The 54534-nt window shown below is 65.6% G+C and carries 56 protein-coding genes (1 of these 56 cut by a window edge); 21 read left to right on the plus strand and 35 right to left on the minus strand.

What is annotated here, in order from left to right:
- From V6M63_RS17570 to V6M63_RS17580, 3 genes are all read right to left on the minus strand, one after another.
- A protein-coding gene (locus tag V6M63_RS17570; protein ID WP_332743994.1) for a DUF3501 family protein crosses the window boundary here: on the minus strand, positions 1 to 379 show its 5' portion. It extends 212 nt beyond the left edge of the window; the window shows 379 of its 591 coding nt (coding positions 1-379); the start codon lies at positions 377 to 379; its stop codon lies off the left edge, out of view.
- A 36-nt stretch (positions 380 to 415) separates the two neighbouring features.
- Positions 416 to 1765, minus strand: coding sequence for a (Fe-S)-binding protein (locus tag V6M63_RS17575; protein WP_332743996.1), 1350 nt, complete (start codon positions 1763 to 1765; stop codon positions 416 to 418).
- 179 nt (positions 1766 to 1944) lie between these two features.
- The gene (locus tag V6M63_RS17580; RefSeq protein ID WP_056269717.1) at positions 1945 to 2367 is read right to left on the minus strand and encodes a rubrerythrin family protein; all 423 of its coding nucleotides are present in this window, start codon (positions 2365 to 2367) and stop codon (positions 1945 to 1947) included.
- A 287-nt stretch (positions 2368 to 2654) separates the two neighbouring features.
- On the opposite strand from V6M63_RS17580, the gene V6M63_RS17585 reads away from it, so the two are divergent.
- From V6M63_RS17585 to V6M63_RS17600, 4 genes are all read left to right on the plus strand, one after another.
- A complete protein-coding gene (locus V6M63_RS17585; protein WP_332743999.1) occupies positions 2655 to 3266 on the plus strand; it encodes a VOC family protein in 612 nt (203 codons plus the stop codon).
- A 317-nt stretch (positions 3267 to 3583) separates the two neighbouring features.
- Positions 3584 to 5308: an FAD-dependent oxidoreductase gene (locus tag V6M63_RS17590; protein ID WP_332744001.1), complete on the plus strand. Its 1725-nt coding sequence runs from the start codon at positions 3584 to 3586 to the stop codon at positions 5306 to 5308.
- The gene (locus V6M63_RS17595; RefSeq protein ID WP_332744003.1) at positions 5305 to 5502 is read left to right on the plus strand and encodes a DUF2783 domain-containing protein; all 198 of its coding nucleotides are present in this window, start codon (positions 5305 to 5307) and stop codon (positions 5500 to 5502) included. The genes V6M63_RS17590 and V6M63_RS17595 overlap by 4 nt, the downstream gene beginning before the upstream one ends.
- 84 nt (positions 5503 to 5586) lie before the next feature.
- Positions 5587 to 8490, plus strand: a complete 2904-nt coding sequence (locus V6M63_RS17600; RefSeq protein WP_332744005.1) for a valine--tRNA ligase — start codon at positions 5587 to 5589, stop codon at positions 8488 to 8490.
- A 122-nt stretch (positions 8491 to 8612) separates the two neighbouring features.
- Here V6M63_RS17600 and V6M63_RS17605 read toward each other — a convergent pair whose 3' ends face one another.
- The 22 genes from V6M63_RS17605 to V6M63_RS17710 all read right to left on the minus strand — a co-directional run bounded on the left by V6M63_RS17605 (position 8613) and on the right by V6M63_RS17710 (position 29717).
- Positions 8613 to 9653: an NAD(P)-dependent oxidoreductase gene (locus tag V6M63_RS17605; RefSeq protein WP_056269732.1), complete on the minus strand. Its 1041-nt coding sequence runs from the start codon at positions 9651 to 9653 to the stop codon at positions 8613 to 8615.
- A 24-nt stretch (positions 9654 to 9677) separates the two neighbouring features.
- Positions 9678 to 9905, minus strand: coding sequence for a sulfurtransferase TusA family protein (locus V6M63_RS17610; RefSeq protein ID WP_332744007.1), 228 nt, complete (start codon positions 9903 to 9905; stop codon positions 9678 to 9680).
- Between the two features lie 76 nt (positions 9906 to 9981).
- Entirely contained in the window at positions 9982 to 10527 is a 546-nt protein-coding gene (locus V6M63_RS17615) for an NUDIX hydrolase (RefSeq protein WP_332744009.1), read from the minus strand.
- A 16-nt stretch (positions 10528 to 10543) separates the two neighbouring features.
- Positions 10544 to 11446 carry a cysteine synthase CysM gene (cysM, locus tag V6M63_RS17620; RefSeq protein ID WP_332744012.1) on the minus strand — a complete coding sequence of 301 codons (903 nt, stop codon included), beginning with the start codon at positions 11444 to 11446 and terminating at the stop codon, positions 10544 to 10546.
- Positions 11447 to 12051: 605 nt separating this feature from the next.
- The gene (locus V6M63_RS17625; RefSeq protein WP_016452507.1) at positions 12052 to 12294 is read right to left on the minus strand and encodes a DUF2274 domain-containing protein; all 243 of its coding nucleotides are present in this window, start codon (positions 12292 to 12294) and stop codon (positions 12052 to 12054) included.
- Positions 12291 to 13553, minus strand: a complete 1263-nt coding sequence (locus V6M63_RS17630) for a TrbI/VirB10 family protein (protein WP_016452508.1) — start codon at positions 13551 to 13553, stop codon at positions 12291 to 12293. The genes V6M63_RS17625 and V6M63_RS17630 overlap by 4 nt, the downstream gene beginning before the upstream one ends.
- A gap of 2 nt (positions 13554 to 13555) precedes the next feature.
- Positions 13556 to 14548, minus strand: a complete 993-nt coding sequence (gene trbG / locus V6M63_RS17635) for a P-type conjugative transfer protein TrbG (protein ID WP_016452509.1) — start codon at positions 14546 to 14548, stop codon at positions 13556 to 13558.
- On the minus strand, positions 14545 to 15249 hold the full coding sequence (trbF, locus tag V6M63_RS17640; RefSeq protein ID WP_016452510.1) for a conjugal transfer protein TrbF: 705 nt from the start codon (positions 15247 to 15249) through the stop codon (positions 14545 to 14547). The genes trbG and trbF overlap by 4 nt, the downstream gene beginning before the upstream one ends.
- Before the next feature lie 18 nt (positions 15250 to 15267).
- Positions 15268 to 16602 carry a P-type conjugative transfer protein TrbL gene (gene trbL, locus V6M63_RS17645; RefSeq protein ID WP_016452511.1) on the minus strand — a complete coding sequence of 445 codons (1335 nt, stop codon included), beginning with the start codon at positions 16600 to 16602 and terminating at the stop codon, positions 15268 to 15270.
- A 12-nt stretch (positions 16603 to 16614) separates the two neighbouring features.
- Complete coding sequence (gene trbJ / locus V6M63_RS17650) at positions 16615 to 17343, minus strand: P-type conjugative transfer protein TrbJ (RefSeq protein WP_016452512.1); 729 nt, start codon at positions 17341 to 17343, stop codon at positions 16615 to 16617.
- Positions 17340 to 19778, minus strand: a complete 2439-nt coding sequence (trbE, locus tag V6M63_RS17655) for a conjugal transfer protein TrbE (protein ID WP_016452513.1) — start codon at positions 19776 to 19778, stop codon at positions 17340 to 17342. The genes trbJ and trbE overlap by 4 nt, the downstream gene beginning before the upstream one ends.
- 10 nt (positions 19779 to 19788) lie before the next feature.
- A complete protein-coding gene (locus V6M63_RS17660) occupies positions 19789 to 20073 on the minus strand; it encodes a VirB3 family type IV secretion system protein (protein WP_016452514.1) in 285 nt (94 codons plus the stop codon).
- On the minus strand, positions 20070 to 20462 hold the full coding sequence (locus tag V6M63_RS17665) for a TrbC/VirB2 family protein (protein ID WP_016452515.1): 393 nt from the start codon (positions 20460 to 20462) through the stop codon (positions 20070 to 20072). The genes V6M63_RS17660 and V6M63_RS17665 overlap by 4 nt, the downstream gene beginning before the upstream one ends.
- Positions 20459 to 21496 (minus strand): P-type conjugative transfer ATPase TrbB, encoded by a 1038-nt coding sequence (gene trbB / locus V6M63_RS17670; protein WP_016452516.1) that lies wholly within the window; start codon positions 21494 to 21496, stop codon positions 20459 to 20461. The genes V6M63_RS17665 and trbB overlap by 4 nt, the downstream gene beginning before the upstream one ends.
- Positions 21493 to 21957: a hypothetical protein gene (locus tag V6M63_RS17675; protein ID WP_016452517.1), complete on the minus strand. Its 465-nt coding sequence runs from the start codon at positions 21955 to 21957 to the stop codon at positions 21493 to 21495. The genes trbB and V6M63_RS17675 overlap by 4 nt, the downstream gene beginning before the upstream one ends.
- A complete protein-coding gene (locus V6M63_RS17680; RefSeq protein WP_016452518.1) occupies positions 21954 to 23954 on the minus strand; it encodes a conjugal transfer protein TraG in 2001 nt (666 codons plus the stop codon). Before V6M63_RS17680 ends, V6M63_RS17675 begins: the two co-directional genes overlap by 4 nt.
- Positions 23955 to 24171: 217 nt before the next feature.
- Positions 24172 to 24399 (minus strand): EexN family lipoprotein, encoded by a 228-nt coding sequence (locus V6M63_RS17685; protein ID WP_016452519.1) that lies wholly within the window; start codon positions 24397 to 24399, stop codon positions 24172 to 24174.
- A gap of 25 nt (positions 24400 to 24424) precedes the next feature.
- Positions 24425 to 25339, minus strand: coding sequence for a LysR family transcriptional regulator (locus V6M63_RS17690; protein ID WP_016452520.1), 915 nt, complete (start codon positions 25337 to 25339; stop codon positions 24425 to 24427).
- Positions 25340 to 25356: 17 nt separating this feature from the next.
- Positions 25357 to 26301, minus strand: coding sequence for an electron transfer flavoprotein subunit alpha/FixB family protein (locus tag V6M63_RS17695; RefSeq protein WP_026382503.1), 945 nt, complete (start codon positions 26299 to 26301; stop codon positions 25357 to 25359).
- A 1-nt stretch (position 26302) separates the two neighbouring features.
- Positions 26303 to 27052 (minus strand): electron transfer flavoprotein subunit beta/FixA family protein, encoded by a 750-nt coding sequence (locus V6M63_RS17700; RefSeq protein ID WP_026382504.1) that lies wholly within the window; start codon positions 27050 to 27052, stop codon positions 26303 to 26305.
- 24 nt (positions 27053 to 27076) lie between these two features.
- Entirely contained in the window at positions 27077 to 28858 is a 1782-nt protein-coding gene (locus tag V6M63_RS17705; protein WP_016452523.1) for an acyl-CoA dehydrogenase, read from the minus strand.
- 157 nt (positions 28859 to 29015) lie between these two features.
- Positions 29016 to 29717, minus strand: a complete 702-nt coding sequence (locus V6M63_RS17710; protein ID WP_016452524.1) for a nitroreductase — start codon at positions 29715 to 29717, stop codon at positions 29016 to 29018.
- 294 nt (positions 29718 to 30011) lie between these two features.
- On the opposite strand from V6M63_RS17710, the gene V6M63_RS17715 reads away from it, so the two are divergent.
- Complete coding sequence (locus V6M63_RS17715) at positions 30012 to 31040, plus strand: AraC family transcriptional regulator (RefSeq protein ID WP_016452525.1); 1029 nt, start codon at positions 30012 to 30014, stop codon at positions 31038 to 31040.
- A 22-nt stretch (positions 31041 to 31062) separates the two neighbouring features.
- On the opposite strand, the gene V6M63_RS17720 is transcribed toward V6M63_RS17715, so the two are convergent.
- On the minus strand, positions 31063 to 31833 hold the full coding sequence (locus tag V6M63_RS17720) for an SDR family NAD(P)-dependent oxidoreductase (protein ID WP_016452526.1): 771 nt from the start codon (positions 31831 to 31833) through the stop codon (positions 31063 to 31065).
- Positions 31834 to 32119: 286 nt separating this feature from the next.
- Here V6M63_RS17720 and V6M63_RS17725 point away from each other — a divergent pair, with 286 nt between their 5' ends.
- From V6M63_RS17725 to V6M63_RS17795, 15 genes are all read left to right on the plus strand, one after another.
- Positions 32120 to 33151, plus strand: a complete 1032-nt coding sequence (locus tag V6M63_RS17725; RefSeq protein ID WP_017405984.1) for a helix-turn-helix domain-containing protein — start codon at positions 32120 to 32122, stop codon at positions 33149 to 33151.
- 147 nt (positions 33152 to 33298) lie between these two features.
- Positions 33299 to 34444, plus strand: coding sequence for an acyl-CoA dehydrogenase family protein (locus tag V6M63_RS17730; protein WP_016452528.1), 1146 nt, complete (start codon positions 33299 to 33301; stop codon positions 34442 to 34444).
- Between the two features lie 11 nt (positions 34445 to 34455).
- A complete protein-coding gene (locus V6M63_RS17735) occupies positions 34456 to 35508 on the plus strand; it encodes a CaiB/BaiF CoA transferase family protein (protein ID WP_016452529.1) in 1053 nt (350 codons plus the stop codon).
- Positions 35509 to 35519: 11 nt separating this feature from the next.
- Complete coding sequence (locus V6M63_RS17740; RefSeq protein ID WP_016452530.1) at positions 35520 to 37187, plus strand: long-chain fatty acid--CoA ligase; 1668 nt, start codon at positions 35520 to 35522, stop codon at positions 37185 to 37187.
- A gap of 43 nt (positions 37188 to 37230) precedes the next feature.
- Entirely contained in the window at positions 37231 to 38412 is a 1182-nt protein-coding gene (locus V6M63_RS17745; RefSeq protein ID WP_016452531.1) for a thiolase family protein, read from the plus strand.
- A gap of 11 nt (positions 38413 to 38423) precedes the next feature.
- Positions 38424 to 39209 carry an enoyl-CoA hydratase/isomerase family protein gene (locus V6M63_RS17750; protein ID WP_223275149.1) on the plus strand — a complete coding sequence of 262 codons (786 nt, stop codon included), beginning with the start codon at positions 38424 to 38426 and terminating at the stop codon, positions 39207 to 39209.
- 29 nt (positions 39210 to 39238) lie between these two features.
- Complete coding sequence (locus V6M63_RS17755) at positions 39239 to 40021, plus strand: SDR family NAD(P)-dependent oxidoreductase (RefSeq protein ID WP_016452533.1); 783 nt, start codon at positions 39239 to 39241, stop codon at positions 40019 to 40021.
- Positions 40022 to 40168: 147 nt separating this feature from the next.
- Entirely contained in the window at positions 40169 to 40900 is a 732-nt protein-coding gene (locus tag V6M63_RS17760; RefSeq protein ID WP_016452534.1) for a glutathione binding-like protein, read from the plus strand.
- Positions 40897 to 41505 carry a 2-hydroxychromene-2-carboxylate isomerase gene (locus V6M63_RS17765; RefSeq protein WP_016452535.1) on the plus strand — a complete coding sequence of 203 codons (609 nt, stop codon included), beginning with the start codon at positions 40897 to 40899 and terminating at the stop codon, positions 41503 to 41505. Before V6M63_RS17760 ends, V6M63_RS17765 begins: the two co-directional genes overlap by 4 nt.
- Positions 41506 to 41560: 55 nt before the next feature.
- Positions 41561 to 42751 carry an ABC transporter substrate-binding protein gene (locus V6M63_RS17770; RefSeq protein WP_016452536.1) on the plus strand — a complete coding sequence of 397 codons (1191 nt, stop codon included), beginning with the start codon at positions 41561 to 41563 and terminating at the stop codon, positions 42749 to 42751.
- Positions 42752 to 42767: 16 nt separating this feature from the next.
- Complete coding sequence (locus V6M63_RS17775; RefSeq protein WP_016452537.1) at positions 42768 to 43535, plus strand: ABC transporter ATP-binding protein; 768 nt, start codon at positions 42768 to 42770, stop codon at positions 43533 to 43535.
- Positions 43532 to 44248, plus strand: coding sequence for an ABC transporter ATP-binding protein (locus tag V6M63_RS17780; protein ID WP_016452538.1), 717 nt, complete (start codon positions 43532 to 43534; stop codon positions 44246 to 44248). Before V6M63_RS17775 ends, V6M63_RS17780 begins: the two co-directional genes overlap by 4 nt.
- A gap of 19 nt (positions 44249 to 44267) precedes the next feature.
- The gene (locus tag V6M63_RS17785) at positions 44268 to 45140 is read left to right on the plus strand and encodes a branched-chain amino acid ABC transporter permease (RefSeq protein ID WP_016452539.1); all 873 of its coding nucleotides are present in this window, start codon (positions 44268 to 44270) and stop codon (positions 45138 to 45140) included.
- Positions 45141 to 45151: 11 nt separating this feature from the next.
- Positions 45152 to 46147 (plus strand): branched-chain amino acid ABC transporter permease, encoded by a 996-nt coding sequence (locus V6M63_RS17790; RefSeq protein WP_197488159.1) that lies wholly within the window; start codon positions 45152 to 45154, stop codon positions 46145 to 46147.
- A 9-nt stretch (positions 46148 to 46156) separates the two neighbouring features.
- Positions 46157 to 46462 (plus strand): hypothetical protein, encoded by a 306-nt coding sequence (locus tag V6M63_RS17795; protein WP_016452541.1) that lies wholly within the window; start codon positions 46157 to 46159, stop codon positions 46460 to 46462.
- On the opposite strand, the gene V6M63_RS17800 is transcribed toward V6M63_RS17795, so the two are convergent.
- The 9 genes from V6M63_RS17800 to V6M63_RS17840 all read right to left on the minus strand — a co-directional run bounded on the left by V6M63_RS17800 (position 46455) and on the right by V6M63_RS17840 (position 53831).
- A complete protein-coding gene (locus V6M63_RS17800) occupies positions 46455 to 48437 on the minus strand; it encodes a relaxase/mobilization nuclease domain-containing protein (RefSeq protein ID WP_016452542.1) in 1983 nt (660 codons plus the stop codon). The two genes, V6M63_RS17795 and V6M63_RS17800, sit on opposite strands and share 8 nt — an antisense overlap.
- Positions 48438 to 48873: 436 nt before the next feature.
- Complete coding sequence (locus tag V6M63_RS17805) at positions 48874 to 49461, minus strand: S26 family signal peptidase (RefSeq protein WP_016452543.1); 588 nt, start codon at positions 49459 to 49461, stop codon at positions 48874 to 48876.
- Complete coding sequence (locus tag V6M63_RS17810) at positions 49458 to 49982, minus strand: DUF2840 domain-containing protein (protein ID WP_016452544.1); 525 nt, start codon at positions 49980 to 49982, stop codon at positions 49458 to 49460. The genes V6M63_RS17805 and V6M63_RS17810 overlap by 4 nt, the downstream gene beginning before the upstream one ends.
- The gene (locus V6M63_RS17815; protein WP_016452545.1) at positions 49979 to 50242 is read right to left on the minus strand and encodes a hypothetical protein; all 264 of its coding nucleotides are present in this window, start codon (positions 50240 to 50242) and stop codon (positions 49979 to 49981) included. The genes V6M63_RS17810 and V6M63_RS17815 overlap by 4 nt, the downstream gene beginning before the upstream one ends.
- Complete coding sequence (gene parA / locus V6M63_RS17820) at positions 50239 to 50877, minus strand: ParA family partition ATPase (protein WP_016452546.1); 639 nt, start codon at positions 50875 to 50877, stop codon at positions 50239 to 50241. Before parA ends, V6M63_RS17815 begins: the two co-directional genes overlap by 4 nt.
- Before the next feature lie 253 nt (positions 50878 to 51130).
- The gene (locus tag V6M63_RS17825; RefSeq protein WP_016452547.1) at positions 51131 to 51979 is read right to left on the minus strand and encodes a replication initiator protein A; all 849 of its coding nucleotides are present in this window, start codon (positions 51977 to 51979) and stop codon (positions 51131 to 51133) included.
- Between the two features lie 26 nt (positions 51980 to 52005).
- A complete protein-coding gene (locus tag V6M63_RS17830; RefSeq protein WP_016452548.1) occupies positions 52006 to 52296 on the minus strand; it encodes a helix-turn-helix transcriptional regulator in 291 nt (96 codons plus the stop codon).
- Positions 52297 to 52379: 83 nt separating this feature from the next.
- Complete coding sequence (locus V6M63_RS17835) at positions 52380 to 53141, minus strand: DUF2285 domain-containing protein (protein ID WP_016452549.1); 762 nt, start codon at positions 53139 to 53141, stop codon at positions 52380 to 52382.
- A 342-nt stretch (positions 53142 to 53483) separates the two neighbouring features.
- Entirely contained in the window at positions 53484 to 53831 is a 348-nt protein-coding gene (locus V6M63_RS17840) for a DUF2958 domain-containing protein (protein ID WP_016452550.1), read from the minus strand.
- 223 nt (positions 53832 to 54054) lie between these two features.
- Here V6M63_RS17840 and V6M63_RS17845 point away from each other — a divergent pair, with 223 nt between their 5' ends.
- Positions 54055 to 54348, plus strand: a complete 294-nt coding sequence (locus V6M63_RS17845) for a helix-turn-helix domain-containing protein (RefSeq protein ID WP_016452551.1) — start codon at positions 54055 to 54057, stop codon at positions 54346 to 54348.
- Positions 54349 to 54534 lie beyond the last annotated feature (186 nt).

Raw genomic sequence — 54534 nt, forward strand, 5'->3', positions numbered from 1 at the left:
GCGCATACCCTTCAACCTCGACGAACAAACGGTCCTCCACACCGATCAGGCGCGCGAGCTCGCGCTTGCGCTCGTTGACATCGGTGTACTCGATCATCATCGTGGCCTTCCAGTTGTGGCCATCGGGCACCAGCGGCGCATAGGCCTCGATTTCCTGCTGGATGCCCTCTTCCTCGAACACCTTCTCGACGCGCAGCATCTCCTGAATCTGGTAGCGGATGGTGGTCTCGCTTTCGAACTGCAGGTTGATGTGTTCGCCCAGCCGCACGCTGCGCAGCTTGCGGTGCGCGATCACGTCAGGCTTGTGCACCTTGCGCCACTTGGTGTAGGCCTCCAGGCTCATGAGGCTGTCGGCGGTGATGTGACCGGTGAGTTGCATGTTGTCTCCTTCAAGGTTTTGCCGTGGAGGCTGTCTTCATTTCAGTCCATAGGCCCGGGCGACCAGACTCAACGGGTGTTGCAGCTCCGGCGCACCCAGGCCGTTCACCTCAAACCCCTGCGCGATGTGGTGTCCCCCCAGCGGGCAGTCCGAGCTGATGTAGTCGGGCTTGGTGCCGTCCTTCATGGTCGCCATGGCCTTGAACACCGGCTTGCCGATCTTCATCGCGGTCTGGTGGTAGGCCTTCTTCACGCCGAAGGTGCCGGCGTGGCCCGAGCAGCGCTCGATGGTGTTGAGGGTGGTCTCAGGGATCATCTTGAGCATCTCTTCGGTCTTGCGCCCGATGTTCTGCACCCGCCCGTGGCACGGAATCTGGTAGCTCACGTTGCCCAGCTTCTGCGGGAATTCGGTCTTGAGCAAGCCGTCGCGCTTGCGCGCCATGAAGTACTCGAACGGATCCCACAGGTGTTCCTTCACCAGTTGGGTGTCGGCATCGTCGGGGAACATGAGCGGGATTTCCTGCTTGAACATCAGCGCGCAGCTCGGCACCGCGGCCAGGATGGCGAAGCCGTCCTTCGCGTACTTCGCGAGCACGGGGATGTTGGCCTCCTTGCTCGCCTGCACGGCGTCCAGGTCGCCCAGCTCCAGCTTGGGCATGCCGCAGCATTTTTCCTTCTCCACGATCACGTACGGGATCTCGTTGTGGTCCAGGATCTTGAGCAGGTCCAGGCCAATGCCGGGTTCGTTGTAGTTGATGTAGCAGGTGGCGAAGATGGCGACCTTGCCGGGCGTTTTCTCGCCGTCCTTGACCACCGTGGCCCGCGCTTCGGGCGGACCGGAGCGGAACCGCCTGGTGGCGAGGTCAGGCAACCAGGCGTTCTTGTCGACACCGGCCACGCTTTCCAGCACGTTGCGCGCCACCTTTGTCTTGTTCACCGCGTTGACGGCCTGAACCACGATGGGGATGCCGGCGAACTGGCCGTGCACGTCGGTGGAGGCGAGGAGCTTCTCGGCCAGGCCGACCCCACCCTTCTTGAACTTGATGGACTTGGCGCGCAGCATGGTGTGCGGGAAGTCGAGGTTCCACTCGTGCGGCGGGGTGTACGGGCACTTGGTCATGAAGCAGAGGTCGCACAGGTAGCACTGGTCGACCACCTTCCAGTAGTCCCGCTTGTCCACGCCGTCCACTTCCATGGTCTTGCTCTCGTCGACCAGATCGAACAACGTGGGAAAGGCCCCGCACAGGCTCACGCAGCGGCGGCAACCATGGCAGATGTCGAAGATGCGCTCCATTTCCTGGAGACACGCTTCTTCGTCGTGGAAGTCGGGGTTCTTCCAATCAAGCGGATGCCGCGTGGGCGCCTGCAGATTGCCTTCGGTGGCCATGGGGTCCTCGGCGAAAGAAAAATGACTTCACAAGGTTTCCGTCAGGGCTCCAAAAGCCTTGACGGAAACGCTGCGCTCCAGTGAGCGCAGCTTCCAGGACACCGCGGAACTGGCTCCGCCAGGCCGCAGGTGTCTCCCCCTGCAAGGGGGTCGCGCGCAGCGCGGCGGGGGTGAGCCAGTCAATCCACCAGCTCGTTCAGCGCCTTGGTGTAGCGGTTGGCGTGCGAGCGCTCGGCCTTGGCCAGCGTCTCGAACCAGTCCGCCACTTCGTCAAAACCTTCCTCGCGCGCGGTCTTGGCCATGCCGGGGTACATGTCGGTGTACTCGTGGGTTTCACCCGCGACGGCCGACGCCAGGTTCAGGCGGGTGGCGCCGATCGGCATGCCGGTGGCGGGGTCGCCGGACTGCTCCAGGAATTCAAGATGACCATGCGCATGGCCGGTCTCGCCTTCGGCGGTCGAGCGGAACAGCGCCGCCACATCGTTCTGGCCTTCCACGTCGGCCTTGTTTGCGAAGTACAGGTAGCGGCGGTTGGCCTGGGATTCGCCGGCGAAGGCGTCCTTCAGGCATTGCTCGGTTTTCGAGCCTTTCAATGCGGGCATGTGGTTCTCCTTGCGTGGGTTGAAGAAGCGCTCAACGGGTGCAGGGCCGTGCCCGCATCCGCAGAGACTGGCAAACCTTAGTCCTGGTGGGGAGCAACGTCTAATTGTTCTGGGCTATGCGCTGGATTGCTCCCGACTATCAACCCAGCTCAACTGGTAACCAACCCCACCGCCGTCGACAGCCCTGAGGGAAAGCCGCAAACTGGTCTCGATTGCAGGGTATTTGATTACGATAAGGGAAATGCGTTGCATAATGTTGAATCACACTCGATCTTGAGGAGACATCCATGAACCCAGTCACCCTGCCCGCCCCGGCACCGATCCAGCAGCTGCACCACTACGCCTACCGGGCGAAGGACGCGGAAGAAACGCGTCGTTTCTACGAAGACATCCTGGGCCTGCCGCTGTACCACATCATCCAGAGTGACCACGTGCCCAGCACGGGTGAGTACTGCCCGTACACGCACTTCTTCTTCCGCTTGCAGGACGGCTCCTTCATCGCCTTCTTCGACCTGGGCGACGACGAGGCCGCGCTGCCCAGTCCGAACACGCCGAAGTGGGTCAACCACATCAGCTTTCGCGTGAACACCGAACAGGAGCTGGAGAACACCAAGGCACGGCTGGAAGCCAGCGGCATCGAGGTGCTGGGTGTGACCGATCACCACATCTTCAAGAGCATCTACTTCTTCGATCCGAACGGTATTCGCCTGGAGTTGACGGCGCAGTTGGCCGACGAGTTCGAGATGCTCGAAGAAAGCAAGACGGCCCATGCGAGGCTGGCCGAGTGGAATGCACGCAAGGAGCAGTGGCGCCGCGAGCGTGCCGAGGGCAAGACGGCTGCGCCGCTGAAACCGCAGCAGAACGATAGGCCTGAGGTGACCGGGCTTGTGAAGGGTTGAGGTTTTTGGCGTTGGCGGTGCTCCGGTCTGCGATGACGGGCGAACGGCTCCGCGAATGTCCCCCGGTGGCCTGCGGCCACCTCCTCCTTTATTTCGCTGCGCCATTCGCCCAGTCAGCACAGACCTCCTGACGCTCCACCGAGGGTTCACAGGGGTGCCACTGGCGCAAGGGTGCATGGTGTTCTGCGCAGCGAAATAAAGGAGGAGGCGGCACCAGCCGCCGGGGGACATTCGCGGAGCAGAGCGCCATGCACCCTTGAGCCCGCGAGATGTCCGCCCAAAACGAGACGAAATGAAACAAGAGGAGCGATGAGTCCATGACCACGTACCGAGAAACAGCACTCACCAACAGCTACGAGTTCACCGCGGGCGCCGGCTACGAACTGCCCGAGTACCCGTTTGTGGAACCGCCTGAACTGCACAGCCCGACCCTCGTGCGGCACCCCGTGGTGATCGTGGGCGGTGGCATCACCGGCCTCACCCTCGCCTGCTCGCTGGCCCGCCTGGGCGTGCGAGCGGTGCTGATCGACGAAGACAACACCGTGGGCGTGAAGGGCGCGTCTTCGCGCGGCATCTGCTACACGCAAAAGTCGCTCGAAATCTTCGAACGCCTGGGGCTCTTTGATCGCATCGCCGCCAAGGGCGTGCAATGGAGCGTGGGCCGCACCTTCGCCGGCGAGGACGAGGTCTACAGCTTCGACCTCCGTCAACAAGGCCAGTACCACCTCTCGCAGCAACCACCCTTCATCAACATCCAGCAGTTCTACATCGAAGGCTTCCTGGTCGAGCGCATCCAGGAGCTCGGCGCCGTGGAGCTGCGCTGGCAGAACCGCCTCACCGCCTTCGAGCAAAACAACGACTTCGCCACGCTCACCGTGGAGACGCCCGCCGGCAGTTACCGCATGGAAGCCGAACACGTGATCGACGCCACCGGCTCGCACAGCCCGCTGCGCAAATGGCTCAACGTGCCCTTCGACTCACGCCGAGGCGACGACCGCTGGTGCATCGCCGACGTGCGCTTCTCCACCCACCCGCCGCAGGAGCGCCACACCTGGATCGAAGCACCGTTCAACGAAAACCGCGCGGTCTGGCAGCACCTCATGGCCGACGACGTCTGGCGCATCGACTACCAGATGGCGCCCAACGCCGACCCCGAAGTCGTGAGCCGCGAGGACGTGGTGCGCGAACGCCTGGCACGCCAGTTCGGGCCCGATGTGCAGGTTCAGATCGTCTGGGTCGGCCCCTACGCCTACCGCAGCGAGTGCGTGCACGCCATGCGCCACGGTCGCGTCTTCCTCATGGGGGACTCGGCCAAGGTGGTCAGCCCGTTTGGCGCGCGCGGCGGCAACACCGGCGTGGCCGACGCCGACAACCTGGCCTGGAAGCTGGCGGCCGTGCTCTGCGGCAAGGCCGATGGCGCACTGCTGGAGAGCTACAACGACGAGCGCCTGGACGCCGCGCAACAGAACGTGTGCGTGACCAACCGCACCGCGCGCTTCCTGCGCCCGGCCGATGGCACCGAGCGCGTGTTCCGCCAGGCCGCCATCGGTCTGGCCAAACAGCACCCGTTTGCCCGCACGCTCATCAACACCGGTCGCATGGCCGTCGCCAATACGTACGCCCGCTCGCGCGCCTGCACCTACACACCGGTCAGTGCCGCGGGCCAATCGGTGCAGAACGTGGGGTTTGAATGGGCCGACGGTTCGCAGGGCGATGTGAACGACCTGCTCAACTGGGCCCACGGCGACCTGCTGGTGCTGGTGTTCGGCGACCTGCCGGGCGCCGCCCTGCAGCGCCTGCGAAGGCTGTGCCTGGACGCACCGGTGCGCAGCGTGCAGGTGCTGGGTGCTGATGGCACCGCGCAGGCACTCGAGCACGTGCGCGACCCCCGGGGCCATTTGCAAGGTGCCTGCCACGTGTTCGGCCACGCCTGGGCGCTGGTGCGCCCCGACGGCTACCTGGCCGCGACGGGAGAGACCATCAACGCCCAGCTGGTGCGGGCGATCGAACGATCGCTGGGCCTGCGCGGAGACCAGCCATGAAAACCAACCCCCATTTCCAGGACGCCGACGCCTTCTACGAACAACTGCTCGACGCCCACGCGGGCCTCAGCCGCGAAGACTCGGAGTTGCTCAATGCGCGCCTGATCCTGCTGCTGGCCAATCAGATTGGGGATGCGAGCGTGCTCAAGGCGTGCATCGACGCCGCGCGCGATATGCCCGCCACCCCGGTCTGAGGGACCTGTCGAATAAAATTCGCGGGTAATCCCATTTCCCCTGACGGCATCCTGCGGGATGCCGTTTCCATTTTGGCGCGCCCCATGACCGACACCCTGAACCAACCCGGCCTGCAGTCCCTGGCCAAATCGTTCGAACCCGCTCCGCTCGAAGCCCGCTGGGGCCCCGAGTGGGAACAGCGCGGCTACGGCGTGGCGGGCTTTCGCGGCACCGGTGCGCCCCATGCCGACGCACCGTCGTTCGCGATCCAGCTGCCCCCGCCCAACGTGACCGGCACGCTGCACATGGGCCACGCGTTCAACCAGACCATCATGGACAGCCTCACGCGATACCACCGCATGGCCGGCGCCAACACGGTCTGGGTGCCCGGCACCGACCACGCCGGCATCGCCACGCAGATCGTGGTGGAGCGCCAGCTGCAGGCGCAGGGCATCAGCCGCCACGACATGGGACCCACGCCCGCCGAGGCGCGCAAGAATTTCGTCGCCAAGGTGTGGGAGTGGAAGGAAGAAAGCGGCAACACCATCACCACGCAGATGCGCCGCATGGGCGACAGCGTGGACTGGAGCCGCGAGTACTTCACCATGGACGAGAAGCTCTCGACCGTGGTCACCGAGACCTTCGTGCGCCTGTATGAACAAGGCCTGATCTACCGCGGCAAGCGCCTGGTGAACTGGGACCCGGTGCTCAAGACCGCCGTGTCCGACCTCGAAGTGGAGAGCGAGGAAGAAGAAGGCTCGCTGTGGCACATCGCCTATCCGCTGTCGGATGGCAGCGGCTCGCTGACCGTGGCCACCACGCGCCCCGAGACGCTGCTGGGCGACGTGGCGGTGATGGTGCACCCGGAAGACGAGCGCTACACCCATCTCATCGGCAAAACGGTGAAGCTGCCGCTGTGCGACCGCGACATCCCGGTGATCGCCGACACCTACGTGGACCGGGCCTTCGGCACCGGCGTGGTCAAGGTCACGCCCGCGCACGACACCAACGACTACGCCGTGGGCCAGCGCCACGGCCTGCCCATCATCGGCGTGCTCACACTGGACGCCACCATCAACGAAAACGCGCCGGCCAAGTACCAGGGCATGGACCGCTTCGTTGCGCGCAAGGCGGTGGTGGTCGACCTCGAGGCCGCAGGCCTGCTGGTGGAGACCAAGAAGCACAAGCTCATGGTGCCGCGCTGCGCGCGCACAGGCCAGGTCATCGAACCCATGCTCACCGACCAGTGGTTCGTCGCCATGCAGTCCAAAGGCAACGAGCAGAACACCAGCGGCACCTCCATCGCCGACAAGGCCATCGCGGCCGTGCAGTCGGGCGAGGTCACGTTCGTGCCCGAGAACTGGGTCAACACCTACAACCAGTGGATGAACAACATCCAGGACTGGTGCATCAGCCGCCAGCTCTGGTGGGGTCACCAGATCCCCGCCTGGTACGACGAAGCCGGCAACGTGATCGTGGCGCGCAACGAAGCCGAAGCGCAGGCCAAAGCCCCAGGCCAGACGCTCGTGCGCGACCCCGACGTGCTCGACACCTGGTACTCGTCGGCCCTCGTGCCCTTCAGCACCATGGGTTGGCCGAACCAGAAGGACGGCGCGACCGACGACTTCAACCTCTACCTGCCCAGCACCGTGCTGGTCACGGGCTACGACATCATCTTCTTCTGGGTCGCCAGGATGATCATGATGACGACGCACTTCACTGGCCGCGTGCCGTTCAAACACGTCTACATCCACGGTCTGGTGCGCGATGCGCAGGGCCACAAGATGAGCAAGAGCGAAGGCAACGTGCTCGATCCGGTGGACCTGATCGACGGCATCTCGCTCGCGCCCCTGCTGGAGAAACGCACCACCGGCCTGCGCAAGCCCGAGACCGCGCCCAAGGTGCGCAAGCAGACCGAAAAGGAATTCCCGGACGGCATTCCGGCCTATGGCGCCGATGCGCTGCGCTTCACCTTCGCCGCGCTGGCCTCGCTGGGCCGCAGCATCAACTTCGACAGCAAGCGCTGCGAGGGCTACCGCAACTTCTGCAACAAGCTCTGGAATGCCACGCGCTTCACGCTGATGAACTGCGAGGGCCAGGACTGTGGCCTGGAAGACCACACCAAGGCCGAGTGCGCGGTGGGCCAACCGTTCCACGGGTACCTGAGCTTCAGCCAGGCCGACCGCTGGATCTCCTCGCTGCTGCAGAAAACCGAAGCCGAGGTGGCCAAGGGCTTCGCAGAGTACCGGCTGGACAACGTGGCCAACACGATCTACGACTTCGTCTGGAACGAGTTCTGCGATTGGTACCTGGAGATCGCCAAGGTGCAGATCCAGACCGGCGATGCGTCGCAACAGCGCGCCACCCGCCGCACACTCATTCGCACACTCGAAGCCATCCTGCGTCTGGCGCACCCGGTGATCCCCTTCATCACCGAAGAGCTGTGGCAGAAGGTCGCGCCCGTGGCCGGTCTGCCGGGCGAGTCGGTGAGCATCGCGCGTTACCCGCAGGCCCAGCTCAACAAGATCGACGAGGCATCGATCGCCCACGTCACCAAGCTCAAGGCATTGGTGGACGCCTGCCGCAATCTGCGCGGCGAGATGAGCGTTTCACCGGCGACACGCCTGCCGCTGTACGTGCTGGGCGACACCGCCTACATGCAGGCCATGGGCCCGGTGCTGCAAGGCCTGGCCAAGCTGAACGAGGTGAAGGTATTCACCGACGGGGCTGCTTGGGCGGCGGCTGCACAAGCAGCCCCGGTGGCCGTGGTCGGCGAGGCCCGCCTGTGCCTGTTCATGGAGATCGACGTGGCTGCCGAAAAGCTTCGGCTGGGCAAAGAGGCCGCGCGGCTGGAAGGCGAGATCACCAAGGCCACGGCCAAGCTGTCCAACGAAGCTTTCGTGGCCAAGGCGCCCCCGGCCGTGATCGATCAGGAAAGAAAGCGCGTGGCCGACTTCACCGCGACGCTGGAGAAGATGCGCGAGCAACTGCAGCGGCTGGGCGCCTGAGAGAGACTCAAAAAATCTCTCCGGAGAGAAGAGTCTTATTCAGAAATGCCGCGGGACTGGCTTTGCCAGACCGCAGACATTGCCCCCCTTGCAAGGGGGGTCGCGCGCAGCGCGGCGGGGGGTTACCCGCGATGCAATGCGAGCGAGCCCCACTGCGACGGCGTGACCGCCTGCGGGTCTTCTGGCTCGTGGTACTCGAGGCTGTCGAGCACCGAAAAATCGCTCACCCGCCCTTCCTGTCCCACGGCATGCGGCGACAGGGTTTCGTGGATGCGATGTGCCACGTACCAGCTCGCGCGCAGCTTGGCTTCACGGGTGTGCGAGCCCAGCCGCGGTGTGAGGTGCAGGTTGGGGATGCCGTGCAAGGGTGTGCCTTCGGCAGCGAACTGCGGATTGGCGCCGTCCATCAAGCACGCATCGATGCGCCCATCGCACAGCGCCAGCGCCAGCGCATCGGCATCAAACAGCGTGCTGCGGCTCACGCCCACCCAAAGCTGGCCCGCCTTGCAGTGGTTGAGCAGTCGCTCGTTGATCCAGCCGCGAAAACGCGAGGCATAGACCATTTGCAGCGAGATCGCGTCCGAGCGGGACAGCAGGTCCTGCAGGGTCACAGGCTCCACGCCGAGCTTGTTCCAGATGGCCGCGGCGTGGTGCACCGCCGGGTCGTAGCCCAGCAGGCGCACACCCAGGCTTTTGAGCATGGGCGCCAGCGTGTGGGCCACGGGCGCCAGGCCCAGCAGACCCACAGTGCTGCCGGAGAGCTCGCGACCCATGCGCACCTGGGAAATCTTGCGGCCGAGCAGCGCGCTGATCATGCCGCGGCGGTACAGCATGAGCAGGCCGTAGAGCAGGTACTCGGCATTGGACCGCACGGTGGCGCTGCGCGCCTGCAACACGCGCACATGGCGCCGCGCACAGGCATCGAGATCGGTGTTGTCGCTGGAGATCTGCATGCGCGCCACGATCTCGAGCTTGGGCGAGAAATTGAGGAATTCTTCGGAGACGACCACGTGCGGCGGCAACACGATGGCGCGCGTCTTGTAGGTGGCCTTGCGCAACTCCACCGGATCGTCGCCCAGCTCGGGGCGATACGTGACCTCGTGCCGCTCCTGCAACCAGGACAGGGCCTCAGGCACCAGTGGGTCGACGAGCAGGACTTCCATGGGATGGACCGATGCGGGCAGGCTTCAGCGACGTTTGAGCAGCGTGAAGTATTCGTTGCCCACCGTTTGCTGTTCGACCAGCACATTGCCGGTCTGTTTGGCAAAGGCCTGGAAATCACGCACCGAACCCGCGTCAGTGGAAATCACTTTCAGGGTCTGGCCACTGTGCATGTCGGCCAGGGCCTTCTTGGCTTTCAGGATGGGCAGCGGGCAGTTCAAACCGCGGGCATCGAGTTCTTTGTCGGCGTGCATGGGGGCTTTCCTTGGAATTGAACATTCTAAGCGGCGCGTCTTTTACTCTGCACCGTACCGCAGTGCGCTTTTTGCGCTACGCGACGGGGTCTGCAGGCCGCTGAAAATCTTCCATGAACACGGGTTCCAGGCCTTGGCTGCGCAACCAGTCGGCCAGCGCAAAGCCAGTGCCGGCGCGCCAGCAGCGGATGTTGGCCGGTTCCATGAGCTTGTATTCCAAGAGCTCGGGCGAGAGTTTGACCTCGCCGTGCGCGACCGCGTGGTAGGTCACGATGACCTGATTCATGCGCTGAAAATCATGCACGCCTACCAACGTGAGTTTTGTCACATTCAGCGATGTTTCTTCGGCAATTTCGCGACGGATGCCTTCTTCTGGAGTCTCCCCCGCTTCCATGAAGCCGGTGATGAGCGCAAACGTGCGACCCGACCAGGCCGCGTTGCGCGCCAACAGGATGCGGCCATCCACCTCGACGATGGCGGCCAGCACCGGGGTGGGATTGTTCCAGTGCGTGAAGCCGCAGGCCGGGCAACGCAGTCGTTCGGTGAATCCACCGTCTTCTTCCTCGCCGATCAGGGCCAGAGGTGTTGCGCACGCGGGGCAGAACTTGAACGTGGTGTTCATGGGAGGCAATCGGGCATCAGGCGGGGAAGACACCTGTCGACAGGTAGCGGTCGCCCCGGTCGCAGACGATGAAGGCAATGGTGGCGTTTTCCACCTGGGCGGCGATCTGCTGCGCCACCCAGCACGCGCCAGCGGCTGAGATGCCGGCAAAGATGCCTTCCTCACGCGCCAGCTGGCGGCACATGGCCTCGGCATCGGACTGGCTCACATACACCAGTTCGTCGACGGTGCTCGGGTCGTAGATTTTCGGCAAGTATTCGGTCGGCCACTTGCGGATGCCGGGAATGCGCGAGCCCTCGCTGGGCTGGGCTCCAATGATGCGAATGGCGGGGTTCTTTTCCTTCAGGAAGCGCGAGACGCCGGTGATGGTGCCGGTGGTTCCCATGGCGCTCACGAAGTGCGTGATGCGTCCGGCGGTCTGTGCCCAGAGCTCCGGGCCGGTGGTTTCGTAGTGCACGCGCGGGTTGTCGGCATTGGCAAACTGGTCCAGCACCCTGCCCTTGCCTTCAGCCTGCATTTTCTCGGCCAAATCGCGGGCCGACTCCATGCCGCCGCTCTTGGAGGTGAGGATGAGTTCGGCGCCAAATGCCTTCATGGTTTGCGCGCGCTCAATGGACAAGTCCTCCGGCATGATCAGCACCATGCGGTAGCCCTTGATGGCCGCGGCCATGGCCAGTGCGATGCCGGTGTTGCCCGAAGTGGCCTCGATGAGCGTGTCACCAGGCTTGATCTCGCCACGCTCCTCGGCGCGCTTGATCATCGAAACAGCGGGCCGGTCTTTCACCGATCCAGCGGGGTTGTTGCCTTCGAGCTTGCCGAGCACCACGTTGCCGCGCTGCGCGTTGGCCTGGGCACCGATGCGTTGCAGTGCCACCAGCGGTGTGTTGCCGATCGCGTCTTCAATCGTGGGGTAGTTCATCGCTTGCACTGTGCCATAATTTGCAACCCCTTTCAGGACGCCCGGGTGGTGAAATTGGTAGACGCAGGGGACTCAAAAATAGGGACTTCTACGTAGTTCTTGCTTGAGGTCACTGCCTGCCAAGCCGCATGGGACAAGGGATTGAGTGATAAATCGCCTCTTGATCGAGATGCCTGCATTTCGAGCCAGGAGTCAGCTAGGAGCCAGGACGATGCAAGCTGGCTCCCAGTGAGGAGTAGATAGTTGAAGTAGCATCGTGCGTCATGCCCGAGTGGTGAAATTGGTAGACGCAGGGGACTCAGACCAAATTTGAGCCCTCCGGGGGAAACCCCAGAGGTGAAGCCCGTCAAACTCGGCGAAGGCCCTGGACGCAAGTCCGAGCTAATACCGAGCCAAGCCCTGGAGCCGAAAGGCTCCTCGGAAGGTGTAGAGAGCAGACGGCGGGCACCTACGGCCGAAAGGCTATGGTGAAGGCGTGCTCCAGCCCACGAACGCCGTTTCTTCGGAGACGGCGGCGGCGAAAGCCGAAGTGGGAAGAAAATCCCCCGCCGCAAGGCGTGCCGGTTCGATTCCGGCCTCGGGCACCAATTCAAGAGCCGCCTCTGTCAAGCAGAGGCGGCTTTTTCGTTCTTGGTCTGCGTGCGCTTGAATCCTCGATCCCCCGCCATGAAGGTTTCCAGCATGTACGGGATCAGCATCGTGGCATCGACCGCCTCCCCATACGCCTGCGCGTACAGCGCGGCATAGCGGTCAAGGTCGGCTTTCAGGCTGACCGAGCACGCAAAGGTTAGCTTCGTGGACTCCAGCTTGGGCAGCGGCCCCAGCCGCAATTTCTTCGTCGTGCTCATCGCATCGCCCCCCGCTGGAAGAACATCGGCTGGTACGGTCGCAACACCAGATCGCGGTTGACGATGATCCGCACCGGCAGGCCCGGCCGCTCCGTCAAGGTCGGCTGAATGTTCATGTTGCGCCGGGTCATCTCCTGGCCGACCTGATTGATGCTGTCCTGCGCGCTGTCGCGCCCGGCAATCACGATGCGGTTGCCGTTCTGCCGGTTCTCCGGCGCGGCCAGCTCCGCGCCCACGCCCAGCAGTGTCGTCAGCGCCGCACCGGCAAAGACGCGATCCCAGTGCCAATCGACGCCATCCTCCAGGCCGGAGTAGCCGGCCGGGTCGGCGCCCGCGAGGTTGTCGAGCTTCAGCGAAGACGTATCCGGCAAGATAATGCGGTTCCACACCACCTGCACGCGGCTCTGCCCATAGCTCATCTGGCTGTTGTACTTGCCCATGAGGCGCGAGCCCTGAGGGATCAACAGAAACTTGCCCGTGGCCGAGTCGTAGACCGGCTCCGTCACCGTGCCAATCACGTCGCCCGGCAGGTCCGACTTGATGCCTGTCACCAGCGCCCCGGCGATCACCGTCCCGGCCATCATCTGGTACGGCGAGGCTGGCATTTGCAGATTGCCAGAATTGCGGGTTTCCGTAGAACCGCCTTTCAGGAAAGCCTCTTTCTGGTCTTGCCGGTTCTGCACGGCGGTCGGGTCGGCAGGCTGGGCAGCCGTCGAGGCCGGCCCAGCGGCCAGCGGGTCGAAGCCCGCCAAGGTCGATGCCGGGCCAGCCGCTTGCGCAGTCGCTGGCGCTGCGGTCTTGCCGGGCGTACCAGAATGGAAGAACACCGAGGAAGCCGCTGCCGCTTCGGCTTCCTTGCGCCGAGCGTCCTCCGGGTCGTGGCCCGGTGGCGCATACGTGGGTGTCACCGGCTGCTGCGCCTTCACGATGGCAGGGCCGAGATCGCCCGGCAGCGGCGGCCCCAGCTCCGGCACCTTCCGCAGCTTGGAGTAATCCGAAGGCAGGCCATCCAGCCCCTCGGACTTCGAGACGCGATCCACGTTGTAAAGCTCGGTCTGCTCGCCTGCGCCGCGCCGATGTGGCTGCAATGACCAGATCGTGGCCCCTAGCACGGCGACCGACAGGCCGCCCGTGAGCATGGCCAAGGTGCGCCGATTCAGGCGTGTGACCGGGCGCGGCTGGGCGCGCAGCGCCACCGCCTCGGGCGCGACCTTGCCCGCCTGTGGCGTGCCAAGATCGCGAGTGTCGTCCTGGCTCATGGTCAGTTCCTCCGCGTGCCACCGGAAACGCCATCGGTGCGCTCGATCCGCACCACATCGCCCTTGTCTCCGCCCAGGCGCAGTTCGGCCGCACCGAACAGGCGATCCACGATGTAATACGGCGACCGAAAACGGTAGTTCACCAACTGCCCGTCGCCCTGCGCGCCGATGACGAACAGCGGCGGCAGCTCGCCCTGCGCGATGCCCGGCGGGAACTGGATGTAGACCTTCCCGCCGTCATCGAAGGCGCGCAGCGGCTTCCACGGCGGATTGCTGCCGCTGACCGCGTAGCGGAAGCGGATCTTCTCCAGCGACAGGCCGCTATCGACCGGCGCGACGGCGCTGGCCGCTTGCGCCTGGCGCTGCAGGGCCAGCATCTTGTCCTTCGGGTACTCCCAGGACAACGACGCCATCCACGTCTTCTCGGTCGAAGTCAGCTCCAGCAGGTAGGTGCGCCGGCTGGTGGTGATGACTAGGTTGGTCTTCAACCCCGAGCGGATCGGTTTGACCATCACATTGACGCGCAGCGCATCGCCGCTGCCGCTCGACGTGTCCCCGACGATCCAGCGAACCGTGTCGCCAGCAGCCACCGTCACCAGCTCCTCACCAGGCTGGAGCGCGATCACCGTCACGCGGCCCACGGCCGCATAGACCTGATACAGCGCGCCATCTGTGAAGGGCCACACTTGAATCGCGTTGACGTAGCCCTCGCGCGTGGGCGCAATACGCGCCTCGGCGTTGGCGCGAGACACGCGCACGGTTTCATCGGCGGGTTCTGCGACGGACTTGGCATCCGGCACAGGTTTCATCTGCGCTGGCATCGGCAGCACCTGCGGCACAGCCACTACCTCCACAGGCGTAGGCGGCTCCGGCAGCGGCTGGGCCTGCACCGGCTCATCGAGCGAGATGGACGGCGGCGGCTTGCCCTGCGTAGCGCAGCCCGTGAGGGCAAGCAGCATGATCGGCAAGGCGGATTTACGGAAAAGATCATTCATGGTTTTGCTCCTTCGTTCGCTTCCAGTTCGCGGCTCCACGACAGCCCGTTGGCGTAGATGCCCAGGGGGTTTTTGCGCACGCGCTGCTCGGTGCGCGGCGTCTGCTGCACGATGGACACCACGGCGTTCCAGCGTTCGGTGCGATCCAGCGCGCCGTTGACGAAGCGCGTCTCCGTCCAGCGCACGTTGAACGACGTGTCGCTGGCGCGGGTCACGCTGCTGATCTGCACCGTCACCGACTCCTTGCCGATACGCGCGAACGGATCGTTCACGCGGGCGTACTCGTTGAGCACCACGGCGCCTTTGTCGGTCGTGTAGTCATAGGCATCGAGCCAGTTCTGCCGCACCACGATGGGGTCGATGGACAGCGAGCGCACCAGACCGATGAAGCGGCCGAGGTGGTAAGCAATCTGCGCATCGCTGGGCCGGTACGGCGTGGCCGCTTCGCCGACAGCGCGCACCTGACCCGAGTTGTCCACCTCGATGACGTAGGGGGTGACGATGGACTGCGCGGAACGCCAGACCAGGCCACCGGCCATCAGTACGGCCAAAGTGAGGCAGCCGAAGGCCATGAACCGCCAGTTCTTCGCCTGTACGCGGGCCGAGCCGATGCGCTCGTCCCAGGCCTGGGCGGCGGATTGGTACGGGGTAGCAGGCTGCGGTGTGTTGGCATAGCGCACCTGCGGTCTTTTGAATCGCATGGGAGTTCTCCTTCAAGATCAGGAATCGGAATCACGCAGGCTTGGCCCCTGGCTGGAGCTGCCGCCGTCGCCGCCGCGCAGCGTGTGGGCGGCGGTCGTCGCGGCATGGGTGAGTTGCTGCCTGCGGTGCAGGCGCTTGGCCCAGGCGGGTTGTTCGGCAGACGGAGCCGATCCGCTAGCGTCAGGGTCGGCGTGCGCGGCGCCGGAGGCCGGCGCGTCATCGGGCCGAAAGGCCGCCGCCATGCGTTCCTTCATCGACCGCGCCCCATCGGCGACTTTCTGCCCGGCCGCCTGCGCGCCGGTCTTGGCAACATTGCCCACGCCGGCGGCGGCACCCTTCAGGCCGCCACCGGCCGAAGTGGAGCCCGCCTGGTACGTCGACTTGGCGCTGCTGGCGGTCGATGCCATCGAGCGGGCGGCGGCGGGTGCCATGCGTGCCCCGGCCGCCACTGCGCTTCCGACGCCGGTAGCCGCGGCACCGACCGCCACGGCGGTTCCGGCTGCGCCGATGGCAGCACCGGCCATCGCGCCCGCGCCGAGCTGTGGCCCACCGGACACCAAGCCTGTCGCAATGCCCGGCCCAAAGATGCCCAGGGCCAGCATGGACAATGAGGCCAGCATGATGACCAGCGCCTGGTCGATGGACGGCTCGGAACCGGGCGGTATCCTGAATTCGGCGAACAGCCCTGAGCCGATACCCACGACGACGGCGAGCACCAGCACCTTGATGCCCGAGGACACCACGTTGCCCAGCACCTTCTCGGCCATAAACGCTGTCTTGTTCCAGAGGGCAAACGGCACCAGCACGAAGCCCGCCAGCGTGGTCAGCTTGAACTCGATCAACGTGACGAAGAGTTGCACCGCCAGCACGAAGAAGCTGACGATGACCACCAGCCAAGCGAGAAATAGCACGACGATGGGCGCGATGTGGATGAAGACCTCCGGGAAGCCCGCCATCTCCCGGATCTGGTCGAGGATGGGCGCCGCTGCGTCGATACCGGCCTTGGCCAACCGTCCCGGCTGCAGGAAGTTGCCCATGCTCAAGGTCGAGCCGCTGGCCGTCAGGCCCAGCCCGGCGAATGAGCGGAACAGGATGCCCGCCAGGGTGTTGAAATTGCCGATGATGTAGGCGAAGGCACCCACGTACAGCACCTTGCGGATCAGCTTGGCGATCACGTCCTCGCCCTGGCCGGTGGCATGCCCCATCGCCCAGAACAGCCCGGCGAGCGTCATGTCGATGACGATCAACGTTGCGGTCAGGAACGCCACCTCGCCATGCAACAGTCCGAAGCCCGAGTCGATGTAGCGCGAGAAGATGTCGAGGAAGCGGTCAATGACCGAAACGTCGTTCATGGCCTGGCTCCGTCAACGACTGTAGAAATCGACGGACCGCGGCGTGTACGGCGTGCCCTCACCCAGGAAGCGCCGGTTCACCTCGCGGCCCCGCTCCACGGCGGCGGCCTGCCGCGCCAGTTCCAGCGAGCCCGCGCGATCCTGCGTGATCTGCAGCCGCTGCGTTTGGATCGACTGCTTGGCCTGCAGGGCCAGCAACTGGTTCGTGGCCTGCATCGCCTGCAAAGCGCCCACCGCCGATTGGCTCTTGCCCACGAGGTCGGCCAGCACGCCTTCGTCGTCGCTCAGGTTCTGCGATGCCTGAGCCTGCATCTGCATGGTGGTCTGCAGGCCATCGAGCGTGTTCTTCCAGCGTTCCTGCGCGTCGCGGTACATCTGGTTGCCGCTCACGGTGGCGGCGTATTGCTCGGGGTACAGGCGCTGGAATTCCCGATCCAGATTCGTCACGTCATAGGCCAAGCCCTTGGCCTGCGCGATCAGCCGCTGGGTGGTCGCCAGATTGGCGCGCAGCTGGCCGACCACGCTGGATGGCAGACTGGCCAGGTTGCGCGCCTGGTTGATGAGCATCTGCGCTTCGTTCTGGAGCTGCTTGATCTGGTTGTTGATCTGCTCCAGCGTGCGGATCGCGGTCAGCGTGTTCTGCACGAGGTTCGTGGGGTCGATCACGACCCATTGCGCCTGCACGGCGGTAGCGGTGCAAAGCATGGCCGCGACGGCGGCGGCGAGAAGACGCTTTTTCATGATGGGTTCTCCTGGAGATGGGTGGACGGGAACGAGGACAGCAGGTCGGCGGCCCAATTCAGGCCGCGATGGCGCAGCCACGCGGCTACGAACGGGGTGGAAGCGGATGAAGCGGCAGCGAGCACCGCGTCGATGTCGCGCTGGTCTTGCGGCGTGGACGTGCCCGCAAAGGCCAGCGTCGCGGCGCCCAGGTCGAGGTCGAACAGGCGGTTGCCGAGTCGGGATTGGTAGTAGTAGTCGCGCTTGGGCTGCGCGGTCGCCACGATCTCGATCTGGCGCGAGTTCAGCCCGAAGCCTTCGTAGATAACCCTGATCTGCGGCTCGGTCGCCTGTGGGTTGGGCAGGAAGATGCGGCTCGCGCAGCTCTCGATGATTGCGGGCGCGATGCTCGAATCCTTGATGTCCGCCAGGCTCTGCGTGGCGAAGATGACGCTCACGTTCTTCTTGCGCAGCGTCTTGAGCCATTGGCGGATGCGCGCCGCAAACACCGGGTCATCGAGGAACAGCCACGCTTCATCGAGGATCAGCAGCGTGGGCGCACCGTCGAAGCGTTCATCGAAGCGCGCAAAGAGGTAATGCAGCACGGCCATGACGGCGGCCTTGCTGTGCATCAGTTCCTCCATCTCGAAGCACTGCACGGAGCCGGCGCCCAGGCGATCCGAATCCGCATCCAGCAGCTTGCCGTGGGCGCCGCCCAGCACGTACGGCGCGAGCGCCTGGCGCAGCGCATTCGATTGCAGCAGCACCGACAGGCCGGTCATCGTGCGCTGCTCCACCGGCGCACCGGCGAGACTGCCGAGCGCCGACCAGATGGCGGCCTTCTCTTCGGGGCCGACGGCTACACCCTCATGCCGCAAGCGCCCTTCGATCCATTCGGCGGCCCAGGTGCGGTAGCCCTCGCGGTCGATGCGGGCGAGAGGCTGAAACGCGATCTCGCCATCCATCCCGAGGTCGTAGTGCTCGCCACCCAGCCCGAGGATGGTGGCGCGCATCGAGCGTCCCATGTCGAAGGCAAAGATGCGCGAGCCGCGATAGCGCCGAAACTGCATCGCCAATGTGGCGAGCAGCACCGACTTGCCCATGCCCGTAGGACCAGCCACCAGCGTGTGGCCCACGTCGCCGATGTGCGTCACCAGCCGGAACGGCGTCGCGCCCTCAGTGCGCGTGACGATCAGCGGCGGGCCGTCGAGGTGCGCGTTCTTCTCCGGCCCGGCCCATACCGCCGACACCGGCATCAGGTGCGCCAGGTTCAACGTGGAGACAATGGGCTGGCGCACGTTCGCGTAGGCATGACCCGGAATGGACGACAGCCACGCATCCACGGCGTTGAGCGTTTCGGGGATGGTGACGAAGCCACGCCCCTGGATGACGCGCTCCACCCTGCGCAGCTTCTCGTCGGCCACGGCGGCATCCGCGTCCATGACGGTGACGGTCGCTGTCACGTAGCCGAAGGCCACTTGATCGCTGCCCAGCTCCTGCAAGGCGGCATCGGCATCGGTGGCCTTGTTGCTGGCGTCGGTATCGACCAGCGGGCTTTCTTGCTGGAAGATCGTCTCGCGCAGCAGCGCGATGACGTTCTTGCGCTTGGCGAACCACTGGCGGCGCAAGCGCCCCAACTCCCGTTCCGCCTCGGATTTGTCGAGGCACAGAAAGCGCGTGCTCCAGCGATACCCAAATCCCAGGCGGTTGAGGTCGTCCAGAATCCCCGGCCAGGTCGAGGTCGGGAAACCGCGCACCGTCGCCACGCGCAGATGCTGGTCGCCCAGCATCGGTGCCAGGCCGCCGATCAGCGGCGCGTCGGCTAGCAGAGCGTCGAGGTGGAATGGCACCTCGGGCACGCCCACGCGGTAACGCCGCGTTGAAACGGTGGCATGCAGGTAGGTCAGCGTCTGGCTGTCATCGAGCCAGACGATCTCCGGCATCACGCCATCGAGCAGGTCAAAGATGCGATCCGTCTCCGCGACGAAGGCAGTTAGGCGCTCGCGCCAATCCACGCCTTCGGTGGGTCGGTTCTCATAGAGCAGCCCTGCTGCGCGGGCGCGCGACTCCTCGGCCGGCAGGTACACCAGCGTGAGGTGGTAGCCACTCTCGAAATGGTTGCCCGAGTCCTCGAAGGCGGCGCGGCGCTCCTCGTCCACCAGCCAGGACAGCGGCTCAGGAAACTCCGAGTGCGGGTAGCTGGCCGCGGGCCGGCGCTCGGCTTCGATGAACAGCGCCCAGCCCGAGCTCAGGCGGCGCAGCGCGTTGTTCAGCCGCGCCGACGTGGAGATCAACTCGCCCTGCGTCGCGCTGTCGAGGTCAGGCCCCCGAAAGCGCGCCGTGCGCTGGAAGGCGCCATCCTTGTTCAGCACGACGCCCGGCGCGATCAGCCCGGCCCAAGGCAGCCAGTCGGCCAGCAGCGCCGGCCGCTGGCGGTATTCGGCAAGGTTCAGCATGGCATTCCCCTCACACGTCCAGCAGCGGCCGGTGCTTGATGTGGCGCGCGAAGACCTGCATGAACTGCGGATCGACACGCGCACCCCAGACCGCCAGCGCATGGCCGGCGATCCAGAGCACCACGCCCGGAATCCACAGTTGCAGGCCCAAGCCCACGGCGGCGGCCAAGGTGCCATTGGCAATCGCCACTGTGCGCGGCGCGCCGCCCAGCAGGATCGGCTCGGTCAGCGAGCGATGCAGGGGCACCTCGAAACCTGGAGCGAACCCCTGCACGCCATCGTGGGCCGCGTTCATACGACGGCCCCGCCCGAGAAGCTGAAGAACGACAGGAAGAACGAGGACGCGGCAAACGCGATCGACAGACCGAAGACGATCTGGATCAGCTTGCGGAACCCGCCCGAGGTATCGCCGAAGGCCAGCGCCAGGCCCGTGGCGATGATGATGATGACCGCGATGATCCGGGCCACCGGACCCTGGATCGACTCCAGGATGGATTGCAGCGGCCCCTCCCAGGGCATCGAGGAACCTGCGGCCTGCGCGGTGCCTGCGAGCAGCAGCATCAGCGCCGCGAGCATCAGACCCTGCAGGGCCGGGCGCGCCAAGCCATCCAGCCGCGCGGGGTGGCAGCGCAGGGCAAGCGGGTTTACAGAAATACGGAAAGCAGGAACGATCATCTGCGTCATGGCAGTTCTCCAGGTTGATCAGGGGACACGGAAGAAAGGTCGGACTGCGGCAGCAGCTCCGGGAATGGAGCCTCCAGCGCATCCGCCAGTTGGTAGCCCGAGCCGTCGAAGCCGACGACCCGAGCGATGCTCTCGATGCGGCGCTTGCGTCCGCGCCCGGCAATGTGGATGACCACGTTGACCGCTTCCGCGATCAGCGCACGGGGCGGGTTCACCGCCACTTCGAGAATCAGTTGCTCCAGGCGCAGCAGCGCGCCCAGCGCGGAGCCGGCGTGGATCGTGGCGATGCCGCCGGGGTGGCCGGTGCCCCAGACCTTGATGAGATCCAGTGCCTCGGCGCCGCGCACCTCGCCGACGACCACACGATCCGGGCGCAGGCGCATGGACGAACGCACCAGCTCGGTCATGGACACGACGCCCTGGCGCGTGCGCAGCGGTACGTGATCGCGCGCCGCGCATTGCAGCTCCACCGTGTCTTCGAGCACCAGCACGCGGTCGCCCGTGGCGGCGATTTCGGCCAGCAGCGCATTCGCCAAGGTGGTCTTGCCGGTGCTGGTGCCGCCCGCGATCAGGATGTTCTGGCGCTCGCGCACGGCGCGCACCAGCAAACCAGCCTGTGCGGCGGTCATCATCCCGTCCTCGATGTAGCGCGACAGCGGGATCACACCAAAGGCACGCTTGCGCAAGGCGAAGGCTGGCCCCGGTGCAGCGGGCGGCAGGATGCCCTCGAAGCGTTCGCCGGTCTCGGGCAGCTCTGCCGTCAAAAGCGGCTGGCCGCGATGCACCTCGGCGCCGACGTGGGCGGCCACGAGACGGATGATGCGTTCGCCATCAGCCTCGGACAGCTCCTCGCCCATCGGGGCGCGGCCCGTGGACAGACGATCCACCCAGAGCGTGCGGTCGGGGTTGAGCATGATTTCCACCACGTCCGGGTCTTCGAGCGCGGCGGCGATCAGCGGCCCCATGGCCGTGCGTAGCATCTGAATGCGGCGATCCAGCGAGGTGGCCGTGAAGGAGGAAAGAACGGCGCTCATAAGGCACGCTCCTGGGCATCTGCAGCGGCCGCCGCGCCCTCCGATCGCGTCGGATCGGGGTGCAGTTCCTCCACCACATCCCGCACCAGGCTGCGCCCGCGCAGCAAATGCCGTCCGAGCTGTTCGACGAACTGCTCGAAGCGGGCCTTGCCCTGGGCGCGAGCGGCGTCCTGATGGGCCTCGGGCACGGGCGTGCTCACAGTGAGGAAATAGCGGATGAACAGCGCCAATGTTTCGATGGCAATGTTCTGGTCGCGCTCCAGACGCTCGGCGTGGCGCGACAGGCGATCCAGTCGCTTGGCAATCGCCGCCTCGCGCTGGTCGGCCGCATCGGGCGACAGCCAGGAGGCCAGGGCCGCCGCGACGATGCTGGACTTGGACACGCCCTTCTTGGCGGCCAGTTCATCGAGCCGCTTGCTGTGCTCCGGCTGGATGAACACATTGAGGCGGTGTTGGGTCATAGGTCGATTCCGTCGTCAGGGTCAAGGGAAGCCAGCCGGGCCGTGCGCTGCAGGGCCGGGTCGAGCTGGCGAGGAAGGGGAAGCTGCATGTCATCGTCATCGAGCAGCCCGAGGTCGGCTGCAGGCGCAGCCAGGTCGGGGTCGTAGGCGGCGGCTTCGGAGAGTTCGGGTTGGCGACGCGGGCCGCCGTCGTCAGCGGCAGAGGGGAAGCCTTCAACGGCTTCGGTTGCAGGCGCCACCGGAACGGGAGGAACCGTCAGCCCGCTCCAGTCGTCGGGCCGTAAGGGAGGCACGTCGGCGTAGCGCCCCGCAACGAGTACAGGAGGCGGCAGCACGCGCCGCTGGAAGTTCGCGTCAGAGTAGTAGCGCAGCTTCTTGGCCTTGATCGGCGCGACGCTGGAAACCATCACCACCGCCTCATCGGGCGGCAGCTGCATCACCTCGCCCGGCGTGAGCAGCGGGCGGGCGGTTTCTTGTCTCGACACCATTAGGTGCCCCAGCCACGGTGCGAGTCGATGTCCCGCGTAGTTGCGCTGCGCGCGCAGCTCGGTAGCGGTGCCAAGGGTTTCGGAAATCCGCTTGGCCGTGCGCTCGTCGTTGGTGGCGAACGTCACGCGCACATGGCAGTTGTCGAGGATGGAATGGTTCTGGCCGTAGGCTTTGTCGATCTGATTGAGCGACTGCGCGATCAGGAAGCTGCGGATGCCGTAGCCCGCCATGAAGGCCAGCGCCGTCTCGAAGAAGTCCAGGCGCCCAAGCGCCGGGAATTCATCGAGCATCAGCAACAGCTTGTGACGGCGCTGGATGCCATCGCTGCCATCGAGTGATTCCGTCAGCCGCCGCCCGATTTGGTTGAGGATCAGGCGGATCAGCGGTTTGGTGCGGCTGATGTCCGAAGGCGGCACCACGAGATACAGCGACACGGGATGCTCGGCCGCGATCAGGTCGGCAATGCGCCAGTCGCAGCGCGAGGTGACTTCGGCCACCGTGGGGTCTCGGTACAGGCCGAGGAATGACATGGCGGTGCTCAACACGCCGGAACGCTCGTTGTCCGATTTGTTCAGGACTTCACGCGCTGCCGATGCCACCACCAGATGCGGTCCATCGCCGATGTGCGGCGTGGTCATCATCCGATGCAGGGTAAGCTCGAAGGGACAGGCCGGGTCGCTGAGGAAGTTGGCGACACCGCGCAGCGTCTTGTCTTCGCCTGCGTAGAGCACATGCAGGATGGCCCCAACCAGCAGCGCATGCGAGGTCTTCTCCCAATGGTTGCGCCGCTCCAGTGCTCCTTCGGGATCGACCAGAATGTCTGCGATGTTCTGCACGTCGCGCACTTCGTGCGCGCCGCGCCTCACCTCCAGCAGCGGGTTGTAGGCCGCCGACTTCGCATCGGTCGGGTTGAACAGCAGGCAGTGCGAGAAGCGCGAGCGCCAGCCAGCGGTGATGCTCCAGTTCTCGCCCTTGATGTCGTGAATGACGGCCGATGCGGGCCAGCTCAACAAGGTGGGCACCACTAGGCCCACGCCCTTGCCCGAGCGGGTAGGCGCGAAGGTCAGAACATGCTCCGGGCCTTCGTGCCGCAGGTACTGCTGGCGATGCAGGCCAAGGAATACGCCCGCAGACCGGTCAAGACTCGCCTTGTGGATGTCCTCCGCATTGGCCCAGCGCGCCGTGCCGTAGGTCGTGACCAGCTTGGACTGGCGCGAGCGCCAGATCGACATGCCGACGGCAACCACCACCGCGATCAGGCCGCTGCCTGCGGCAATGGCACCGCCCACGTCGAATACATGCGGCGCGTAGGCGTCGAAGAAGAACCACCACTCGAACAGGCGCCAGGGGTGATAGACCGGCGTGCCGAGGAAATCGAACCAGGGCGAACCCAGGCGTAGCTGGTAGCCCAGCGCCGCTGCTGTCCATTGCGTGGCGCTCCATACGCCAGCGATCACGATGCCGAAGACAACGGCAATCTGACCGAACAGCACGTTCGTTCCTTGCATTGGCCAACCTCCCGCTACGGCACAGGGACATGCCGTAGTGCCGAGGATCAAGGCGAGCGTGCAGGTCGGTCAAAGACCGTTATAGCGGGGATTCAGGCCAAAATGGCCAGACTTCTTGCTGTGGCGAAGGCAATAAAAATGCCGCATGCGCGAGCGCGCTGCGGCGTGATGAGGTAACAGCAAGAACTCTGTCGCGGCCAGGCGACGGCGCGGGGCGCTATTTGGATTGCTGTTCCGGCCGATCGCCGAAGAAACGCCGGTTGGCGGCTTCGGCCGCACGGCGGCAGAGTTCTTCTCCTGCCTTCGCGCGGTCTTCCTTGCACAGGCGCTGGACTTCTTTGAGGCGCTCGGGATGGGCAACGAGGAAGTCCACGGTTTCCGTCGGTTGGGATGGTCCACAGCCCGTCAGTGCGGCAACCATCAGCAGCGGCAGGAATCGGGTCATGGCTTGGGTCCTTTCAGCAGGTGGATCAGGAGTCCTCGGCGGCGCTGGAGCCATCCGCCGAATCAATGGAGGCCACTCGTTCGATGAACCGGGCCAGCATTTCGGAGGGCTCCACGTCACGGTGCAGCAGATACGTGGCCAGCATCTGCGGCTTGCCCGCCAAGCGCCGGGCCACAACACCTGGCCCACGGCCGGATGCAATGTGCGCGGCGCCCGCCAAACCGAGCGCCAATCCGGCTGAGACCAAGGTCATCATCACCTCATAGGACGCCACGCGCTGGGCGATCAGTGGCTGTTGCTCGTAGCGCTGCAAAACGCGATCAACTTGGCGTGCATGGCCTTCGCATATCGCCGGATCGCATAGCGCCAGCGGATAGCGCAACACTTCTTCCAACGGCACGTGCTTGTGGGCCAGAACAGGATGGCGAGCTGGGACCGCCACCATCAGTTCGTCTTCCCATGCAGGCCTGACCACAATGCCGTCGCCCACCTCTTCGGCCATCGAAAAGCCGACGTCATACAGGTCATCGTGCAGACCCTTGATCTGTTGATCCAACGGCACCTCAAATAGCCGAACATCAATCTCTGGATCTTCCGCTCGGCACTGTGCCAGCAGCGTCGGCATTCGCGAGGGCGTGATGCCATCGGACAAAGCGATGCGCAACTGTCGCTGAAACCCACTGGCGGCGGACTTGACGCCGTCACACGCCTGTTTCAGAGCTTCGAAGATTCGCGGCACCCGCTCCAGGAATGCCATTCCGGCAAAGGTCAGGCGGGTGCTTCGCGTGGTTCGCGTGAACAGTTGCGCCCCGAGCTCTTCCTCTATCTCCTTGATGGTGCGCGACAAAGGGGACTGATCGATGTGCAGCTTTTCCGCTGCGCGGCCGAAGTGAAGTTCTTCGGCCACCGCTATAAAGCAACGTAAATGCCGAAGCTCCATGGTGTATCTCATCCAATTTAAAAGGCCTTGACGAATTCCGGCACAACTGCGAAAAGGTCCGCCTCCAGCCCGTAGTCGGCCACGCTGAAGATCGGGGCCTCGGGGTCCTTGTTGATCGCCACGATCACCTTGGAGTCCTTCATGCCGGCCAGGTGCTGGATGGCGCCCGAGATGCCGGCGGCAATGTACAACTGCGGCGCGACGATCTTGCCCGTCTGGCCCACTTGCAGGTCGTTGGGGGCGTAGCCCGCATCCACGGCAGCACGGCTGGCGCCGATGGCAGCGCCCAGCTTGTCGGCCAGGGGGGTGATGACTTCGTCGAACTTTTCCTTGCTGCCCAGCGCACGGCCACCAGACACGATGATCTTGGCGGCGGTGAGTTCGGGGCGGTCGCTCTTGGCGATCTCGCTGCCCACGTAGCTGCTCTTGCCAGCGTCGGCGGCCGCAGCAGCGGTTTCGACAGCGGCGCTGCCACCCGTGGCGGCGGCGGCGTCAAAGCCGGTGGTGCGCACGGTGATGACCTTCACGGCATCAGCAGACTGCACGGTGGCGATGGCGTTGCCGGCGTAGATGGGGCGCTCGAAGGTATCGGCGGAGATGACCTTGGTGATGTCGCTGATCTGGGCGACGTCGAGCTTGGCAGCCACGCGCGGGGCCACGTTCTTGCCGCTGGCGGTGGCGGGGAACAGGATGTGGCTGTAGTTGCCGGCACCACTGCCATGGAGTGCCAGCACCTGGGCGGCCACGTTCTCGGCGAGGCCGTGGGCCAGGCTGGCGCCGTCGGCGTGGATGACCTTGGCAACGCCGGCGATCTGGCTGGCTTGCTGTGCGGCAGCGCCGGCGTTGTGGCCGGCCACCAGCACGTGCACGTCGCCGCCGCAGGCTGCGGCGGCCGTCACGGTGTTGAGCGTCGCGCCCTTGATGGTCGCGTTGTCGTGTTCAGCGATTACGAGTACGGTCATGTCAGATCACCTTCGCTTCGTTCTTGAGTTTCTCGACCAGGGCGGCCACGTCGGCCACCTTCACGCCGGCGCCGCGCTTGGCGGGTTCGCTGACCTTCAAGTTCTTCAGGCGCGGGGCCACGTCCACGCCGAGGTCTTCGGGCTTGACGGTGTCCAGCGGCTTTTTCTTGGCCTTCATGATGTTGGGCAGCGTGACGTAGCGCGGCTCGTTCAGGCGCAGGTCGGCGGTGATGACGGCGGGCAGCGTAAGGCTGAGGGTTTCCAGGCCGCCGTCCACTTCGCGGGTCACGGCTGCCTTGTCGCCGGCGATCTCGACCTTGGAGGCGAAGGTGGCTTGCGGCAGGTCGGCCAGCGCCGCCAGCATCTGGCCGGTCTGGTTGCAGTCGTCGTCGATGGCCTGCTTGCCCAGGATCACGAGGCCGGGCTGTTCATTGTCGATCAGGGCCTTGAGCAGCTTAGCCACGGCCAGCGGCTGCAGTTCTTCATTGGTCTCGACCAGGATGCCGCGGTCGGCACCGATGGCCATGGCGGTGCGCAGCGTCTCCTGGCATTGGGACACGCCGCACGAGACGGCGACGATCTCCGTTGCCGCGCCTTTCTCCTTGAGCCGCACAGCCTCTTCGACGGCAATCTCGTCGAAGGGGTTCATGCTCATTTTGACATTGGCGATGTCCACGCCGCTGCCATCGCTCTGGACGCGGACCTTGACGTTGTAGTCAACCACCCGCTTGACGGGAACCAGGATTTTCATGGGAGGGTTTCCTTTCAGGATCATTCAGAGTTGATCATCCGCCAGGGCCAGCGTGCTGGCGGCGCCGCCCGTGACGATGTCGCGCAACATCGGCGCCTGCACTAGGACATGCGCTGCGTAGTGGCTGGCCGTGGCACGCTTGGCGCCGAGAAAGCCCGCATCGCCAGATCTCGCCGCGAGTTGCGCAGTGGCGGCTTCGGCCATGCGCGCCGACAGCCAGCCGCCGATCACCGTGCCCGCCAGCCGCAAGAAGGGCACGGCGCCCGCCGCGCACTGCGCGGGTTGGTCGTCGTGGGCCAGCAGCCAGTCGGCCGCGTCCCCCAGCGCACGCGCCGAAGCCGCTAACACGCCGCCGATCTGCGCCAGCGCGGCATCGGGCATCTCGGCCAACCGGCGCGCATCGCCGTCGATGCGGCCCAGCAGTGCCTTCAGCGTGCGCCCGCCCTCGCGCGCCAGCTTGCGGCCAATCAGGTCGTTGGCCTGGATGCCCGTCGTGCCTTCGTAGATGGTCGTGATGCGCGCGTCGCGCAAGTGCTGTGAGGCGCCGGTTTCCTCGACGTAACCCATGCCGCCATGCACCTGCACACCATCGGACGTGATGCCCTGTGCGCTGTCGGTGCACCAGCCCTTGACCACCGGGATCAGCAGGCCGACCAGGGCCAGCGCCTGCTCGCGCTCTTGCGCGTCGGCGTGGCCTGCGGCGCGGTCCATCTGGCCGGCGCAGAAATAGGCCAATGCGCGCATGGCCTCGGTGCGGGCCTTCATGTCCATCAGCATGCGCCGCACGTCCGGGTGGCCGGCGATGGTGGTGCTGCCGCTGAGCAGTGGCTTGCCCTGCACCCGCTCCAGCGCGTAGGCGCGTGCGCGCTGGTAGGCGCGCTCGGCGATGCCCACGCCTTCAAGGCCGACGTTCAGCCGCGCATGGTTCATCATCGTGAACATGCAGGCCAGCCCCTGGTTCGGCTCGCCGACCAGGTAGCCGATCGCGCCCCCGCAGTCGCCAAAGCTCATCGACGCCGTGGGGCTGCCGTGGATGCCCATCTTGTGCTCGATGGAGGTGCAGGCCAGGTCGTTGCGTTCGCCCAGGGAGCCGTCGTCGTTGACCAGGTACTTCGGGCACAGGAACAGCGAGATGCCTTTCACGCCGGGCGGTGCATCGGGCAGGCGCGCCAGCACGAGGTGGACGATGTTCTCGGCCATGTCGTGCTCGCCCCAGGTGATGAAGATCTTGTTTCCGCTGACGCGGTAATGGTCGCCTTCGGGCACGGCGCGACTGCGCAGCGCGGCCAAGTCGGAGCCTGCTTGGGGCTCGGTGAGGTTCATGGTGCCGGTCCAGCGGCCCGCGACCATGGGCTCCAGGAAGCGGCGCTTGAGTGCGTCGCTGCCATGGTGCGCAATGGCTTCCACCGCGCCCAGCGTGAGCATCTGGCACAGGCTGAACGCGAGGTTGGACGACTTCCACATCTCCAGCACGGCTGTGGACACCAGCGTGGGCAGGCCCTGGCCGCCCCATTCGGTGGCAGCGGGCATGCCGTTCCAGCCGTTCTCGCAGAAGCTGGCCCAGGCTTCGCGAAAGCCATCGGCTGGCGTGACCTGGCCGTCGTGCCAGCGCGCGCCCTGCACGTCGCCGGTGCGGTTCAGCGGATCAAGCACGCCGGTGGCGTAGTGGGCAGCCTCCTGCAGGATGGCCTCGACCAGGTCGGGCGTGGTTTCTTCATGGCCCGGCTGGGCACAGATCGCATCCAGGCCTCCGACTTCCTTCATCGTGAACAGCATGTCGCGCAAGGGCGCGGCGTAGGTAGACATTGCTTACTCCTCTTTGTGGGTTCAACCCGTCTGCCCCATAGGGCATACATCCATGCATGACCCTACCCACCAGGACAAGGCCCGGTCGATCAACCGCTTCAGGGCGGCTGAATTTCTCAGGCGGCTTACGACGCGATTAGTTGGTATGACAAGATTTCTAGAAGCCGCTGAAGCGTGTGAAGTTCTCGACCGGCTCACGCTCGGTGCGCACGCGGTTCACCACGGCCGCCGGGTCGGCATAGCCCAGTGCCATGCCGCACAGGACCATCTGCCCGTCCGGGATTTGCAGGGCTTCAGCCAGAAGGCGCGGGTAAAGGGTCCACGCCATCTGCGAACAGGTATCCAGGCCTCGTGCGCGGGCCGCCAGCATGATGTTCTGTAAGAACATCCCGTAGTCCACCCAACTGCTCTGCACCATGCGCCGGTCCAAGGTGAAGATCAAACCGACCGGCGCATCGAAGAAGGCAAAGTTGCGTGCATGTTGAGCGCGCATGGCATCCGTATCTCCCTTGGAGATTCCGACTGCGGCATAAAGAGCGAAACCGCACCGACGCCGCCTGGTCAGGTAGGGCTCGAAGAACTCGGCCGGGTAGATGTCGTATTCGGACTGGTGCTCTCCCTCTTCATGGTGAAAGGCGTGCAATACACGGTCGCATAGGCGCTTCCTCGCCTCGCCCGCCACGGCAATGACATGCCACGGCTGGGTGTTGGTGCCACTGGGCGCGCTGGCTGCCACCGACAGAATCTGGGCCACCGCTTCTTGCGACACCGGGGTCGGCAGAAAGGCGCGCACGGAACGACGTTCGCGCATCACCGCATCAATCAGCATGTTGCGCAAAGGCACGGCGCAGACAGACATTCACTCTCTCCTGGTTGCTGGGCTATTCGGGTGAGCACACCGACATGCCGTTGCCGAAGAAGCATTCATGCGAATGCATCGATGCCGAACGTCCACGGGTCGTCCCTGGGTGTGCTACCAAGCGGTATTCTGGGCACTCGGCACATACGCGTCTTGCCCGCCAGTGCATGGCGAGTTGACTTTGTATGCACAAGGCAAAATCCGGTTGACCGCAGCCGGACGCTACATCGTTAGCGGGCCGTTTTCTTGGTGTAATTTCGGATTCAGCGCCAGCTATCGTTGCTCCCTTTGACCATGTTGAAACCCGTCGTCACTGTTCCTGTTTTTGCCGTGCATGGCCTGCTCGACGGCGCGCGCAGCAAAGGACTGGCCACCGAGTCCTGGCTGGATGGCGTTCTGGCGCAGGCCCGCATCGCCGAGTCGCTGCTGCATCTGGAGCAGTCGCGTGTGACCATAGAGCAATACATCGCACTCTTCAGTGCCGTGAAGAACAGCTTGGACGACGAATGCCTAGGCCATCTACACGGTCGGCCGTTGCGCTGCGGCAGCTTTGCGCTGATGGCTCGCTCTACGCTCGGGGCCAAGACGCTGGCAGCCGCCTTGCAGCGCGTGAGTGCATCCTTCGCCCTGCTGCAGGACGACGTGGCGCTTGTGCCCGTCTCTGATGGCTTGCTCAAGGGTGCTGCTCTGGACGTGCGCCACGCCCTGGGCAAACATTCAGACTTCCTGCACGGGCTGCTGTTGCGCGTTTTCTGGCGTCTGCTGGTATGGCTGCACGGCGGCCGACTGGTGCCCAGAGGGCTCGATTTTGCCTTCGAGCCACCGCCGCGTGCCGCAGACTATGCCCAAATCTTCTCGGGCACGTTGCGGTTCGGGCAGGCGCGGTCGGCGGTCTGGTTCGAGGCATCCGCATTCACGCAGCCGATGCGCCGTGACACCGCCGCGCTCCAGACCTTTTTGCGTGCCACACCGGGCAACCTGATCGGCCCGCGTCTAATCGAGCGGACAGCCAGCGCGCGGGTGCGCGCGCTATTGCAGCAAGCGTGCCCGGAGTGGCCCGATCTGACTGTCGCCGCGCAGCGCTTGCACATGTCGGTCAGCGCACTGCAGCGGCATCTGGCCGTGGAGGGCAAGTCCTTTCAGGTGCTGAAGGACGAGTTACGGCGCGACATGGCGATCGTTCGGTTGACCAGCACCGATGCCGCGCTGAGCGCCATCGCCGCCGAGTTGGGGTTCGCCGACGGCACCGCCTTCCAGCGGGCCTTCAAGTCATGGACCGGCAGCACGCCAGGCGTCTATCGTTCGCGCACCCAAAAAACGTAGCGCTGCTTCGACGCGGTCGCACTCAAAGCGACGAGCACAGATGCCCGCCATCCACTGGCACGCAGGCGCCGGTCATCCACGACCCGGCCTCGGTCGCGAACAGCAGGAACAGACCGTTGAGCTCCTCCGGCTTACCCAGGCGGCGCATCGGGATGCGCTTGATAAGCGCCTTGCCATGGTCGGTATCCCACATGGCATCGGTCATCTCGGTGTCGATGTAGCCCGGCTCGATGGCATTGACGCGAATGCCGTGGCGCGCCCATTCGAGCGCCAGGCTCTTGGTCATGTGCACGACTGCAGCCTTGGACGTGGCATACAGCATGGCGCCCGGCATCACGCGTTCGCCCAGGATCGATGCGATGTTGATGACTGAGCCTCCCCGCCCCGCATCCACCCAGCGCTGCGCGGCACGCGCGGCCACCAGCCACACGCCGCGCACGTTGGTCTCCATCAGCGAGTCGAAGTCGGACACAGGCAGCGTGAGCGACAAGGCGTCGTTGGAAGCCCCGGCGTTGTTAACCACCACGTCGAGGATGGTGCCCGAGGCGTCTATCTCGGCGAAGGCGTCGTCGATGGACTGCTCGGAAGCCACATCCATTTCCAGCACCGTGACCTGAGGCGAACCGAGCTTTTCGAGTTCCTGGGCGAGTTTGTCGAGCCGCGCCTTGCGCCGCGCCCCAATCACTACCTTGGCCTTGCAACCAGCAGCCAGCCGAGCGAAGTTCTCGCCCAGGCCCGACGAGGCCCCCGTGACCAGCACCCGCTTGCCTGCCAGCATTGCACCCAGATCCATCATCGTCTCCTTGCATCTTCAGTTCGCCGTCGATGCCGGGAGGTTAGCGCAGGGCCGCTCGGCTGCGGGGTTGCCTCGCTCCCCCATCCGTCGAAAGAGGTGCCTTGTCAGTTGATCGAGACCATCCGTCATTGCCGCGCCAAGCACCGCTGCCTACGATTGCCTGTATGCCTTGGGTACCCTGAGCGCCGCACGAAAGCACGCCACGGTGTCGACGCTCCGGTCCCGATGGGCTGCGGCGTCTGGGGGCAGATTCAGGAGACGACAAGTGCTGCAACAGTCACCCATGGAATGGTCCATCGACCATGCGCCCATCGAGGGCAGGATAGATGCGACGGAAGCGATCCTCAAGGACTCCTTCCAGCGCTGGAGTCTTTCCTCCCCGGCGAAGCCTGCTGCATTCCAGGCGAAGTTGCGGCGACACGAACTCGCCGGAGCCTCCTTGGTATGCACCGTGACCGGTGCTTGCGTCGAGCAGTCTCCTCCTGGACATTCGTCATTCGACGATGAGTTCTGCCTGGGGCTGCAGCTGAACCTGAGCGGCCGAGTACAGTTGCAGCAGTGGGACACGCCAATCTGCGAGGGCGACATGTTCCTCTGGCGTACCGATCAGCGGCAAGACTATGAGGTGCTGGAACGAACCCACAGCGTGTCGTTGATGATTCCCTGGCAGCTCATGCGCGAGCATCTACCGGGCCGCAAGCAGCCGCCCGCAGCCTGCCGCATTGACAGTCACACAGGCGTGGGCTCACTGCTCAGCCAACACCTGATGGGGTTGGCAAAGGAGATCGGCGCCGTGCCGCCCTCCGCCCACGTCGCCCTTTGCCGCACGGTGATCGGGCTTCTGGACATTGCGCTGCCAGAGCCGGAGAGCGCCACTCGATTCACGGCCATGGCCGCGTTGCGCGAACGAGTACTTGCCTACATCGCCCAGCATTTTCAAGAGGATGACCTGAGTCCGGCACGCATCGCCGCGGCGCACGGTATTTCACTGCGTTACCTTCATGCGCTGTTTGCGCAGGGCGATACCACGGTGGTCGGCCACATCCTGGAAAGCCGATTGCAAGCGTGCTGGCGGACACTCGTTGACCCGGTCTGCCGGCATCTGCAGGTCTCGGCGATCGCCTTTCACTGGGGCTTCAACTCCACCAGCCATTTCTGCCGCGCATTCAAACAACGCTTTGGAGTGTCGCCCAGCGATGCACGCGGCATGACTGCTCACGGCTCCGCCATCGGCCCGGTCGAGTCAGCCGGGCTTTCCCTTGCACACGCAAAGTCAACTTGCCATGCACTGGCGGGCAAGACGCGCACGGGCTGAATGCCGACCATATGCCCTGGACAGACTGAGAACGCAGAGATTCGACGCTTCGCCCGCCCCGTTGTGGGTATGCGGGCATGACCCGGGGCCGCATCGCTGGCCAAGTTTTCAAACCTTCATCGTACAAACCTTCTGAGGAGCGCTCCCATGCTGCCGCAATTGCACCGTCAACCCTGGATGGACAGCGACATCGAGACCTTTCGCGACCAGGTGCGCCGCTACATCGCCGCCGAGATGGCTCCGCACCTGCCCGCTTGGCGCGAACAGGGCTACGTCCCGCGCGAGACCTGGCGGCCCTTCGGCGAGATGGGGTTCATGCTGCCCGAAATGCCCGAAGCCTACGGCGGCACCGGGGCCAGCATTGCCTACCAGCTGGTGGTACAGGATGAGTTGACCAGAGCGGAAATGCCCAACAACGTCCAGGTGAACAGCATCGCTGCGCACTACATCATGGACTACGGCACCGAGGAGCAGAAGCAGCGCTGGCTGCCCAAGCTGAGCAGCGGCGAGATGCTGCTCGGCATTGCGATGACCGAACCCGGCTGCGGGACGGACCTCAAGGCCATCGCCACCCGCGCGCGCCGTGATGGCGACCACTACGTGATCGACGGTGCCAAGACCTTCATCACCAACGGCTACACCTGCAATCTGCTGATTGTGGTCGCACGCACCGGCGAGGCGGGCAGCCGAGGCCTTTCGCTGATCGTGGTGGAGACCGAGAACCTGCCAGGGTTCCGCGTGGGCCGCCTGCTCGACAAGATCGGCCTGCATGCGTCGGACACCGCCGAACTCTTCTTCGACGGGGTGCGCGTGCCGGTCGATCAAGTCCTGGGGGGCGTCGAAGGGCTTGGTTTCAAGCAGTTGATGGGCCAGTTGCCCTACGAACGCATGACCATCGCCGTGCCTGCGGCGGCCATCATCGACCGGGCCCTGGAACTCACCGTCGAATACACGAAGGAGCGCAAGATTTTCGGCGCACCGCTGTTCGAGATGCAGACCACGCGCCACAAGCTGGCCGAGATCGCCACCACCGCTCACGTGGTGCGCACCTTCGTCAACGACTGCATCCAGCGGCTGCTGGACGGAAAGCTCGACGCCGAAGCCGCGTACATGGCCAAGTGGTGGTGCAGCGAGCAGCAGTGCCGCGTGGTGGACGAGTGCCTGCAGATGTTCGGCGGCTACGGCTACATGTACGAATACCCGATCGCGCGCATGTACACCACCTCGCGCGTGCAGAAGATCTACGGCGGCGCGAACGAGGTCATGAAAGAACTGATTGCGAGGAAGCTGTGAACGCCTCGCACATGCTGCAAAAGCCACTGCACGGCGTCCGTGTGGTGGAGTTCGAAGGGATCGGGCCGGGCCCGCTGGCCGCCATGATGCTGGCCGACATGGGTGCCGAGGTGATTGCGCTGACACGGGCCGAGCAGGCCGCCGGGGCGCAGCCGCTGGGCGGGGCGGCGGCCAACCCGCTGCACCGGGGCAAGACGGTCGAGATCACCGACCTGAAGTCGCCCGGCGGCAAGGCGCGCGCCCTGGATCTGATCGGCCAGTCCGACGTTCTGATCGAAGGCTTTCGCCCCGGCGTGATGGAACGGCTGGGGTTCGGCCCCGCCGAATGCGCGGCGCGCAACCCCAAGCTGGTCTATGGCCGGATGACGGGCTGGGGCCAGGACGGCCCGCTCTCCCGGGCCGCTGGCCACGACCTGAACTACGTGGCGCTGACGGGCCTGCTGTCGCTGTCGGCCCGCAAGGGGCAGATGCCCATCGTGCCGCCCTCGGTGCTCGGGGACGCGGCCGGGGCGCTGGGCATGGCCTTCGGTGTCGCCTGCGCGCTGGTCGATGCGCGCGGTAACGGTAGGGGCAGTGGCCGCGGCCGGGTCGTGGATGCCGCCATCATCGACATCGTGGCCATGATGGGCACGCTGGTGCATTGGATTCGCGCCAATGGGCAGATCGACGGCACGAAGCCGAGCCCGTTTCACGATTCGCCGTTCTATGACGTGTACGCCTGTGCCGACGGCGGCTTCATCAGCCTCGCGGTGGTGGAGCCCGCGTTCCACGCACTGCTGCTGTCGAAGCTGGGCCTGACGGACGTGAACCCTGCCGACCAGTACGACACGACGACGTGGCCAGCGCTGAAGGAGCGCATTGCGGCCCTCATCCGCAGCCAACCCAGGGCGCACTGGTGCGCGTTGCTCGAAGGCAGCGACGCCTGCTTCGCGCCCGTGCTCAGCCTGGCCGAGGCGGCGCGGCATCCGCACAACGCGGCACGGGGTATCTACCAGACCACCCCCTCCGGCGCCATCGAGGCGGCCCCGGCCCCACGGTTCCAGGCACTCAACGCAACCACATAGGAGACCAGAGAATGACCAACACCACCAAGATCGTGCGCGGCTGCCCGTCTACCTCGGGCAACGACCGCCAGCTCAACACCACGACGCTCATCCGGCACGCCGCGCGCACCCACGGAGACCAGGAGATCGTCTACCGCACGCCCGATGGCGGCTGGGACCGCTACACCTATGCCGACTGCTACGCGCGCGTCTGCCGCAGCGCCAATGCGCTGCGCGCGCTCGGTGTCGAACCTGGCGACCGGGTCGGCATCCTGGACTGGAACAGCCGACGCCATTTCGAGCTGTACTGGTCCATCCCTGGCCTGGGCGCGGTCATGCTGCAGATGAACCTGCGCCTGGGCGCCGAAGACCTGGGCTACGTGGTCGGCCACAGCCAAGTGTCCTACGTATGCGTGGACGAATCATTGCTGCCCATCGCCGAATCCGTCGCGGCGAATTCGCCCCAGATCAAGGGCTGGATCGTCATGACCGACAAGCCGCTGGACCAGATTAAGACCACGCTGAAACCGCTGCTGCACTACGAAGACCTGCTGGCCGCCGCCGACCCCAAGATCGACTGGCCCGAGATCGACGAAACCTCGGCCTACAGCGCCTGCTACACCACCGGCACCACGGGCAAGCCCAAGGGCGTGTACTACTCGCACCGCTGCATCTACCTGCACTCCACGGGCATGGCCACCAATCTGGGCATGACGCTGAGCGACTGCGTGATGCTCATCACGCCCATGTTCCACGGGCAATGCTGGGGCCTGCCGCAGGCCGCCACGCTGCTGGGCGACAAGATCGTGCTGCCGGGCCGCTATGTCGCCGAGGACACCAAGCCCCTGGTTGACGCCATGATCGCCGAGGGCGTGACGGTCGCCAACGGCGCACCGGCCATCTTTCAGCCCATGCTGCAGTACATCGAAACGATGCCGGTCAAGCCGGACTTCAGCAGCATGCGCATGCTGTCCGGCGCCTCCGAGCCGCCGCTGTCGATGATGATCGGTTTCTACAAACTCACCGGTGCCGAGGTGGTCCACGGCTACGGTGCCACCGAAGCCACGACGCTGGTGACCATGAACCGCCTCAAGTCCACGCTCAAGAAGCGCCTGACCGAGGAAGAGCGCTGGAACCTCAAGCGCAAGCAGGGTCTGGTGCTGACCGGGGTGGACATCCGCATCCTCGATGCCGATGACAAGGACTTGCCGCATGACGGAAAGTCGGCGGGCGAGATTTGCGTGCGCGGCCCCTGGATCACGGCCAGCTACCACGACATGCCCGATTCCGCAGACCGCTTCCTGGAGGGTGGCTGGTGGCGCTCGGGCGATGTCGGCACGGTGGACGAGAACGGCTACCTCAAGGTCACCGACCGCATCAAGGACGTGATCAAGAGCGGCGGCGAATGGATTTCTTCCATCGACATGGAAAACCTGCTCATGGGCCACCCCGCCGTGCGCGACGCCGCCGTGGTCGGCGTTCCGCATCCGAAGTGGCAGGAGCGGCCGCTGGCCCTGGTGGTGCTCAAGCCCGGCCAGCAGGCGACCCAGGAACAACTGAAGGAGCACCTGGGCAGCGCCTTCGCCAAGTGGCAGTGGCCGGATCAGGTTCTGTTCGTCGAGGCCATCCCCAAGACCAGCGTCGGCAAGCTCGACAAGAAGCGCATACGCGTCGAGCAGGCAGACCGCTATTCCGCCTGACACCCGCTTTGCATGACCCCCAGTTTCTTACCAGGAGAACCACATGAATGACCATGAACCCGTGATCGTCGGCGCGCTGCGCACCCCCGTGGGCAAGCGCGGCGGGCGCCTGCAAAAATGGCACCCCGTCGATCTGATGGCCGAGACGCTGCGCCAGCTGGTCGAACAGTCCGGCGTCAACCCCTCCGATCTGGACGACGTGATCGTCGGCTGTGTGCTGCAGTGGGACCAGCAGCATGGCAACCTGGCCCGCCATGCCGTGCTGGCGGCGGGGCTGCCCGAATCCGTCCCGGCTGTGACGGTGGACCGGCAATGCGGCTCCGGCCAGCAGGCGGTGAGTTTTGCCGTGCATGGCATCCAGGCGGGGGCCTACCAGCTGGCCATCGGCGGGGGGGTGGAGTCGATGTCGCAGGCGCCGCTGCCGCCGTCGTTCAAGCCCGGCGCGCCGCTGGGCGCGCAATACAGCCCGCGCGAACTGGCGCGCTACCAGGACAACCCGCTGATACCGCAAGGCGTTTCGTCGGAGTTGCTGAACTCGCGCTTCGGCCTGACCCGTGAAGTCCTGGATGCATCCGCCGTGCGCAGCCACAAGCGCGCCGCCGAGGCGATTCAGGCCGGTCGCATCAAGGATCAACTGGTGCATCTGACCGAGGACCCGGCCGACCCGAACAGCCCCGTCGTCGCCGCCGACGAGGGCGTGCGCGCCAACCCCGACCCCGAGAAGCTGGCCACGCTGAAAGCCGTGTTTGCCGCCAACGGCACCACCACCGCCGGCAACTCGTCGCAGATCAGCGACGGCGCCGCCGCACTGCTGATCGCCAGCCGTGCCTATGCCAAAAAGCATGGCCTCAAGCCGCGTGCGCGCTTCGTCAGCACCGCCGTGGCCGCCGCCGACCCGGTGATCCAGTTCACCGCCGTGCTCGACTCCACCCGCAAGGCATTGAAGGAATCGGGCCTGACCATCAACGACATCGACCTGTTCGAAGTCAACGAGGCTTTCGGCGGCGTGCCGCTGATGTTCCAGCAGGAATTCGGCATCCCGGACGACCGCCTGAATGTCAACGGCGGCTCGATGGCCATTGGCCATCCGCTGGGTTCCACCGGCGCGCGCATGCTCACCGACCTGCTGTACGAACTGGAGCGCCGGGGCGGCCGCTATGGCCTGCAAACCATCTGCGAGGCTTCGGGCACGGCCAACACCACCATCATCGAGCGGCTTGCATGAGCGGGGCCACCATGAGCGAAGCCAGTGAAGTGCTCGTCAGCCGTGACGGCGCCGTCGTCACCCTGACCATCAACCGCCCGCGTGCGAAGAACAGCCTGAACCGCGCGGTGTTCGATGGCCTGTCCGCACAGCTTGCGCAACTGCGCGACGACGATGTCGTGCGGGTCGTCGTCATCACCGGCGCCGAGGGCGTGTTTTGCGCGGGCGCCGACATCACGGCCTTTGAAGTGCTGCGCGCCGCGCCGCTGCTGGGCGACCGCTCGGCGACCGGCTGGGACTTCTTTGCGGCGCTGGGGCGCTTCCCCAAGCCCGTCATCGCGGCGGTGGAAAAGGTCGCGCTGGGCGGCGGCACGGAACTGGCGCTGGCCTGCGACATCGTGATCGCGGGCGAGTCCGCCAAGTTCGGCGTGCCGGAAGTCAAGCTGGGCGCCATCCCCGGTGCGGGCGGCACCCAGCGCTTGATTCATGCCATCGGCAAGTCCAAAGCCATGGCGCTGTTGCTGACCGGCGATTTCATGGATGCCCGCAAGGCTTGCGACGTCGGCATCGTCGCCGAAGTGACGGCGGACGGCCAGGCCCTGCCGACGGCGTTGGCGATGGCCAGCCGGATTGCGGCCAATTCGCCGCTGGCCGTGGCGCTGGCCAAGGATGCGGCCCTGGCCAGCTTTGAAACCCCGCTCGCGCAGGGCCTGGAGCATGAGAAGCGCAATTTCGTTGTCGCTTTGCGTTCGGCCGACAACCTGGAAGGGCAAGCGGCATTCCTGGGCAAGCGCACCCCCAAATTCACCGGCCAATAACGCCTGTCTGTCATCTTCAAGGAAAAACCATGCAACTCAATTCCGGCATTTCTGCCGTCATCACCGGGGGGGCTTCCGGCCTGGGGGCCGCCACGGCCCGGCGTTTGGCCAGCCATGGCGTCAAGGTCGCCATCTTCGACATGAACGAAGCCGTCGGCCAGGCGTTGGCCAGCGAGCTTGGCGGCGTTTACTGCAACGTGGACGTAACGTCCGAGGAGCAGGTGGACGCAGCCTTCGCCAAGGCCCGCGCCGCGATCGGGCAGGAACGCGTTTTGGTCAACTGCGCCGGCACGGCCGACGCCGTCAAGACTGTCAGCCGCGATCGGAAAACGGGTGAGATCCGCCCGAGTGCGGTGGATCGCTTCAACCGCATCGTGCAGATCAACCTGGTGGGCACGTTCCGCTGCATTGCCAAATCGACGGCGGGCATGCTGGCGCTGGAACCGCTGGCCGACGGCGACCGCGGCGTCGTGGTCAACACCGCTTCGGCCGCTGCGGTGGACGGCCAGGTCGGCCAGGCCAGCTATGCCGCCAGCAAGGCCGCCGTCATGGGCATGACCTTGCCGATCGCACGCGACCTGATGGACGAAGGCGTTCGCGTCAACACCATCCTGCCGGGGATCTTCGGCACCCCCTTGCTGCTGGCCCTGCCGGACAACGTCAAGCAAGCGCTGGCGGCCAGCGTGCCCTTTCCCAAGCGTTTGGGCGACCCCGATGAATTCGCGCAGGCCGTCGAGTTTCTGGTCACTTGCGGCTACATGAACGCCGAGTCCATCCGCGTGGATGGGGCCCTCCGCATGGCGCCGCGCTGACGCCTTGAACCCTCGAAGAGCTGCGCATGATGTCGTCAACCCGAGAAAGCCGCGCGACGGGAGCCTGGAATGTCAGGGGGCCGGCCACGGGTGACTGCAAGTCATGGCGTGATGTCGATCCGCAGCTCGCCAGGAGCGTCATTCGCCATGATTGACCTGCATTACGCACCGACACCCAACGGCTGGAAGATCTCCATCCTGCTTGAGGAACTCGGACTTCCCTATACGGTGACTCCGGTCAACATCCGCGCTGGCGAGCAATTCAAGCCGGAATTTCTGGCGATCAGCCCGAACAACCGCATTCCGGCCATAGTGGACCATGCGCCGCTCGACGGCGGCGGCCCGCTTTCGGTGTTCGAGACCGGCGCCATCCTGGTCTATCTGGCCCAGAAAACCAACCGCTTCCTGCCCACGGATCTGCGCGGCTTCACCCAAACCATGCAATGGGTGATGTGGCAGGTGAGCGGACTGGGGCCCATGCTCGGCCAGCATGGTCACTTTGCGCTGTATGCGCAGGAAAAGATCGCCTACGCGATCGAGCGTTACCGCGACGAAGCGGCGCGGCTGTATCGCGTGCTCGATACCCAGCTCGGCAAGACCGGCGCCTATGTCGCCGGCGCCGAGTACGGCATCGCCGACATCGCCTGCTTTCCCTGGGCCATGACCCACAAGGCGCAAGGCTTCACGCTCGACGATTTTCCCCACATCAAGCGCTGGTACGCCAGCGTGCGCGCCCGGCCGCAAGTGCAGGCGGGACTGGCGGTCGGCAAATTCGAGAAGGAGCCGCTGGACGACGAAGCAAGAAAGAACATGTTCGGCCAGAAGGCCAAGGAGATGGCACACCGCATGTCGCCCAACAACCAGCGAGAAACACCATGATCGAATTCTTCTTCGACTGCTCCAGCCCCTGGACCTATCTCGCCTTCCACAACATCCAGCCGCTCGCCGACGAACTGGGCGTCGAGGTCACATGGCGGCCCATCCTGGTCGGCGGCATCTTCAACACGATCAATCCGACCGTCTACGCCTCGCGCGAGACGCCGGTGCCGCAGAAGGCCCGCTACCTGAAAAAGGATCTGGCAGATTGGGCCCGCTCGACGGGGCTTGCGATCAAGATGCCGCCGACGGTGTTTCCCGTCAACAGCGTGAAGGCGATGCGCGGCTGCGTCTGGCTCGGCAACGACATGGTGCCGTTTGCCCGCGCCATATTTGAAGCCTATTGGGGCGAGGACCAGGACATCTCGCAGGATTCGGTGCTGACCCATGTGTGCCAGCGCATTGGCATCGATCCCGCCCCATTCTTTGCAGGCATCGGCGAGCAGGCGATCAAGGATCAGCTCAAGGCCAACACCGATGAGGTGGTCGCGCGCGGCGGCTTTGGCTCGCCGACCATCTTTGTGGACAAGACCGACATGTATTTCGGCAACGACCGCATGCCGCTGATCCGCGAAGCCGTGCTGCGCCTGCAAGGGAAGACGGCCTGATACCGCAAGCAGGGTTCACCCATCCATTCATCTCACCACCACCACAGGAGACATCATGCAAAAAAGACAATTCATCACCATGCTTTCCGGCGCCATGCTGACCGGCGTTTCTGGCCTGGTCCGCGCGCAGGGCGCAGGCACCCCGGGCGTGACGGATCGCGAGATCAAGATCGGCTCGACCGGGCCGCTCAGCGGCCCGGCCGCAGGCTATGGCGTCGTCGGCAAGACCATGTCTGCATGGTTTGACCTGGTCAACGCCGAGGGCGGCGTGAATGGGCGCCAGCTCAAGCTGGTGCTGGCCGACGATGGCTACAGCCCGCCGAAAACCCTGGAGCAATCGCGCCGCCTGGTGGAGCGCGATCAGGTGGCTTTTCTCGCGGCGCAGATAGGCTCGTCCACTGGGCTGGCGTCGCGCAGCTATCTCAACAACGCCAAAGTACCGCAACTCTTCGTTTCGTCCGGCTCTGCCACGTGGCTGGATGATGCGGCTAAGTTCCCCTGGAGCATGGGCTGGCTGCCCCTGTACACCGACGAAGGGCGCATCCTGGCCAGGCACATCCTGCAGACGCGGCCCAACGCGAAGATCGCCATGTTCTACCAGAACGACGACGCCGGCAAGGATGTGCTGCGTGGCGTGAAGGAGGTTCTGGCTGCCGCCGGGAAGAAGCTCATCAGCGAAGAGTCGCATGAAGTGTCGGATCCGACGGTGGACTCGCAGATCGTCTCCATGCATGCCTCGGGCGCGGACGTGCTGGTGGCGTGGGGTTCGCCCAAAGCCACCCTCCAGTCGCTGCGCAAGACCCACGACATCGGCTGGCGCCCGGCCATCTACATCAACCCGAGCGCATCTTCGGTGCCCGCGGTGCTGACTCCGGTGGGGCTGGACAAGGTCAAGGGCATCATGAGCGCCGCGTTCCTCAAGGATCCGAGCGATCCGACCTGGAAGGACGACCCTGGTGTCCTGGCCTGGCATGCCTTCATGGACAAATACAACAAAGGCGCGGCCAAGGAGTACCTCACCGTGCTCGGTGCCTGCCTTGGGCAAGTGACAGTGCAGTTGCTCAAGCAGTGCGGCAACGACCTCTCGCGCGAGAACATCATGCGGCAGTCGCGCCGCCTGGACATGGATTTGCCCATGATGCTGCCGGGCCTGCGTGTCAAGACCAGCGACGCCCGCCCTCACCCGATACCGGACATGCGCATCCAGCAGTTCGACGGCACGAGCTGGAAGGTGATGCCGTCCTGACGGGGCGAGCGCAGCGATGGAACCCATTCTTTCCGTACGCGACCTGACGATCCGCTTCGGCGGTGTCGTCGCGCTGGACGCCTTCTCGATGGACGTGCCCGAGGGCTGCATCTTCGGCCTGATCGGGCCGAACGGCGCTGGCAAGACGACCTGCTTCAACTGCATCAGCGGCCTGTACCGGCCCACCCACGGCAGCGTGCGCTTCGGCCAGGCCGAGTTGACGCGCCTGCCGCGCCACGGCGTGGCACGGCTGGGTCTGAGCCGCACCTTCCAGAACGTGGCGCTCTACCCCTCGCTCACGGTGCGCGAAAACGTGATGGTGGGTGCGCACGCGCGGCTGCCGGTGTCGATGCTGGGTGCCGCGCTGCGCTCGCGCGCCGTCCGTGCCGCCGAGGAAGAAATCGCGCACTCGGCTGACGCGGCCCTGGCCACGCTGCGGCTGTCCGACTATGCCGACCGGGGCGTGGCGGAACTGCCGGTGGGCATCCAGCACCGCGTGGAAATCGCGCGGGCGCTGGTGACGCGGCCCAAGCTGCTGCTGCTTGACGAACCCGCCGCTGGCCTCACCGCTGGCGAGGTCGATGAACTGCGCGACGTGCTGCTGCGCCTGCACGAGGAATTGAAGCTGACCATGGTGATCGTGGAGCACAACATGCGCTTCGTGATGAAGACCTGCTCCGACCTCGCGGTACTGAGCTTTGGCCGCAAGCTCGCCCAGGGCTCGCCCGAGGAAGTGGCCAACAACGACGCCGTGCTCGATGCCTATCTGGGAGGTGTGCTGTGACCCAACGGCTTGAAATCCGCAACCTCGCGGTGGCCTACGGCCGAACGGCGGTGGTGCATGGCATCGACCTGCACGTGCAGGCCGGCGAGATGGTGGCGCTGCTCGGCGCCAACGGCGCGGGAAAGACCTCCATCCTGCGCGCCATCAGCCACCAGCAGGTGACTGCCAAGGGCACGCTGCGCTTCGAGGGCCAGGACATCATCGACATGGCCGCGCCCGCCATCGCCTCGCTGGGCATCGCCCACGTGCCCGAAGGGCGCGGCACCTTTGGCGACCTGACGGTGCTGGAAAACCTGCGCGTGGGCGCCATCCACCGCCGCGACAAGGACGGCATCGAGCAGGACATCGCCCGGATGCAGACGCTGTTTCCCAAGCTGTCCAGCCGCGCGAAGCAGGCGGCGGGCACGCTCAGCGGCGGCGAGCAGCAGATGCTGGCCATCGCGCGCGCGCTGATGACGCGCCCCAAGATGCTGCTGCTGGACGAGCCTTCGTTCGGCATCGCGCCGCGCGTGACGCAGGAGATCTACGAACTCCTGCACCAGTTGCGCGAAACCGAGCACCTCACGGCGCTCATCGTGGAGCAGAACGCCCAGGTCGCGCTGAACCTAGTCAACCGGGCCTATGTGCTCGAAAGCGGGCGCGTCACTGCCCAGGGCACCGCAGCCGAGCTGCGCGAAGACGACGCCGTGCGCCGCAGCTACCTCGGCCACTGATCAAAAAAGGTTCATCACCATGCAAGCATTCCTTCACCAGATAGCTTCGGGCCTGGCGGCGGGCGGCATCTATGCCAGCCTCGCCATCGCGCTTGTGCTCATCTATCGCTGCACTTCGTCCGTCAACTTCGCGCAGGGCGAACTGGCGATGTTCTCCACCTATATGAGCTGGGCGTTGGTTCAGGCGGGCGCATCATGGTGGGTGGCCTTCGCCGTCGTGGTCGTGGGTTCCTTCCTGCTCGGGCTGGCGCTGGAACGGGTCATCTTCCAGCCCCTGCGGCACAAGCCGGTGCTCTCGGTCGTGGCGGCCAGCATCGCGCTGCTCATCATCTTGAACAGCCTGGTCGGCTGGCTGTTCGGGCATGAGATGCTGGAGTTCGCCACGCCGTTCGGTGGCGTCCTCAGCCGTGCCGAACCCTATCTGTCGGCCCACGAGGTCGGCGTTCTGCTCGTCACCCTGGCCGAACTGGCGGCGGTATTCGCGTTCTTCCGCTTCACCCGGTTCGGCCTGGCGATGCGTGCGGTGGCGGTGAACGCGCCGTCGGCGGAACTGTCGGGCATCAGCACCAACAAGGTGCTGGCCGTGGGCTGGGGTCTTGCAGCGGTGGCCGGTGCCGTGGCGGGGCTGATGGCCGCGCCCATCGTGTTCCTGGAGCCGTCGATGATGATGGGGCCGCTGATCTACGCACTGGCGGGCGCGCTGCTGGGCGGCATCGCCAGCCCTGTGGGCGCCGTGGCCGGGGGCTTCGCCGTCGGGGTACTGGAGAACCTGCTGGGCGCCTACGTGGTCGGCAACGACCTGAAACTGACCTGCATCATGCTGTTGATCATCGCGATGCTGGTCTTGCGGCCCGCCGGTATCTTCGGCAAGACGGCCCAGGTGAGGGTGTGAGCATGAGTACCATGAACGCCCCACTCAACATCCGCCCGGCGGCATCGCCCACCTGGTTGCGCTGGACGGCCTCGGTGGTCGGGCTCGCGCTGCTGGCCTGGTCCTTTAGTTGGCAAAGTTATCCGTTGTACGTGATGACGCAGGTGCTGATCTATGGCATCGCCATCATGGGCCTGAACCTGCTCACCGGCTACACGGGCCAGATCTCGCTCGGCCACAGCGCCTTCTTCGCCATCGGTGCCTATACTGCGGCGGTGCTCTCGCATCACCTGGGCTGGCCATTCTACGTGGGCGTGCCGGTGGCGGCGCTGTTGTGCTTCGTGGCGGGTTTCCTCTTCGGCTTCCCGGCGCTGCGGCTGCCCATGCTTTATCTGGCGCTGTCCACCTTCGCGGTGGCGGTGGTGACACCGCAGGCGCTCAAGTGGAAAAAGATCGAGTGGCTGACCGGCGGCGTGGCGGGGATCGTCCTGGAAAAACCTGTGTTCCCAGGAGTGCTGGCCGACCGGGCGGACTGGGCCATCATGGCCTGCGTTGCGGCCTGCGCGCTCTGCGCCTTCCTGCTGGCGCGGCGGATTCTCGGCTCGCAGTTCGGCCGCCTGGTGGACGCCTCGCGCGACCAGCCGCTCGCGGCGGCGGCGGGCGGGCTCGACATCACCGCCCTGCGCACGCAGATGTTCGGCCTCAGCGCGGCGTTCACCGGCCTGGCCGGTGCCCTGAGCGTGGTGGCGGGCCAGTTCGTCGCGCCCGAGAACTTTCCCTTCCTGCTCTCGGTGTCCCTGCTGGTGGGCAGCTTCGTGGGCGGGGTGCGCAGCCTGTGGGGCGCCTTCCTGGGGGCTGCCTTCATCGTGCTCACGCCCAACTTGGCCGAGAGCGTGTCGCAATCCGCGCCGTGGATGATCTTCGGCTTCGCACTGCTCGCGGTGGTCTTCCTGGCCCCCAATGGCTTGAGCGGCTGGATCACCAGCCTCCGGCGCAGGCGTGCAAATTCCTCATCCGCCCAGTCTTAGATGCTTTCCATGCAGCCCGTCTTCGTCGCTGGCACGGGCATGACCCGTTCCGGCAAGCACATTGACTGCGGTCTCAAATCGCTCACCGCCGAGGCGATTGGCGAAGCCATTGCCGATGCAGGCATCACCCCGTCCCAACTGCAGGCGCCCCACATGCGCAACGCCGCTGCTGGTGTCATGGCCGACCAGGTGCTGATCCCCGGAAAGGTGGCGTTGCGCGGCATGGGCATCAGGCGCATTCCGGTCGTCAACATCGAGAACGCTTGTAGACGCATCCTTGCAGTGGGTGCTCGATATGCTGCTGGCTTCAGATAACAGATAAGCCCTGTTGCCGTCGGATTTGCCAGGATACGCGGCCGTCATGTACCTGCGCAGAAATCGGCATACCGAGTCGTTGTTCGATGACAGGCCTCCATGGCACCAGGCTGAACCCCATGCCGTCATCGAGCATGGCGTAGCGCCCGCTGGCCAGCATGACGCTGCGGCGGTAGATGCCCGCCACGCGCTGGCCATCGGCCACGGGCCGATGCTCCAGGCCAGTTTCGGCGGCCAAGTCCTTCGCGGCATGCGCTACATCCCGGCTGCGCAGCGTTGCCAGCAGATTGCGCGCCAGGATGACGCGTTGGCCGCGCCGCTCGGCCAGCCCCTGTTCGGCCAGGAAGTCGGTGCGCTGTTGCATTGCCTGCTTGGCCTCACCGCCAAAGCCCAGGTCGCCCAGGCCAGAGCCGCCGCCGATCAACTGCTGGTCAAGCCAGGTGGCCCCGATCACGCGGGCCTGCCGCTCGATGGGCAGGTGCGATTTCAGCTCCACGGCCACGCCGCCCAGGCGCTGCGCGTCGTAGCGACGGCCCTGATCGGGCAGGTCGCCCGGCACCTTCCATAGCCCTTCGGCCACGCGCTCCACGATGCCTGCCCGGCGCAGGGCTTCCAAGCGCCGGACGTGGGCCGCGACGACTTCCTGCGGATCGCGGCCCGGCACGGCCTGGCCCTGCGCGATAGCAAGGTGGTGGTCGGTGCGGTACAGACCATCGCTCGCCAGCACGGCGATGTTCTTGTCGGCCGCGCGCACGTCGGCCGATCCCTTCACCTCCACCACGGCGCCGGTGGGATAGTTCGCCAGCTCGTCGCGGGTGTTGAGCGCGACGTAGTGGGCCTTGCCGTCCACCCCGTCGATGACCAGATAGCCACGGTCGCGCAGCTCGTCGGCCAGCCCCTTCGCGGCTACGCGGCCGAGAATGGTTCGGCCATCGTCGCCCGGCTCGAACACCGCCAGTTCGCGCGGCTCGCCGCGCATGGCACGCTGCATGGTGCGGATGATGTCGCCACGCTCGCCCAGGGCGCGCAGGGTCTTCTCGGCATCGGCATGGACGGCCCAGGTGCCCGGCTGCGTCTCGTCGGCCAGCCCCAGGCGCTGCAAGCGTTGCAGGCGGCCGATCAGCAGCAGGCGTTGGCGTTGCAGCTTCGGTTCGTTGAAGCGTTCGATCTGCACCCGGCCGTCTTCGCCGGCCTCGCGTTTCAGCGTGCGATCCAGGCTCGTCCACCGCTCCTGCTCCACCTCGCGTTGCAAGGTCTGCTGGATCTCCAGTTCGGTGCGCGGCCCCAGCCATTCGGTCGCCAGCTCGGATGCGCGATGCCGAAAGCCATCGGCGATGTAGTCACCCGCGATGATGAGGTCTTTGCTGGTATCGTCGCGCCCGCGCACGATCAGGTGGGCGTGGGGGTTGTCGGTGTTCCAGTGATCAACGGCCACCCATTCCAGCCGTGTGCCCAGGTCAGCTTCCATGCGGTTCATCAGATGCCGTGTATAGGTGCGCAGGTCTTCCAGCTCCGCGCCGTCCTCGGGCGAGACGATGAAGCGGAAGTGATGCCGGTCGTCGGCGCAGCGTTCCTTGAAGGCGTCGAGGTCGGCGGTATCGGTCTGCGGCCCGTAGGCTTGGCCTGGCTCGCCGTCGCGGCCCACGCCGTCGCGCTCGATGTAGCGTAGGTGCTTGGCGAGCGATTGCGGGCTGGCCCGCTGCTGGTTCACCAGTAGGGTCTTGATGGTCACGCGCCGCGACATGGGTGTCAGCTTCGCGCCCGCAAACCGCGCCGCCGTATGGCCGCGCCCCAGGCGTGAGCCGGGCCGCTGGCCGGTGGCCTTGCCGCCGACGGCCGATGCCGGACGGCGCACCGAGGACTTGCCGCCACTGGCCTTGCCGGCCTGCTGGAGCACCTTGGAAACGAAGCCCTGGCCGCGGTTTTTTGGCGCGCTGGGGCGGATGTGGAAATCGTCGTCGCGGCGGTTGATCATGACTTCTCTCCCTGAAAGCTGGGGCGTAGTCCGTCGTGCGAAGCACGCGAACAAGCCCATATCGACGCGGGCCACGCGCCACAAGCAGCACGGCGGCGAAGCCGCTGCGTGCCGCGCCACCCCCACGTGCAGACTGGCTTTGCGGGCCGACAGGTGCCGCCCCCTTTTGTCTTGCCTTCCGCATTTGCCTCCCGCATCCGCTCCAGGCAACTGCGGCCCGGCGGCAAGGCTGCACCGGCAGCCAGCGCACCGGCGAACACGGCGATGGCCGCAGGCCATCCGTGTTCGAGACAAGACGCCTGCACGTGGGACGGCTGCGCCGGAGGCAGCGTGAAGTGCGGCGCGGATGCGCTCGCACTGCATGTGCGACGACACACGGAACGCCGCCGGAACGACACGCCCGATAGCACGATGATGCACAGCGAATCAGCGGCCATCATGGGCGCGACTCCAGCCAAACCGGGCGCGCAACGCCAACCACGGCGGCTGCGCTGACCGGCCCGAAATACCGGCTGTCGAAAGACGCCGGATTGGTCGCGCTGAGCAGGAACAGCTCGCCAGGCTGAAGGCGACGGCACTGCTGCCAGGATGGCAGCGGCCGGCCCCAGCGATCGGCAGGCAACACGGCGGCTGAAGGCACGCCGTCGATGCGGACTTTGCCGTCAGCGATACACACCTCTTGCGGCGCCATCGCGCCCACGCGCTTGAGCAACGGGATGCGCGTCGGTAGGTAGCCGCGCTGCGCAGCCAGCGCGGCGGCCTCGGCGGGCAGCGGCACCAACACGATGCTACCCACGGACAACGGACGTGGCGGCGAGCTGGTGCGATGGTCGAGCGGATCGACGCGATACCATCCGACCGCCACGCTGTCGGATGGGTTGTAGGTCAGGCGCGGCAGCGGATGCACGAAGGACGCCCAGGCAAGCGCAGCGAGGCCGCAGGTGGACAGGCCCGCCAGCATGAGGCGAGCGCGCAGGCGCGAGCGTGGATGCGTGACAGCAGTGGGAACAGAAATCGTGCTCATGACAGCGCCCTCACGGCCAGCCAGGCGGCGTGCCGCTCGGCGCTGTATTCGGGCAGCGGCAAGCGCGCCGCGAGCCGGTTGCCCAGCGTGCGCCAGTACGCGGGCGAGGCGGTAGCAGGCGTGATGCCCAGCGCTTCGATGCCGTCGATGCGTTCCAGCACGGCACGCACCGATTGCTCACCCTCGGCGTGCAGCAACAGGCGCGCGCCCGGCTGCACGCCGGGGATGCGCTGCGCGCCATCCATCGGCATGCACGCCTGCATCACCATGAGCTGCCAGCGGATCGTGCCGTAGTCGTTGGCCTGCCAGCGGATGCGGCAGAGAACCGCGTTCGGCGTGAACACCGCGCAGCGACGCCAGCGGTCGAATCGGATGATGCGCGAGGGATCGCCGAAGCGCAGATAGAGGTCGAAGCGTTGGTCGATGTAGGCGAGCGCAACGCGCGTCAGCGGCACGCCATCGGCTCGGCCGACTGGCGGGGCAGATGACGTCGGCAATGCTGTCGAAACGGGTGTGATCATGGAGACTTCTCCGGGAATTCCCGCTTCAGCAGCGCGCGCAACAGATCAGCCACCGTCACGCCTTGCGTGAAGGCCGATACCTTGATGCGCGCCCGCATGGCGGGCGTGATGTCGAGGGTCAGGCGGGCCGTGTAGAGGTCGCCTTTCTGGAGGTCATCGGCGCTGCCCTGGCGAATCCACGCCTCGGCGTGCGGATTCGCGGGCGGGCGCGCGCCGATGCCCACGCGCTTGCCCGTGCGTTTGCTGGCGGGACTGCTCATGACGGCCACCGCAGCAGTTCGTCCACCAGCGCGGTGATTTCGCTGGCGGCGGCGCTGTCGGGCGCCGTCTCGCGCGCCAGTCGGCCAGCGGCCACGCTGTCGGCGAACACGATGCGTTGATGCACTTCCGCGCGCAGCGCGGGCAGCGGCTGCTCGGCCAGCGCTCCGCGTGCTTCGCGTCCGATCACCGTGGTGCTGACGCGCCGGTTGATGACAAACGCCGCGCGCAGCGCAGGCCGAAACACCTGCGCCTCGCGGATCAGCGCCACCATCTCGGCACTGGCCCACAGGTCGTAGGGACTGGGCTGCACGGGAATCAGCACCCGCTCGGCCGCCAGCAGCGCGGAGCGCGCCAGCGCCGCGATGCGTGGTGGCCCGTCGATGACGACGTGATCGGCCCGCCTGGCGAGTTCTGGCGCTTCCTGGTGCAGGGTTTCGCGAGCAAGGCCCACAGCGCTGAACAGCCTTGGCAAGCCTTGCTGGCTGCGGCGCTGCGTCCAGTCCAGCGCGGAGCCCTGCGGATCGGCATCCAGCAGGACGACGTGCTGGCCGCGCATCGCCAGCTCGCCGGCGATGTGCGTTGCGAGCGTGGTCTTGCCCACGCCGCCTTTCTGGTTGAGCAGCGCGACGATCATGGCCTGGCCCTCCGCGTTGGAAAGCCCGGCTGTTGCCGCTGCGCTTCGCGTCCTGTGGCGGTTGTCCACCGAGACGCGGCGCTGCTACTACCAGTTAGAGTATTTAAGTTAGGGAAGTTAAGGGAGACCGAAACCCGCGCCAGCATTGGCTTTGCGGCCGATGGACACGCCTGATAGCACGATAGTCCCACGCCCGATAGCACGATACCTGGCACGCCTGATAGCACGAGCCCGTCCACAGGACGCGCACCGTTTATCCCCGTGCCGTGGACGGCACGGGACGCCCTGGCCGGAAGGTCAGCAGCTCGGCGCCATCCAGCCGTTCGATGCCCAGGACGTAGCCCGGCAGTGACTGCCGCGCGACCAGCGCACGCAGGTCGCAGGCAAAGTCGTAGGGCTTGGCCGTGCTGCCCGACTTGCGGTACAGGTGCTGGAAGTCGAACTGCCACCCGCCCGGCTGCCGCCCACCGTGCTTGCGCACCAGGCGGTACAGCCAGCGCTCGATCCCGCCCGTCAGCCGGAAGTACGCCGGGTCGATGGTCAGCACCAGGGCGGCATCGAGCACGCCCGCATAGAACCAGTCCGGCAGGATCAGCTCCAGTCCCAAGGGCGTTCCCCTGGCATCGGCCAGCTCCTTCCACTCGTTGATCCACGAGAAGCGGTGCAGCCGCCTTCCCGTGGTCTCCCGGATGGACGTGGCCACCGTCGTGGATTGCAGGCGATCCAGCGCGGCCTTGAGGCGCTGGTAGTCGCGCAGCGATGTACCGCGCCCGATGAAGCGCAGGATCTCGTAGGGCGTGGCCTGCATCAGCCGCGACGGGCGCAAGCCCGCGTCGCGCGCCTCCACGATCTGCGAGGCCGCCCAGATCAGCACGTCGGCATCCCAGATCGTGGCGATGCCGTGTTCCTGCGTGCCTTCCACGCGGATCGTGATGCCGCCGGCCTGAAAGTCGATCGGCGTCGTGCGCCGCGACTTCGCCAGCGAGAAGAACGGAAAGGCCATCAAGTCCTGGCTGTCGCGCGGCGCCATGTCGCCCGGCAAGGCGCGAAACAGATCGAGCTGTTCGCGCTCCTGCCTGACTGCCCCGGATGGGCTGAACATGGCGAAGGCCACCCGCGCGCCAGTGATCAGCGCGCACGGCTGTCCGCCGAGTGCTGCTCGGCGTATTCGGGATCGGACGTGCTCTCGAAGCTGCGCTCGGCGGCCCAGGCATCGAGGTCGGCCACGGCGTACATGACGCGGCGGCCGAACTTGCGGAACTTGGGGCCGCCACCCAGCACGCGCTGCTTTTCCAGCGTGCGCGGCGACAGCCGCAGGTAGTCGGCAGCCTCGTCGTTGGTGAGATAACGCTGCGGCTGTGCAGCAGCGGCCGGGGTAGCTGCGGGTGCGGCGGCAGGCCGCAAGGGAGCAGGACGCATGGTGAGAACCTCCATCGGTTGCAGGGCTCCGGCCACACAGCGCAACCGGATGGAGGCAGTCTCAGAAAACGAAGCGCTCCTGCTCAGGGTCGTTTTGCGTCCTCTTCAAAACGACCCTTCTCAAGCGGCGCAAGCTGTGCTAGGCGGCGATAGCCGCCGCGCATCAGCGCATCGCCGCGCCGCACCAGGCGGCGCACCTTGGAGCGCAGGCCGCCGTCGCTGTACCAGCCGGCCGCGGCGTCCGCACCGAACAAGCCCTCGGCCACGTCGCGCAAGGACGCGCCCGCCAGGGTGGCGTCGAGCGCCTGCAGGGTGTGCAGCTCCAGCAGCGCCGCAGGGGGCGGTCGGGGGCGAGCCATCGGCGCTGGCGTGTCAGGCACGTGGGTGGCCCCACGGCCACGGTAGGCATGGGCCACGGCCATGCCGTCCTCAAGGCCAGGCGCCAGCGCATAGCGCTGGCAAAGGCCGGGGCTGCGCGCGATCAGCGCCAGGCCCTTGCCGTCGTGGAGCAGTTGCTTGTGGCCGGGAATGCGCCAAAACGCGAACGGCTCGGCATCCGGTGGCGGATCGGCATCGGGGTGAAGCTGCACCACGGCCTCATGGCCGGGGAGCCAGGCCGGATGCGCGTCACGCGCGTCCAAGGCCGGGTCTTCCAGCAGACGCAGGCCCCAGCGATGCGCAGCCTCATGCATTGCTTGTGCTTGGCGATGACGGCGCAGCCAGTCGAGCCGGTAGTCGGGATGGCGACGCAGGTACTCCCAGGCCAGTGCGAGCGTGTCCAGGCACAGGACGTAGAGGTAGGCGGCGGTCGGATACCAGTGCGCGAAGTGGTGCGGCTCGGCCATGACGCAAGCTCCCGTAGAGCAGGACGGCCGTCACCGGTTTCACACGCAAACGTCACCGCATCAAACTTGCATCCAATCGTGAATAAGCTGGTAGATTGGTAACTTGCGTGTCAAGACGAAATGCATCGGATGGGTTGCATGGATCGTCTGAATGCGACGGTGGCGCGCGAGGACATACGCGCCTCCTGCGATATCCACCGTGCCCGATGCCACGGCCGGCATCATGACCGATTGCGCCACGATGGCACCGATTTGGTGCGATAGTGCGGACTAAGACCGGACGGGTCTGGAGCAAGACCGAAATAGTCTCAATGCGCCCGGCTTGGCCTGGGCGCGAACGGCTCAATCGAGGATGGAGCCGTTCTCCTGGGCCAGCCGCAGGTACTCCGACAACGGGCGCACCGCCCGGAAATACCGGTCCCGCATCACGGGCTGTTTGCTCGGCCCGACGATGGATGCGAGGTCGGACAGCTTGATCTCGCCTAGCTCGGGCATGCCGATCCCCAAGTCGATCAGGCCATGGGCCGTATCGCCGTCGGCGGGGTCGAGCGACACCAACAGCCAGGTGGCGTGTGCATCCGGCGTGAACAGCCGCACCACGGGCAGCGGGTCGATGACCCGGCCAGCGGCGCGGGCTTGGCCGTGTTCCAGCAACAGCCTGCGCTCGTCCTCGGTGATGAGCTGGTTCATGGGCGTCCCCTCATTCGCACAAAACCGCCGAAGCGTGAAAGCGCAAAACCGCATTGGCGGGTTTGTGGAAAGGCACGGATGCGGCTTTGCGCTTCTGTGAGAAGCCGCAGATACGGATTTCCGTAAAAGCACAAAAGCGGCAGGCAGGCATAGTTGAACACTATAGATTGTAGCCCTATAGGGCGCAATCGGCTGTCATCTTGGATTTTGGGGAGATCCAGGGTTGGCAGCGAAACATACATTGTCGGAGGCACTAAAGACCATCAGGAAAGCGCGTGGATTGAGCCAGGAGGCGTTCTCCGACGTGTCCAGCCGCACCTACATGAGCACGCTGGAGCGCGACCTCAAAAGCCCCACCCTGAACAAGCTGGCCGAGCTGTGCGAGGTCATGGAGGTGCACCCGCTCACGCTGCTGACGCTGGCCTATGCCGGCGACGACCTGCAGCAGGTTGATCAGCTTCTGGTGCAGGTGCGCCAGGAGTTGGAGACTGTGGCGAAGAAGAGTGACACGCCATAGCGTGCGACGTTGCTGGCGTGGCCGATCCGGCTCAGCCGGTTCGGGGACTGCAGGGGCGCCAAGCATCGCGCGGCGGGGATAGGCCACAGGGCTTTCCCCAGGAGGCAAGCGAAGCGCGCAGCGCCGCAGGCGCGAAGGCGTGAGGGATTGCAGCCGGATGGCCGTGACGGCGAAGTCGGCACGGGG

The sequence above is a fragment of the Hydrogenophaga sp. genome (assembly GCF_036675665.1).
Lineage (GTDB): Bacteria > Pseudomonadota > Gammaproteobacteria > Burkholderiales > Burkholderiaceae_C > Hydrogenophaga.

What these genes read in the sequence shown, in the direction of transcription:
- V6M63_RS17790 (WP_197488159.1), top strand. Translation starts at nt 45,152, where the DNA reads ATGAACGCCCCACTCAACATCCGCCCGGCGGCATCGCCCACCTGGTTG.
- V6M63_RS17595 (WP_332744003.1), top strand. Translation starts at nt 5,305, where the DNA reads ATGAAAACCAACCCCCATTTCCAGGACGCCGACGCCTTCTACGAACAA.
- V6M63_RS17740 (WP_016452530.1), top strand. Translation starts at nt 35,520, where the DNA reads ATGACCAACACCACCAAGATCGTGCGCGGCTGCCCGTCTACCTCGGGC.
- V6M63_RS17825 (WP_016452547.1), bottom strand. Translation starts at nt 51,979, where the DNA reads ATGTTCAGCCCATCCGGGGCAGTCAGGCAGGAGCGCGAACAGCTCGAT.
- V6M63_RS17685 (WP_016452519.1), bottom strand. Translation starts at nt 24,399, where the DNA reads ATGACCCGATTCCTGCCGCTGCTGATGGTTGCCGCACTGACGGGCTGT.
- V6M63_RS17795 (WP_016452541.1), top strand. Translation starts at nt 46,157, where the DNA reads ATGCAGCCCGTCTTCGTCGCTGGCACGGGCATGACCCGTTCCGGCAAG.
- V6M63_RS17705 (WP_016452523.1), bottom strand. Translation starts at nt 28,858, where the DNA reads ATGTCTACCTACGCCGCGCCCTTGCGCGACATGCTGTTCACGATGAAG.
- V6M63_RS17700 (WP_026382504.1), bottom strand. Translation starts at nt 27,052, where the DNA reads ATGAAAATCCTGGTTCCCGTCAAGCGGGTGGTTGACTACAACGTCAAG.
- V6M63_RS17785 (WP_016452539.1), top strand. Translation starts at nt 44,268, where the DNA reads ATGCAAGCATTCCTTCACCAGATAGCTTCGGGCCTGGCGGCGGGCGGC.
- V6M63_RS17615 (WP_332744009.1), bottom strand. Translation starts at nt 10,527, where the DNA reads ATGAACACCACGTTCAAGTTCTGCCCCGCGTGCGCAACACCTCTGGCC.
- V6M63_RS17745 (WP_016452531.1), top strand. Translation starts at nt 37,231, where the DNA reads ATGAATGACCATGAACCCGTGATCGTCGGCGCGCTGCGCACCCCCGTG.
- V6M63_RS17695 (WP_026382503.1), bottom strand. Translation starts at nt 26,301, where the DNA reads ATGACCGTACTCGTAATCGCTGAACACGACAACGCGACCATCAAGGGC.
- V6M63_RS17590 (WP_332744001.1), top strand. Translation starts at nt 3,584, where the DNA reads ATGACCACGTACCGAGAAACAGCACTCACCAACAGCTACGAGTTCACC.
- V6M63_RS17775 (WP_016452537.1), top strand. Translation starts at nt 42,768, where the DNA reads ATGGAACCCATTCTTTCCGTACGCGACCTGACGATCCGCTTCGGCGGT.
- V6M63_RS17835 (WP_016452549.1), bottom strand. Translation starts at nt 53,141, where the DNA reads ATGGCCGAGCCGCACCACTTCGCGCACTGGTATCCGACCGCCGCCTAC.
- V6M63_RS17770 (WP_016452536.1), top strand. Translation starts at nt 41,561, where the DNA reads ATGCAAAAAAGACAATTCATCACCATGCTTTCCGGCGCCATGCTGACC.
- V6M63_RS17720 (WP_016452526.1), bottom strand. Translation starts at nt 31,833, where the DNA reads ATGGATCTGGGTGCAATGCTGGCAGGCAAGCGGGTGCTGGTCACGGGG.
- parA (WP_016452546.1), bottom strand. Translation starts at nt 50,877, where the DNA reads ATGATCGTCGCGCTGCTCAACCAGAAAGGCGGCGTGGGCAAGACCACG.
- V6M63_RS17660 (WP_016452514.1), bottom strand. Translation starts at nt 20,073, where the DNA reads ATGAACGCGGCCCACGATGGCGTGCAGGGGTTCGCTCCAGGTTTCGAG.
- V6M63_RS17675 (WP_016452517.1), bottom strand. Translation starts at nt 21,957, where the DNA reads ATGACCCAACACCGCCTCAATGTGTTCATCCAGCCGGAGCACAGCAAG.
- trbE (WP_016452513.1), bottom strand. Translation starts at nt 19,778, where the DNA reads ATGCTGAACCTTGCCGAATACCGCCAGCGGCCGGCGCTGCTGGCCGAC.
- V6M63_RS17680 (WP_016452518.1), bottom strand. Translation starts at nt 23,954, where the DNA reads ATGCAAGGAACGAACGTGCTGTTCGGTCAGATTGCCGTTGTCTTCGGC.
- trbJ (WP_016452512.1), bottom strand. Translation starts at nt 17,343, where the DNA reads ATGAAAAAGCGTCTTCTCGCCGCCGCCGTCGCGGCCATGCTTTGCACC.
- V6M63_RS17585 (WP_332743999.1), top strand. Translation starts at nt 2,655, where the DNA reads ATGAACCCAGTCACCCTGCCCGCCCCGGCACCGATCCAGCAGCTGCAC.
- V6M63_RS17600 (WP_332744005.1), top strand. Translation starts at nt 5,587, where the DNA reads ATGACCGACACCCTGAACCAACCCGGCCTGCAGTCCCTGGCCAAATCG.
- trbL (WP_016452511.1), bottom strand. Translation starts at nt 16,602, where the DNA reads ATGAACGACGTTTCGGTCATTGACCGCTTCCTCGACATCTTCTCGCGC.
- V6M63_RS17830 (WP_016452548.1), bottom strand. Translation starts at nt 52,296, where the DNA reads ATGCGTCCTGCTCCCTTGCGGCCTGCCGCCGCACCCGCAGCTACCCCG.
- V6M63_RS17765 (WP_016452535.1), top strand. Translation starts at nt 40,897, where the DNA reads ATGATCGAATTCTTCTTCGACTGCTCCAGCCCCTGGACCTATCTCGCC.
- V6M63_RS17725 (WP_017405984.1), top strand. Translation starts at nt 32,120, where the DNA reads ATGGAATGGTCCATCGACCATGCGCCCATCGAGGGCAGGATAGATGCG.
- V6M63_RS17735 (WP_016452529.1), top strand. Translation starts at nt 34,456, where the DNA reads ATGCTGCAAAAGCCACTGCACGGCGTCCGTGTGGTGGAGTTCGAAGGG.
- V6M63_RS17805 (WP_016452543.1), bottom strand. Translation starts at nt 49,461, where the DNA reads ATGAGCACGATTTCTGTTCCCACTGCTGTCACGCATCCACGCTCGCGC.
- V6M63_RS17580 (WP_056269717.1), bottom strand. Translation starts at nt 2,367, where the DNA reads ATGCCCGCATTGAAAGGCTCGAAAACCGAGCAATGCCTGAAGGACGCC.
- V6M63_RS17610 (WP_332744007.1), bottom strand. Translation starts at nt 9,905, where the DNA reads ATGCACGCCGACAAAGAACTCGATGCCCGCGGTTTGAACTGCCCGCTG.
- V6M63_RS17605 (WP_056269732.1), bottom strand. Translation starts at nt 9,653, where the DNA reads ATGGAAGTCCTGCTCGTCGACCCACTGGTGCCTGAGGCCCTGTCCTGG.
- V6M63_RS17800 (WP_016452542.1), bottom strand. Translation starts at nt 48,437, where the DNA reads ATGATCAACCGCCGCGACGACGATTTCCACATCCGCCCCAGCGCGCCA.
- V6M63_RS17665 (WP_016452515.1), bottom strand. Translation starts at nt 20,462, where the DNA reads ATGACGCAGATGATCGTTCCTGCTTTCCGTATTTCTGTAAACCCGCTT.
- trbF (WP_016452510.1), bottom strand. Translation starts at nt 15,249, where the DNA reads ATGCGATTCAAAAGACCGCAGGTGCGCTATGCCAACACACCGCAGCCT.
- V6M63_RS17625 (WP_016452507.1), bottom strand. Translation starts at nt 12,294, where the DNA reads ATGAGCACGACGAAGAAATTGCGGCTGGGGCCGCTGCCCAAGCTGGAG.
- trbG (WP_016452509.1), bottom strand. Translation starts at nt 14,548, where the DNA reads ATGAATGATCTTTTCCGTAAATCCGCCTTGCCGATCATGCTGCTTGCC.
- trbB (WP_016452516.1), bottom strand. Translation starts at nt 21,496, where the DNA reads ATGAGCGCCGTTCTTTCCTCCTTCACGGCCACCTCGCTGGATCGCCGC.
- V6M63_RS17815 (WP_016452545.1), bottom strand. Translation starts at nt 50,242, where the DNA reads ATGAGCAGTCCCGCCAGCAAACGCACGGGCAAGCGCGTGGGCATCGGC.
- V6M63_RS17730 (WP_016452528.1), top strand. Translation starts at nt 33,299, where the DNA reads ATGCTGCCGCAATTGCACCGTCAACCCTGGATGGACAGCGACATCGAG.
- V6M63_RS17630 (WP_016452508.1), bottom strand. Translation starts at nt 13,553, where the DNA reads ATGAGCCAGGACGACACTCGCGATCTTGGCACGCCACAGGCGGGCAAG.
- V6M63_RS17755 (WP_016452533.1), top strand. Translation starts at nt 39,239, where the DNA reads ATGCAACTCAATTCCGGCATTTCTGCCGTCATCACCGGGGGGGCTTCC.
- V6M63_RS17840 (WP_016452550.1), bottom strand. Translation starts at nt 53,831, where the DNA reads ATGAACCAGCTCATCACCGAGGACGAGCGCAGGCTGTTGCTGGAACAC.
- V6M63_RS17715 (WP_016452525.1), top strand. Translation starts at nt 30,012, where the DNA reads ATGTTGAAACCCGTCGTCACTGTTCCTGTTTTTGCCGTGCATGGCCTG.
- V6M63_RS17575 (WP_332743996.1), bottom strand. Translation starts at nt 1,765, where the DNA reads ATGGCCACCGAAGGCAATCTGCAGGCGCCCACGCGGCATCCGCTTGAT.
- V6M63_RS17810 (WP_016452544.1), bottom strand. Translation starts at nt 49,982, where the DNA reads ATGATCACACCCGTTTCGACAGCATTGCCGACGTCATCTGCCCCGCCA.
- V6M63_RS17760 (WP_016452534.1), top strand. Translation starts at nt 40,169, where the DNA reads ATGATTGACCTGCATTACGCACCGACACCCAACGGCTGGAAGATCTCC.
- V6M63_RS17710 (WP_016452524.1), bottom strand. Translation starts at nt 29,717, where the DNA reads ATGTCTGTCTGCGCCGTGCCTTTGCGCAACATGCTGATTGATGCGGTG.
- V6M63_RS17690 (WP_016452520.1), bottom strand. Translation starts at nt 25,339, where the DNA reads ATGGAGCTTCGGCATTTACGTTGCTTTATAGCGGTGGCCGAAGAACTT.
- cysM (WP_332744012.1), bottom strand. Translation starts at nt 11,446, where the DNA reads ATGAACTACCCCACGATTGAAGACGCGATCGGCAACACACCGCTGGTG.
- V6M63_RS17750 (WP_223275149.1), top strand. Translation starts at nt 38,424, where the DNA reads ATGAGCGAAGCCAGTGAAGTGCTCGTCAGCCGTGACGGCGCCGTCGTC.